Below are 57,671 nucleotides of genomic sequence, written 5' to 3' on the forward strand. Positions count from 1 at the left end.
CGGCCCTGAAATGCCTCTTTATATCAACCACAGGATGTACGGTTCAATCAGGACCGATGTTGTTTTTGAAGAGATTGATCTTAACAACTTCGTCATGAAAATGGCCCAGACATCCGGAAGGCATATTTCCGTTCTCCAGCCCATCAGGGATGCAACCCTTGCAGACGGAAGCCGTGTCAACCTGACCCTCGGAAAAGAAGTCACGAAAAAGGGTTCTACATTTACCATCAGGCGTTTCAAATCCAATCCTGTATCTGCGGTAGACTTGATGAATTACGGTACTTTCAATGCCGAAGTTCTCGCTTACCTGTGGATAGTGGTTGAGTATAAACGCTCCATCCTTGCAGCAGGGGGAACCGCTTCAGGTAAGACTACAACCCTTAACGCAATGGGTGCTTTTATCCGTCCGGAGTACAAAATTGTGTCCATTGAAGATACTGCTGAAATGAATCTCATGCATCCAAACTGGACTCAGTCAATAACACGCGCCGGGTTTGGTGGTTCAGAAGGAGGCAAATCTGCAGGTGATATTGAGTTATATGATCTTCTTAAAGCTGCATTGAGACAACGTCCTGAATATATTGTTGTTGGTGAAGTAAGGGGTGCGGAAGCATCCACTCTCTTCCAGGCCATCTCTGTAGGTCACCCTTGTATGGGTACCATTCACGCCGGTTCAATGAAAGAATTGCTTTCAAGGGTTGAATCCGAGCCGATGAATGTGCCACGCAACCTTTTCTCAAGTCTTGATGTTGTAATCTTCAACTCCATGATCAAAGTGGGGGAACACTTCATACGCAGAGCATTGCGTATTGTGGAACTCGTGGAAATGGATCCTGAAAAAGGGGATTTGATTACAAATCCTGTGTTTAAATGGAATCCAATCGATGACACTTATATTTACAGCGGGGGAAGCGCAATGTTTGAAGCCATCTCTGAAGAATTCGGTATAGGGGTGGATTTTCTTGAAGAGGAAATGAGGAACCGGTCCAAACATCTTGACTGGATGCAGAAAAACGATATTAAGAACTATGAAGAAGTCGTCAAAGCCATCCGGAGATATGCGAGGGATAAGGATGCTATGCTTGAAGAGGAGCATCGCGGACAAAAATCTCATACCGCTCCTGGTGATGAAATAGTCGAATACATTGAAGATGTGGTAAAAGAAGTTACTTTGGATGATGTTCCTTTTGAAGACGATATCGATTCACTTGGAAACGCAACAAAATCCCGGGATTTGTCTGATAGTACTATGGGTGGGGTGGCATGAAACTTTTCCGGAGAAAAAAAGAGCCGGAATACATTCTGGATCAGGGATATGAACATGAAATTAAAAAAAATGCTCTTGATAAATACGTTCAAAAGTACAAGGTTTTTTGCTATCATTTTGGACGCTACGTGGATCGTGAGCCCCGAGATGAAATTGCCAAAATGCTATATCGTGCAGATATCGAAATGACTCCGGGAATGTTTGTATCACTGGCCGGGGTTACCGCAGTCCTTGCCTCGTTGCTTGTGTTTGGAAGCTCAATATTCCTTTTCTACAATTCCACCTCTCCTCTCCTGTATATCTTTGGTCTTTCATTCCTGACTCTCGTTGTTACAGCAGGAAGTTTTCCTTTTGTCCTGTACAATAAAATATCAAACAAGAATACGAATATTGAGCAGGAGCTCCCCTTTGCACTTGGGTATATGTCAATTCTTGCAAGCGCGGGCTCCACTCCTCTCGAAGTAATAAGGCGTATTTCCATTGAAGATTACGGGGGTATTTCTCTGGAATTCCGGAAAGTTATCTACCGGGTTGATTTGCTTGGGGAAGACGGAATTTCCGCCATGAACTATCTTATTCACAATACTTCATCTGAAATGTTTCGGACCATATGCATCGATATCACAAATACTATGCAATCGGGTGGAGGACTTAAAGCGTATCTTGAATCCAAGTCCACAGATCTCATGAAAATGCGTAAACTTACCCAGAAGCAATTTGTTGATTCGTTGGCTGTTTACGGGGAAGGCTATCTGAGTGGTGTTGTACTGAGTGTCGTGCTTGTAATTCTGGGTATTGTTGTTGCCAGTGCACTGGGGATAGAACTGTTCCTTGAACCGAAAGTGCTTTTTACTGTATTCGTTTATGGAGTTCTTCCTTTTGTTAATATTCTTTTCTTGGTTCTCTTGTGGATGAAATATTCCGGGAGCGTAGTATGAGTTCCAATTTCAGGATGATGATGGAAAGGTATCTTCAGCTCATCCGGCTACGCTACGATGTTCGCAGGGGATATTTCACTGCTGCTTTACCTTTGGTAATTGCACTCCTGATTCTCTTCTCCGCAGTAATGACCGGTCATACTTTTCCGTCCCAGCAACTGGACTCCTCTTTCTCTGGGGGATCACTGTCCGAAGAAGATGCAAAGAAGGCTGCCTATCAAGCTTTAGTCGCACAGATGGAAGCTGAGGAAGCAGGCATTGATCCGGCTACTCTTGAAGAAAGACCCGCTGAAGAGGGGGAGGAGACAGCCCGGGATAATCTGGATCATATATTGGTTTATGCGTTGTTAATTGGGATTATTCCTTATTCAATAGATTCTTTTTTCCAGAAAAAAAACCAAATGAAAAAGGAGGTTGCTTTCAGTGAATTTCTCTTCAAGATGTCCGAGCTTATGCGTGGGGGCATTGATCCGGTCAAAGCCGTAATAGATCTGGCAAAAACCGATCTTGGTTCCATGAATAGCCCCATCAAATCCGCAGCTTCAAAAATGGTTCTTGGATATTCATTTTCCGACGCTATGGGCGGCGTCGCTGAAGAAATGAACAGCAATCTGATATCCAAATACATTAATGTCGTAGTGCAGGCCGCTTATACCGGGGGAAATGTTGCAGACCTTCTGCAGCGCACATCAGAGGATATGCGTGCTGTAATTGCCATTGAAAGAGAAAAGGAATCAAATCTTAAACAATACGTTATTATTTTCTATCTGGCTCAGGGTATAGTCATCATGCTTTCCTATCTTCTCTCCACTTCCCTTTTGCCTATGATTCAGGGGGTGGGTGCCCAGATGCTGGGAGGCGTTGGTCTTAGCGACATAAACTTCCAGTATGGTTTTTTCCACATGATTCTATTAAATGGCCTGTTTGGCGGGCTTATCATCGGGCAAATTTCAGAAGGGGAATTAAAACATGGCTTAAAGCATTCCGCCATTTTAATTATCGGAAGCTATATCGCTTGTACAATCCTCATTCTTCCGACACTGGATGCAGCCTCTCTTTACTCCGTAGACCTTGTTTCCGGTGACGGACAGTCGGGATTTGGCGGTCTTACATTAACTGAACCCCTGGTTTTCCAGGTAGTTGACAAGGATGGAAATCCCGTTCCTGATACCTTTGTATATTTGAGTATTGCTCCATCGGGTATGGTCTCAGGAGTTTTGGAAACAGACGATGGGGGTAATGTTTCAGTGTCTCCGGTTTTGGGTGATTCAATCGGGGCTTATACTATTACGGCACAGATAGGTGACTCCACAGCGGTAGCTATGGCTTCGGTAATTGATGGAAGTTAAAAATAACTGCAGTTATCCCACACGTTCCCTTACATCAATGATTATTCCTTCCTGACTGACCTTGAAGGGAATAATCTTTTCCAGGGGAAGGTTGTTTTTCATTTTTGGAATATTTAGGTAACGTCCTACTTTGTTTCCTGTATGGCTTGTCTTGAACTGGATAATGCCGTCTGCCATAGCCCTTATGATGTTCTCACTGTGCGGGTCAAGCACTCCGGAATCCAGTGTAAGCAGAAAAATCATATCGTTTTTACGGCTTATTTTTGTCAGCGATTCCATTGTTTTCACAAGGGTTTCAAAACTTTCCCCGAGGAATATGAATGAGAATGTATCAAAAATACAAATGTCAATTTGATTAATATCCAGGGAACTGTCGATTGTGTGATATTTTTTGTTTACCTGTGCATCCGGGCCAAAAGTTTCGAGCATGGCAACATGATCCCTGAAATTTCCCAGGATGGTGAATTTGCTTTCGTCCGGAGTTATATCAAAAAAGCTCATTTCTTCGTAGACTTCCTTTTTTGAACGGGTTGTAGAAAGGTAGAGTATTTGCTTATCTTCCCTTTGCATATCTTCGGCATTTTTTTGTACAAACAAGCTTTTAACGGTCCCAAGATCTTCTTCTATGAGTATTACTGAACTTGAGGGAAGCTTTTTGATCCCTATTCCTGCAAGTACCATCAAGGGTATGTATTGCAACTTTGTTTTAATACTTTGGCGATATAGACTATAGATTTTACATGTGTATATATATTATCCATCCAAAAGCTATATATGATGACTATTGGATTTTGTACATATGCCTTCAAAGGAGATGCTGTCCTTTCTAAGGGATGAAAAAGGAATATCCGTTGTTTTCGGAACTCTTTTGCTGATTCTCATTACCATAACTGCTGCGGCAAGCCTTGCACTTTTTGTCTCTGAAACCCAGAAATCAATGATGGAAAGGGAGGAGCACATCTCTGCTGTTGAAAATGAGGAGTTGCGTATCCTGAAACTGCAACCTTCTGGCAACAGTTCTCATTGGAGTACTTTGAACATCACTTTGTTAAACCTTAATACTGCTGATTCCAGAATAGCTTCAATAGCACTAAACAACAATTTTGTTTTTAATTATTTGTTGTTGACTTCCACAGGAGATGTGGAGTATAACTCGAAATATCCGGATTATCCTGTAATATACAATTCCAAAGTAAGGCCCAGAATTAAGGCGACAAGCAGTCTGACCCTGTCCGTTCCCTTTGAATATATCGTTGTTAATACAACTGAATCTTTTTCTCTTGGTAGCTGGAGCAATATGACTGAAAATTTCACTTTCAAGCTTCAGAATCATCCGGTACTTGCAAATTATCCGGTAGATTGCAACATCGAAGTTTATAACGTTTCAAACAACAACAGCCTTGTTTTGGAAACCGGTAACTTTTCGATCGATGTTGAGGGTGACGATCCTCTAATGACTATCCTTGCAGGAGGCCGCATGAGTAACAGTTCATCCTATAGGGTGGATTATTCTTCCACTTTCGTAACTTTCAATTCACTTTCATCGATTTCACGCAATGAGCCACTTCAGGTCGAAGTTATAACCTCCCTTATAAACATTTTTGGAGATACGTATACTCCTCCGGTGCCTCTTGCGAGTGTGAATTACGAAACGGAGCGATGGATGGTTAATGGAACTCCCTACTATCAGGACGTTCTGGTTCTTGATGCTTCACAATCATTTGATGACGATGGTAGTATTGTTTCCTATCGCTGGGCTGCCTGGACAAATTCAACTCTCGTATATTCCTACAATCTGACAGGAAAAGTTGCCCGAGCTTCTTTGATAAATCCTTATGATTCCAATGTGACAATTGATCTTGAAGTGGTTGATGATATGGGTATGGTTTCACGATTAAGTGAGAGGGGTGGGATAATACAACTTTCCTGAAACGTAAGCTGGAATTCATGCTGGATATTTTTGGATTGGATCTGATATTAATGGCAGAAAAAAGAAAAATTCAATTGACAGGTGGTTCAACATACATTGTTTCCCTTCCAATAAAATGGGTTCGCAATACTGGAATGTCTGTGGGGGATACTGTTAACCTTATTCCTCAGTCAGATAATTCTCTTTTGATATCTTCCGATTTACTCTCTGAAGAAAAACAATTCAAAGCTTCGATCGAAGTTCCTGAAAACTCCGATCCTGAAGACACTTTTAGAATTTTGGTTTCATATTATCTTGTCGGATTTGATCTTATTACTCTTCAATCAAACAAAGGATTTTCAGCTTCCGAAAGAAAATTTATTAAGGATGCTTCCAGAAAACGCTTGATAGGATTGGAAGTTGTTGAAGAAAACAAGCATGATCTCGTTTTGCAAAGCCTTTTGAATTATCGGGATCTGTCACTCCATAAAGCTATTGGAAGTATGGAAGGCTTGTTGACTTCAATGCTTGAGGATGTGATGGAAGCTCTAAAAACCGGTGACTTTGAAATTGCAAAAGATGTCCTGCAGAGGGATAACGAAGTGGATCGTTTTTACCTCTTAACTGTAAGGCAAATTAAAGGTGCAATTGAAGATCGAAACCTTTCTGAAAAACTCGGAATTTCAAGACCCCGGGAGTGCCTTGGATATCGTTTGGTAGTAAAGAATCTGGAGCGCATAGGTGATCACATGGTTCGTATCACAAACAAAGCTCTTGAACTTGATGAACCGCTTCCAAAAGATCATTTTATTTTTTCACTATCAAATGATGTATCTCATGTTTTTAAGTCCTCGATGACTTCGCTAGAGTTGGTAGACACTAAGAGGGCTAACGCAACTATCAAAATGTCTCAGAAAATTTCCAACAGGATACTTTCTGAAAAAAAAGAAATTGAGCCCCGTATTGCTTCAATATCCGAAAGCCTTAGGCGTATTGCGGAGTATAGTGCCGATATAGCTGAAATATCAATAAATATGGGTACGAAAGAGCTTCATTCCTGATTTACATCATCGCAAGAGTGACTAGATCTGTGAGACTTATTCTTGCAACTACTACCATCATGTTGTTGACTACAAGGAATGCTCCTGCAAATGTAATTGCATTTTTTGAGTAGTTCCAGATTGTATCTCTTTCCTTCATATCCGAATCTCTTAGCTGGCGATATGTCCAATAAGCAAATAATATGAAAATCATTTTGAATATGAACAGGATGCCAATCCCAAAGTGCTCCATGGCAAGTGCAAGGAATCCATTTTGTTCAAATCCGTAGTTTAATGCCCAATATGTACTTAGAAAATCTCCAAGGACATAAAACAGGATCATGTAACGTATTTCATAAAGGAAAGCGCGTGCTTCTTTCCAATCTTCTTCATACCTATTTTCTATTGATATATATCCTGTCATTAGGGTTCCTCTTTAAACTTCCATTCCACTATCTCAGATATTTTTGGACATGGTTATGACTATTGTGTACACAAAAACAAAATTCATGTACATGCACAAAAGTAACTATTGCAAAAATGTGTTGAAGCAAAGTGGAGGGTCATTATTTTAGAAAAAAATTAAAAAGTAAATGGCATTAAAATCCAATCGTTTCACTTTTTATTTACCGTTATAAGAGAGTAAAGCCTATATTGTAACTCGATCTTTCTGCACAAGATTATGCCAAGAAAAAGATGGGTGATCATTTTCACAAAAATGGTACCTTAAAGAGGATTGCATGTCGCTTCTAAAAGGAACAAAAACTGCTTCAGAATGGATTAGAGAAGGTAAGTCCTGTAATGATCATGCTGAGGCTCTCCGATGCTTTTGTCAGGCCCTTAATCTTGAACCTCAAAATAGAAATGCAATTTTCAACAAAGGTGTCGCCTGTCTGAATCTGGGTCGGTGCAATGAGGCGCTAAAATGCTTTGAATTCCTATCGGAGCAGGATCCTGAGAATGTCACCCTTCTTGAAATGAAGGGTCGTGCATATCAGGAAATGCATGGTTATCGCAAGGCTGTAATGGTGTTTTCCGAAGCTCTTGAAATCGTGGGTGCAAAGGCAGATGAAGATATCGATTTGAAACGTAAACTTAAACGACTCATTAATCGCTCTGTTTAGTGCAATAACAGAATAAGTGGATATTAACAGCGTTTTATCGATGTGCAAGGCTTATATAATAGGCGGTTATGTATGTGAAATACACAACTGTTAACAACTATGAACATAGTGAGGAATATCCTGATGGAACTGGAACAAATTAACAATATTGGTACTGATCTTATTCGTTTGCTGAAACTGAAAACTTCCCCTATAGCCGTTGCACTTGTGTCTGATGAGTCCGAGATTCCAGACGATATTGAGAGAATAAATGGTCCTTTGAGGCATTGCCAGATGGTGGACAAAGTTCGCAAGGAAGGAAAACAGTTCTATTCTCTTGTAGATGACCAGCAGTGTAAAGGCGGTGCTGCTGTCATGGGAATGCAGGAAATGCCTGCAAAACTTGCAAGCGGTGAAACTTACTATGGATTGGGTCGCTTTGAGAATCTGGAATCAGCAAAACACACCATGGAGCAGGTTCCCACACTGCCTGCCGGAAGCACTAAAGGTGTGATTTACGGCCCTCTTGATAAAATCACTTTCAAACCCGATGTTGTTCTAATCATTGACACTCCAAAGAAAGCAATGCAGCTTTCACAGGCACTTATTCATCACTCGGGAGGCCGCGTAAATGCAAGTTTTGCGGGTATTCAGAGTGTTTGTGCCGATGGCGTTGTATTTCCGCATAAGGAACAGATTGTGAGCGCAACACTAGGCTGCGGTGGCAGTCGAAAGTTTGCCAACATTGGTGAAGATGAAATGATTCTCGGCATTCCTGCAGATAAGCTGCCCGAACTTGCAGAAGCCGCAGAAAAGATGTTTGGCTAACTTCTATTTTTAGGGTTGGGCTGGAATTGGCCCAACATCTAGTATTGTTTGATTTTGTTGAAAAATCAAAAAAATAGTGTGAGAGAGCTCTATTTTCTTACATAATTGCAAGAGTGAGAAGATCTGTAAAGCTGATCCGTGCAACTACTACTAGCATGTTGTTGATTACCAGAAATGCTCCTGCAAATGTAATTACATTTTTTGAGTAGTTCCACATTTTCTCCCTTGTTTTCATCTTTGAATATTTTAACTGACGATATGTCCAGTAAGCAAACACAATGAAAAAGACTTTAAATAAGAGGAAGATTCCAATTCCAAAGTGTTCCATAGCAAGTGCTAGAAACTTATTTTGTTCAAAACTATATTGCAACGCCCAGCATGTGCTCAGGAAGTCTCCAAGAACGTAAAACAGGATCATATAACGAATTTCCTTTAGGAAATCCCGTGCTTCTTTCCAGTCTTCTTCATACCTGTTATTTATTGATATGCATTCTGTCATTGAATGGCCTCTCTCAACGTTCCGTCTTGGTTAGAGATCATTTCCGGGAATGGCTCTTCTGTATTCATTAGGCACTTCCATACTCACAAAACCTGTCGGATTGGGGTGAAATGTGTGTTTTGCAAAAATATGTGGGTATATGATACTTATATTTCCAAGGTCCATTGGTCCGAACTGTACGTCGCTTGACAATGCTTTTTGAAAAAACGTCAAGAAAAGGGAAACAAAACATTTTAGGATTGATTTTGCAAAAGTTTGGTTGCAGAAACCGATCATTCGCAAGATAACTATAGTTCACCAGAAACCAAAATATGATTTCAGGAAAAGCCGCAAAACCCTGTGAATCCGCAGAAAAAAGTCTGGTTATATTTCATTTTTAGAGTTGGGTTAAGTTTAATAAACAATTATTCTTCATCCAGCCCTTTCACGCCAAAAATATAATTTGCTACCCTGAGGGCATCCCTATCTCCTGTGGCCTTTTCCCCGGAGTCACTTAATTTTACAACTGGTATATCATTGACCTTGTGCAATTTGATTACAATATTAAGCGGAGGCTCTTCTCTGAAAAATTCCGGATTATTCGTCAGGCTTGTTCCGATTCCAAAACTGCACTTTATGCGTTCATCACAGTATTTTTTGATCTTGATTGCCTTATCTGCATCAAGGGAATCGCTGAATACGACAACTTTTTGCGTTGGATCGATGCCTAAGCTTTTGTAGTGTTCAATTGCCCTGTCCACAAATTCAAGCGGCTTTCCGCTGTCATGCCTGACCCCATCATAGATACGTGCAAGCTTTCCATCAAAATTATTGAAAAAAGCATCTGATCCAAATGTATCGGTAAGCGCAATTCCCAGATTCCCTTTGTAAACTTTCACCCAGTTTTCAAACGCGAATTTATTAGCGTTTCGGAGTCCGACCAGTGCGGAATTTCCCATTATCCATTCATGGCCGATTGTTCCTATTGGTTTAAGATTGTATTTTTGTGCTAAATGCACATTACTGGTCCCGGAACAGATGGAAAAACCCTTGAGAACATCTATAACGTTGTCCTGCAGTTCAAAGCTTCTCCTACGACGAGTTCCGAATTCACTCAAGATACAATTTGAGAGTTTGAGTTTATTCCCCATATCTTCGATCAGATTTCGGTAAGCATGAGTAATAGTGGATATAGAATGTTCTGATTTCCAATCTGTCTCAATCATATCAAAATAAAGTTCGGAAATGGTAGACATCAATACAATTTCCCACAGGATTGTGCTGTGCCAGGGTCCTTTGATCTGGATGTTGATACCATTTGATTCATTCAGCGATATTGAGACTTCTTCAGGCCTGAAACGGAAATTTTTCAGGTATTCAAGGTAGGTAGCGGTAAAATAGGGGCAGTTTTCTGAAAGCCATTTGTGCTCTTCTTCCGTGAGTTGAAGTTCTGTAATTTCAGTATTGATGATGTTATTGAGTTCGTACACAAATTCATTCGTGAATTTCTGGTCTCCGCGATTGATGAAGCGATATTCGGCTGTCACTGTGGGAAACAGCTCAAGCACGGCCATTTGCATGGTGAATTTGTATAGATCGTTGTCGAGGATGGAGTGGATCACAGGTGTTGCCTTCGGTATGAGTTTTATCGGTTTTCAGCGCCTTAGTTGGGGCTTATGGTATTTAATTTGAGTGGAGGGTTTATCGGATTATATATGAAAAGAGAAATTAAAAATGGTAACCGAAATCTTAGAAGTTTTCGGATGCTTCTCCACTATTCAAAGCGAAGTCTTTGCCTACAACTTCAATCAAGTGGGTTTTATCAGCATTGGTTATTGTGTAGGTACCTGACCATGTTATTCCATCAGAGGAACTCATTTCCACTTCAACTGGATCTGCTGAGAAGTACAATGCTGTTACGTAAGCGGTCATATCTTCCAGTTCTTCTGACGAAGTAGCTCTTATGTTAAGCTGTGTTCCGGATTTACTTAGTGAAAGGCTTATTTCCGGGTTGGTCAAATCAATTGTAGTTTGTGCATCTGGAACGTTTTCAACAAATTCTTCAATTCCGGAATCATCTATAGCTTTCGATCTGAAATAGTATGTTCTACCTTCTTCACCTGTAAACATGTCTAAGGTACGCTCTGTGGATGAAATCCATTGAATCCAATTAACGCCATTTGTGCTGTATTCAATATTGAAGTAGATTGGCTCATTATTTGGATGGGTTCCTTCCCATTGTACCATAAAACTTGTACTGTTTATGTGTGATGGAAGGGGTAATACTGTAGAAAACGGGAGATCAATTCCTGAAAGATCATGTGTGATCCAGAGATGAACTGAACGGTATGGGAAGTTTGCGACTTCTTCCTTAAAAATGACAAATTCCAGTTTAGACTGATCCTGCTTTAGCTGTGTTCCCGGATATGTCATGTCTTCAAGCCATGTTTCTCCGTCTTCCAGTGGGATTTGCAATTCCTGAATCACTGTTCCATCATGGCGCATTTGTAAAATATAATTGATTTTTTCAAGTTCATGATTTTCAATCCCCACTGTAACTGTCAGGGGCTGCGTGGGTGATGCAACAGTTGGGTAGTTTTCAGCCTTGCCATCCGGGCCTAGAATGTAGAGGGCAGTAAATGTTTCTTTTTCACGTGTTACTTTTGCGTAAGCAAACATGGCAGTTGCGATTACGATGGATAATACCAGTGCAATTACAAGAGCCTTTTCAATCATCTTTTGCCTATCTCGTTCTTCTTTAGACATTAAGACCGTTTTATCGTCGTCTTTTTTAATGGATTCAACAAAGTCCTTAAAGGAAAACGAAAATTGCTCTTCTTCAGGATGGCGCCTTCTTGCAAAATATGCAATTTCAACAAGAATTAACGTGATGAGTGAAAGGGAAATTGAGATTGAGTTTGGCCGGAATAGCCATTCAGTCATACTGACAGCAAAACCGTCAAAGACTACGATTGCTATGCTAAAGCCTACACTTAGAGTAAACCTCTCAATTCCGCTGATAGAATCATTTCGCGGAAATAACGCTGCTATAAACGCGTAACCTGGTATGAAAAAGAGAAGTGGAAGTGCAAATATTATACGGAGGGGAGTTTCATTTAAAGGGGGCAAAAGAACAAAAATACAGGCAAGTAATGAAAATAACAAAAGAAGCGCTAAATCCTGCTTGTAGATACATTTTTTGGACTTAAACATCTGTAAGTGGCTCCGTTTCATACTAGGCAGTAGTTACAATGAAAGCTATTTTCTTTAATAAGCTTATCCGTGATATATTATCGAAACATTTTAAATATGGGGCAGGAATAATATAGGTCATATTTCAGTGGAAAGAAACTTATGCCAGGATCCAGCAAAAATAAAGTAAAGATTTTTTTCCTTTTTGCCTTACCTTCCTTAGTAGTAGTTGCTATTTCGTGGTTTTTGGGAGGCAATAACGGATTAATTGGTTCTTTAATTGCTGTTTTTCTGTTGAGCTTGATATTTTACTTCCTTGGTGCAAGGGTACTCCTGAGGTGGTACCATTCTAAAAAAGTTCAATCGACGGAATATGATGAAATTCGTTCCATCTTGAGGAATTTAGCTGATATGGCTGGTGTGAATGAACCTGATCTTTACGTATTTGATTCTGATTTACCACTTCTGTTTACTGTTGGGACGCGAAAAAAAAATGTCTCTATAAGCTCCAGCGCTATAGAAGTATTTGATTCTGAGGAACTTGAGGTTTTATTGGCCCGGGAAATCGGGCATATAAAAAACGATGCAGTCTCTTTGAATACCATTGTGGCGCTGTTTGCCGGAATTATTTCAGCATTTTCAACACTGGCTTTGTGGGGTGCATTATTGGGAGGTTTTGGCCAGGACTATGATCCGGCTCCGAAACTTATTCGTTTGATTGCAATGGGAATTGCAGCTCCTCCGGCGGCCCTGCTTGTCCAACTGGGCACCCCCCGGGAAGCTGAAAGTTTAGCAGACAATGTGGCGATGGACATGACTAAGAATCCAAATGCTTTAGGAGCAGCGCTAAGTAAGGTAGAAAGTTTTGTAGATGATCTGGAAAATGTGCGCCTAAATCCGGGCCACTCACATTTATTCTCCGTAAACCCTCTTAAAGTCAGAGATATTTTTAATGTTCATTTATCCATGTTTAACACCCATCTTGATCTTGATACCAGAAAACAAAATATCCTTTCTTACTCAAGCTAAACAAAAAGGAGTCCAAATTAATGACTGACAAAATTCATATAGCGGATTGGAAGAGGGGTTTGGTTTTTAGCTTTATTTCGTATTCCATGCTACTTTTTGTAATAATAGTTTTAACTGTATTTTGGATGAGGGATTTTGATTTTGCGGTAGTTTCCCGCATTGTCGGGGCATATATGGGAGTGGTTATTGTCCTGTTAGCCGTTGCAGGATTAGTTTTTAAGCGTAGACTCTCTGTCCAATGAGCCATTATCAGCATTTCTTTGAGCTGATAAAAATAAAAACCAGAAAATTTAAATCTGATTTGCACCTTACATTACTAAGATTAAGCTTAATTGGGAGATTTCATGCGGGATTTTACTTTATCAAAATATAATGAAATGATGGAGGCTGCAAAGTCGACTTCATATTCTGTTCAAAATGTTGGCAGCTTTTTGAAATCTCCTTCTCCAAGATGCCTTGTCCTGCGTCACGACGTAGATCGTGATGTACAAAGGTCAATTGAAATGGCAAAACTGGAAAACAAGCATGATGTCTCTTCAACTTATTATTTCAGGCATGTAAACGATGTTTTTAAGCCTGAATCAATAAAAATGATTTCAGATCTTGGTCATGAAATTGGTTTCCATTATGAGGTAATGGATAAGGCCAAAGGAGATCCGGATAAAGCGATTGAAGTTTTCAAAAAAGAGCTGGAGGATTTAAGGGAAATAGCTGATGTCAGGACAGTTTGCATGCATGGGAATCCCTTTGCTAAATGGTCCAATCGGGACTTGTGGGATAAATATGATTTCAGGGACTATGGCATCATTGGTGAACCCTATTTATCAATCGATTATAGCAAAGTACTGTACCTGACAGATACAGGAAGAACCTGGGCAGATCGCAATATTCGCGTAAAAGATGTTCTGGATTCTGAACATCTCTCAATTCATGGTATAAGTTCAAGTGATGACGTTGTGGATTTGATTCAGTCAGAAACGACACCGCAAATATGCATGCTGGTCCATCCGAACAGATGGTGTGATGGGCTTGGAGGATGGACAAAAGAGCTGCTTTTCCAGAACGTAAAAAATGTAGGCAAAGCAGGAATTGTCCTGTACAGGAAATATAGTTCCAGTAAATGATATGTTGTGAATGCTGATGATAACAGTTACTGATTCATTAGATGCCGATGTCTGGGATGCATTTGTCCTGCAGCACACGCATGGAACTATTTTCCAGACTAGTTCAATGGCCGAAGTATATAGAAAATCAAATAATTACAGGCCAGTTTCTCTTGCTGCAGTTGATGAGTCCAGTGGTGATGTGCTGGCATTGCTGCAGGCATCTATAATATGTGAAATCAACGATTTTCTGGGTTGTTTTACCGGACGAAGTATAATCATGGCTGGTCCTCTGGTAGCCGAGAGTGAAGATGGACAGCAAGCTCTGGATATGCTTTTGAGAGAATATGATAAGCGAAGTAAAAATAAAACCGTATTTTCACAGGTGCGAAATCTCTGGGATACTTCAGACATCAAAAATTCACTTGGATCAGCCGGTTATGCCTATGAAGAACATCTGGATTACCTTATAGATCTTAATCGGGATGCTGATGCTATCTGGTCCGATATTAGCAAGTCCCGAAGGAAAGGAGTAAACCGTGCGGAAAAATCCGGTATCACTATAAGAAGAGTGCAAAATGCTGAAGAACTGGCAGCTTCTTATGAAATCATAAAGAAGACTTATTTGGATGTGAAAGTCCCGGTTGCGGATATTTCTCTTTTCAGGGCAGTCTATGATGAGTTTGTCCCGAAAGGAATGGCAGATTTTTTCATTGCATTAAAGGATGATATGCCGGTTGGTGCGCGTATAACACTTAATTATAAAGAACTTGTATATGATTGGTATGCAGGTTCAAAAAAAGATGTTCAGTACGTTGATGAGGCACTGGTCTGGCATATATTGAAAACAAATGCAGGGGTGTATAAAGTTTTTGATTTCGGCGGTGCCGGCCATCCCGATAAACCCTATGGTGTCAGGGAGTTCAAGAGACGCTTTGGAGGAGAGCAGGTGAATTTTGGTCGGTATGAGAAAGTGAATGGACCATTGCGGAAACGGTTGAGTGAGATCGGGTATGGGGTTTATAAAAAGCTAAAGTAATTTTTATGAGTTATTTGCGGTAAAATCGGGTTCAAATATGCGTATTCTGCTTGACATTGGTCATCCAAAGGATGTGAATGTGTTCAAAAACGTTGTTTTGTCTCTTCAAAATAAAGGTCACATTGTTAAGATATTTGTGCGGGCAAAAGAAAGTACTAAAAGAATGCTTGATGATCTCGGTTTTCAATATGAGACATGCCCCTACTATCAAAGCATGTTAGGGAAAGCATTTGGTATTTTTGCAAATGACTTACGTCTATATAGAATTGCCAGAAAATTTCAGCCGGATATTTTTGTAAGTCCTGGTTCTCCTTATTCTGCTCAAGTTAGTAGCTTGATGAGAAAACCACATCTTGCTTTTTCTGATACGGAAATCGCAGGTCTTGTTACAATGTTGACACTGCCATTTACAGACAAAATCTATACTTCCACCTCTTTTTACCTTGATTTGGGTCCAAAGCAGGAACGTTTCAAAGGTTATTATGAATTGGCTTATCTTCACCCGCAATATTTCAAACCCGATAGAGGGGTATTAGAAAAATATGGCTTAGAGGAAGACTATATTCTTTTGCGTTTATCAGCTTTAGGTTCACATCATGATCTTCATGCAACTGGATTTAATTTTGAAACCGAAGATGAACTAAAGCAATTTATTTCTGTTCTGGAACAATACGGTAGAATCGTTGTCTCTTCTGAAAAATCAGATTGGAAAACGATAGAGGATTATCAGCTTGATTTAGATCCTGATGATTTGCATGATATTATCTATCATGCAAGTCTTTGTATCAGTGAAGGGGCAACAATGGCTTCTGAAGCAGCAGTTTTGGGCGTACCTTCCATCTACGTTTCCAATACGGAACGTGGCTATCTAAATGAACTGGAAAAGAAATATGGCCTGGTCTATACTCTTTCTGATAGAAATGAAGCTCTTCAATTAGCTATTGGCTTATTGCGGGACACGAATGTTAAAGAAAAATGGAAGTCAAAAAGAGACATAATGTTGAATGATGTTGAGGATGTCGTTGGTTTTATCGTTGAAAGAACTGAAATGTATCTCAACAATTCTAATATAAATAAATAATATATATAATTAAATACATTTTAACTGGAGAAACAATGGCACTGCTTAGATTCCGGAAAAAAATATTTAAGTATATTGCAAAAAACATACCCTCCTATAAGGTAAGAATTTTGCTATACAAATCCTGCGGGTATTCAATAGGTGAGCAGGTGTATATAGCGGAAGGTTTAACTGTGGCTGAAAAGTTAGATGATTCACATAATCTCTTCATTGGGGATAGAGTTGCCATAGGGCCAAACGTTACCCTTGTAACTTCATCGGATCCTAATTTTTCACGTATAAGATCGTATGTAAAAATTCAGCGAGGCAAAATTGTCATTAGTGATGATGCATGGATCGGTGCAGGTGCTATCATTCTACCCGATGTTACTATTGGAGAGGGTGCAGTTGTTGGAGCGGGTGCTGTTGTAACAAAGGACGTTGATAAATATACCAAGGTTGCCGGTGTTCCGGCGAGGAAAATCGGAAAATTCATCATTAAATAAATATGATTAAGATATATATTTGAACTAAACGATTAATAATCTATTTAAATTTCAACATGTTAAAAATAATTTGATAATGAAATGGACAATATGGGCTATCTATGATTGTTAGTATCCACCAACCAAATTATTTGCCTTATTTTGGTTTTTTCGATAAAATCAAAAAATCTGATATCTTTGTTATCTATGATGATGCTCAATTTAACAAAGGGGATTTTCAACATAGGAATAAGATTAGAATATATCATGGTTGGAAATGGCTTACTGTTCCTGTAGAAAAAAAACATGTCCCTATTAAACAAATTGAGATTAAAAATGATTTAAAGCTAGGTGGACTTGATTGGAGCGACTATCACTTCAAAGAAATTATGTCAAATTATGAGAAAGCTCCATATTTTAAGGATTATGGGGTTGAATTAGAATATATTTATAGTCAAAAGTATGATTTTCTTATAGATCTAAATATGGACCTAATAAATTTTTTAATCGAGAAACTTGGGTTAAATACAAAAATTGTATTTTCTAGTGATTTTGATATCAAATCCACTTCAACAGAAAAACTAGTTGATATTGTTGATACTTTGGATGGCGATACTTATTTGTCTGGGATGATGGGGGAAAACTATTTGGACAAATCTTTGTTTGATAACAAGGGTATAGAAGTTGTTTTTCAAGATTTTTGTCACCCAGTCTATTCACAGCAATATGATGACTTTATACCAAACATGTCCGTTTTAGATATGTTATTAAACATTGGTCCAACAGGAGTTAGCTATGAACCAGAAAAAACTTAATGTTTTATTTTTTGGAAACAATCCATTAATTTTTGATCAATTGTTCCAAATTTCTAATGTGATTGGCGTTTTTTGTCGACCATCCATGAAAAAAGATGCGAACATAAGTTCTATTATAGCTCTTGCAAACAAATATTCGATACCTATTTTCCAACCCACTAAAAAAGAACTCTACAACTATGCAAATTTCATACACAGTTTAAAGACAGATTTAATAATCGTATGCGGGTATAAATATATCATTCCAGAAGTAATCTTTGCTATTCCTAAATTTGGAACAATTAACATTCATCCTTCATATCTACCATTCTACAGAGGGCAGCATGTTATTAATTGGGCAATAATAAATGGTGAGCATGAGACTGGCGTAACTCTTCATTACCTGGATACTGGGATAGACACGGGGCGAATTATTTCACAATCCTTAGTTCCAATTTCTTCAAAAGATACTGCTAGGTCGCTTCATGATAAAATATATTCAAAGGCTTGCGCATTACTGGAAAGTATTGTTAAAAATATAGAATCTGGATGTATCCCTGAAGGAATGGAACAAGATGATTCCAAAGCGACTTATTTCAAACCACGAAAGCCTGAAGATGGGCACATTAATTGGCAAAAAAATTCGATTGAGATAGTTAACCTAATAAGAGCTTTGACAAAGCCATGGCCCGGGGCATATAGTTACCTTAATGGGAATCGATTTGTCATTTGGAATGCAAGAGTTGAGACTCGTTCATCTAATTCCATATATGGAAAAGTGGTTGATGTCACTGATTCATCTATTACAGTAAGTGTAAAGAATGGTGTCTTGATCATCGATGATTATGCTTTTTTGGATCCGAATGGTGATCAACTCGATTTTATAATCAAAACTGGCGATCAATTCGAATAATAGGAGTTTAACAATGAAACCTACAATTCTCGCAATGGGGGCTCATCCCGATGATATGGAACTTGAAGCTGGTGGCACTCTTGCCAAATTTGCAAAAAAGGGGTATAATGTAAATCTTCTGATTTTGACATCAGGAGGTTATACTGATTCAAGCGGAAATAAGTATTCTAATGATCAACTAAAAAATGAGGCAATTGACTCATCGAAGATATTAGGAATTAAGAATGTTATTTTTCTTGACTATGAAACTACAAATTTACCATCTGGTGGTAGTATAATAGGTGAAGTTGATTCTATTGTGGATGACTTACGTCCTGATGTTTTTATTTCTCATCATCCTTTTGATTCTCATCAAGATCACAAGGCTGCAGCGGATATCATGTTTGCTGTTTCTCGCCAGGGTCGAGTGAAAACAGTATTGAGTGGATCAACATTACCATATAGACCAAACGTTTTCGCTTTCCGACCTCAATTTTTTGTTGATATTACAGAAACAATTGATGTCAAATTAGAGGCAATTAGAGCCTATAATACGCAATACACAAAATTTGGTGGTGAACTATTAATAGAAAGGGTAAAAGCAATGGCAAAAACTCATGGTTGGGCAATGGGGTATGATTTTGCAGAATGCTTTGAAGTAATACGGATGGACGATAACTTATGGGTTTGAAAGACTACATATTGATAACTCCTTGTAAAGATGAGGAAGAAAATCTTCCGAATCTTACAGAATCAGTTATTAGTCAAACAATACAACCAAAAATATGGGTTATTGTGGATGATGGAAGTACAGATGGTACATCCAAAATCTTGGAAACACTTTCACATGAACATTCTTGGATTCATGTACTAACTCTGTCTCAAAAACCAAGGAATTTGGGTATTCATGTTGCACATGTTTACAGAGAAGGCTTTGATTATGCAATAAAAAAATGCAAAAATAAGCGGAATGCATACAATTATGTTGGCTGTGTAGATGCTGACATTATCCTTGAAAAAGATCATTTTGAGTTGTTAATTGAAGAGCTTTCGAAAAATCCAAACCTTGGTATATGTAGTGGGAGAGTTGGAAACATAGTTGGTGAAAAAATAGTTTGGAGTGAGTATAGGGAAGATATTCCTTCAGGAGGTGCGCGTCTTTGGAGTAGAGAATGCTTTGAAGAAACTGGGGGGTATTTGCTAACTTCCAGTCCGGATAGTGTTTCTAATGTGAAAGCAAAGCTTAGGGGATGGCAAACTAAGCAATTTTGCCATATAGAAGTAATATCTTCAAGACCTTATGCATCTGCTGAAGGACAATTTAAAGGTTATCGGAAATTAGGAGCAAATAATTATTATATTGGGTATGCTCCACTTCATATTATATTAAAGGGAATAAAAATGTTATATAGTAGAAAAGGTTATTTTAAGACAGGCATCGGGATTGCATATATTTACGGCTATTTCCTTGAATTCATCAAAAGAGCTCCCAAAATAGATGATCCTGAGATAATTAATTATTATAGCAAGGCAAGGGTTAAAGAGATATTATGTCGGAATTTGAAATCAGCAAGAAAACAAAAGTAATCTTATTTTCATTACTTTTATTGCTTAATATTATTCTTCGAATTCCTTCTATACCCCATGAAAAAGGTGCTGACTCATTTTTCATACATTCCCTCGCAAACTCCATCTCGACTTATGGACTTGCTAATTGGTGGGTTCACTGGCTTTCAGTTTTTGGCTTTTATCCATATTCATATGCAAGCGCAGTGCCATTTTCTCTTTCTGGCATGTCACAGCTTTTAGATATGAATATGGAAACGACAATTTTACTTTTTTCCATATTTATTGGTTTGTTTAGTATTTTTGTGGGGTATTCTTTAGCAGGCTTAATCTATAACGATTTTGTTTTTAAGTATCTAATGGCTATGTTTTTTTCCATATCTCAAGGAATAATGATCTTTAGCACTTGGGAAATCAGTGCTAGAGGTCCATTTATGATCTTTTTGCCTTTTTTCATCTTCATTTTGCTAAAAAAGATACCCATCACTAAAAAAATACTCTTTACACTAATAATCTTGATATTCATTTTTTCGATCCATCATTACGCTTGGTTTACTCTTCCGATCTTGTTTGCCTATATTGCACTAAAGGTCATTTCAAATATTGAACGGATATGGAGTAAGCAAGTTTATTTAAATTATTTGTATGCCATAGGCTTTTGCATCGCATCTATGCTTCCTTTTTTTGAAAAATCCTTGATAGTTGCAGGTTCTAGATATGATTGGATACTGACAATGCTTGTTTCGCATACAAGATTTGTTGGCCCTCTGATCGTTTTTGCTTTGGGTGGATTAATTTATCTGATATTGAATAAAAATAAAAATATTGCTCAGTGGTTGCTATTGAGTTCAGTGCTGTCGTTTGCTCCATTTTTCTATAACATAAATTATGGAGTTTATGTTGGTTTATTATTTTTGGTTTTTTTAGGTACAGTTGGTTTTTGGAATTTATTTAAGGTACAAAATGTCATGACATCTAGAATTCTCACAGTTTTAATTGTACTGAATCTTTTATTCTTTGTTTCTTTTTCTTCTTTCTACAATCATGAGCGAACTGGCGAATACCAGCATTATTGGTATATGAGTGAATTAACATTTCATGAGGGGAATTGGATAAATGATCATATCGAAAAAGATAAACGTGTTTTGATTATCAGCGAAAATAGTCACAATGTAAGATCGATTGCTTTGCAAACAAATGGTTCTTCAGTCCTTCAAGGTGGGACTGAAGGCTTAGCCTATGGATTTATTGATAGCTCTTTTGTTGATAACTTAACCAGAGTGCCATATACGTCATCATATTTTTATTCAGAAAGTCCTTACCAAGCTACTGAGAGGGATATTTATAGAAGTATTGAATGGTATATATTGGCAAAAGACATTCGTAAAATAAAAGAAGTTTATGATCTGGATTATTTTGTTCAATCTTTAACTTATAGGCGGCCTGCCGGTTTTTCAACAACAAAAATGGATAGGATATATACAAATGGATTACTTGAAGTGTATGAAATAAGCGATTTGTGAATTTAAATTTTCTATTCTCTACAAACTTTATTCCGATTTCCAATTTAGTAGGTAAATATGAAGGTAGCGCTTTTTACTGGTACAATTTTACTCCAAGGTAAGAATTTGGATGTTAGGGAAGCTTATGTTATAGAAAGATTAAAAAAACTTAAAAACTATGATCTTTCAATAGAAGTCCTTACTCCAAAAGTTGAAGAATCACATTTGCCTCACTTTCGGACTTTAGACTACAATATGTACAAAATTTGTTACAGAAAAAAAATAAAATTCCTTTCTGTAGCTTTATTTTCTTCTTTCAAATTGTTCAAGTTGAACTGTGATATCATACATTGTTATACTTATCAAGCGGCTTTTATTGCTCAAATGATTAACTTTTTAAAAAGGAATAAATATTTTGTTCTTTTCGAGCCAATGGGTTTAGCTTATGAAGAATCAACGACTTCAAAGAATAAATCTTGGAGAAGTAAGCTAAATAGATCTTTTGTAAAGAGGATTGAAAAGAGAACATTTCAAAAATCTAATGGGGTAATTGTTTATACGGAAATAATGCGTACATATGTGTCTCAGGAATTCGATATATCCATAGATTATATCTATGTAGTTCCACACGGTGTGAATATTCCAAATAATTTTGTTTCAAAGAAAGAAGATGAAGATCGTTTCAGAGAAAAGTTGCATATTCAAAATGAAAATAAAATTGCAATGTATGTTGGCTCATTGTCGGAATTACATGGTGTTATGTACTTAGCTGAAGCCATGAACTATTTAAAAGATAAAAAGCAAGATATTAGCTTAGTAATTCTTGGCAGTGGTCCTCTTGAATTGACGTTAAAAAAATACATCAGAGATAAAAACTTGGATAATATTTTTATACGGGGTTTTGTTCCATCCGATGCAATTCCATTTTACTTATCTCTAGCAGATGTTTTGTTGATACCTCATGCTAAGTGCATGCAAACTGAGCTTGATCAACCCACTAAATTGTTTGAATATTTATCCAGTGGTAAACCAATTGTATCATTTAAATTGCAAGCAATTAAAGAAGTGGTTGGTGAAAATGCAATTTTGGTCGAACCTGATAACCCAAAGAAGTTTAGTGACTCTTTGTTACAACTACTTGAGGATGAAGACTTGATGAATAAGCTTGGGTTAAAGGGGAAGGAGATCGTACGAACTTATACTTGGGCGAAATCTTCTGAAAAGCAATATGAATCCTATTTAAAGTTGATGAACACTTACCATAACTAATGTTTTATATTGGAGTTTCTTATTGAACTTACATATGAAAATTTGTATACTTGGCCACTATCCTTCAAGTGGTGAACCTTTTGCTGGTGTTTCTAGGGTTGTTTATAGTTTATCTCATGAATTATCTGAGTTAGGCGTTGAGTTATTTTTATTAAAAAAAAAGCGATATAGTTCTATTTTTAGGAAACTTGGCTGCAAAAAAGATAAAAAAATTACTATTTGTCAAGTGTCGCATATTGAGTTAATTATCGATCTTGTAAACAATAAATATGATTCAATTACAATTCATAATATATCATTTTTCTTTTTAATTCCTTTGATATTAAAAAAGTTAAATTTAATAGCTTGTAAGATAGTTTTTGTTTCACATGGATTAATAGACTTAGAAAAACAAGAAAAAAGATATGATTATCCTTTAAGGTATTCTTTTTACCAAAAACTCTTCTTTTTTTGGTCGGATCAAATTGTAAGCGTTTCTAATCAATTAAAAGAAAACATTGTGAATTACTATTCAATTAATCCTAGTAAGATTACAGTAATTAATAATGGCGTGGGGGGTATTTTTTTCAACAGATCATCTGCCAAATTGGATGCATTACCAGACAAATATGCACTATATGTAGGAGAAATTGCCCGGGTAAAAGGATTAGATTTTTTGCTAGATTCCATGCAAAGAGTGGAATTACCAATTGTCTTAATTGGGCATTCATCTAGTTACTTGGAAGTTTTAAAGATCAAATTTTCAGAGCTTTTTGAAAAAGGAAAAGTTATCCATCTCGAAAATTTGACTGAAGATGAACTTTTGGCTGCGTATTCAAATGCAACTTTTTTAGCATTAGTCAGTCGCCATGAACCCTATGGTTTAGTAAGTTTAGAAGCTATGGCTTCGGGAAAACCAGTTATCGTTTCTGACAAAGTGGGTGCAAAAGAAGTAATTGAAAATGGTAGGGATGGATTTATTGTTCCTTTTGGGGATGTAGAGTCATTAGTAGATTCTATGAACTTCATTTTGAATAATAGATTAGACGCTAGAAAAATTGGTTTATTGGCTCAGGACAAAGCTGTTCAAAACACCTGGTCTAAAAAAGCAATTTTATATTTAAAAATGTATGAAGAAATTATCGTGTGATTAATTTCTTAATAATTTTTTTATCATCTTCGTTCACCCCTCCAAGCAAATAATATGTGGTTGGATATAAAATTACTGCGCCCATTATCAACAGGGGTAAATAGAGAACTGGAATGCAAATCAGTAAATATGCCAAGAAAATTAGATTTGTGATGAATATTTTCGTGAAATTTTTATCTAGCAAGTCAACCTCTAGTTTTCTTAAAACTATTATCATCAGATAAATTATAATTATGCCTTCTGTAATAACTGTTGCAATTGCTGCTCCATCAAAATCATATATTGGGATAACAATTAGATTTAAAAGAACGTTCAGAAACGCACTTATTACTACTATTTTTGTTACGGTTTTCTGCTCATGTAGGGAAACTAAAGTATCCGCATTAACAGTGTTTACAAAAATACAAATTTGTGCCCAGATCAATATCATCAAGGCAGAAGAGGCTAGTGCGAATTCATCGCCAAATATTGTTACTATGATCTCTTCGGCAAGAAACGTCACTCCTATTCCTATTGGTAATGCAAATAGTAAGGTGTATTTCAGGCTTAAAGAGTATATTTTTGACAGTTTTTCTTTGGGTTGGGTGGCATATGATGAGAGTATTGGGAATAATGACATCATCATTGCGGAAGGTATAAATCCCAATGGCAGTACTAATTTCAATGCCGAAGTATAATATCCTACTGACTCATCTCCTTTCATAATGGAGAGCATTAGTATGTCAATATTATGGTAAATAGCAGCAAAAATTCCTGTAATTGCTATGGGTAGTGATTCCTTTAGCAAGTATTTCCACAATTTAAAATCAATATTATAAGAAGGCCTCACAAATTTTTTAGAAAAATGGTAGTCTAGAGCTGTTTTTAGTACTTCTGCAGCTAGCATGATGGTGACTATTGTTAGAAGGCTGCCTTCATTGAAAATAACTGCAAAAATTAGTATTGCAGAGAAGAGCCTATATGCAATTTTCGAATATAGGTTGTATTTCATCTCTAGGTTAGCTCTAAATATTGAAGTATATATCCCACTATAGGATATGAAAAAAATGGAAAATGCTATTATGTAAATAAATAATGTAGTGTCCTCAGGATACTGCATCAGTGATATTACTGAAATTGCAAGTATAAAAGATATTATTGAGAGAATTAAGTTAAAAATTAGGGCATTTCCTATAAATTCTCTTGTTCTAGATTTATTTTGTGAGATCTCCCGTATCAACACAGTTTGCAGTCCAAAGTCTGTTATTACAACAAAAAATGAAAGATAAGCAAACAAAAAGCTAAATTTTCCAAAATCCACAACACCAAGATATCTTGCAAGATATATGGTTACGACTAAAGAAATCAATCTGAATAAAATATTTCCTGCAACTATGATTGCAGTGTTTTTAGCTATTTTAGAAATTAGGCTAGCCATTTTTCTTCTACTCTTTTTAAAATCAACATTAGCTATTATATTTGTAGGTACGTATTACCTTGATACCTATATAGAACCTTTACTTTGTTTTAATATTTTGTATTACAATTTTTGGTACTTACGTTCCACGCAGTTATAAAATCCAGAATCTAAAGACAAATTTCTGTCATTTCTGCATACTAATTTTATTTTCTAAATAGAATGATCTGCCCACTATGTATGTTCACAAAAGAAAAAAATATGGCCATATATATTTTATCTATCTACATATTATCTCTAGACATGAGCTTATTTTGCCTATAATATTCACTCAAAGCTCATGATGGGGTAAAATATGTTAAAATTCAGAGTGCTTGCCTTAGTAACGCTTTTGTTGATCACAATGAACATTGCAGGCGCAACAGTACAATATAATCCATCTTTAAATATAATTTCTATAGGCAATACGACTGAAATCAACAATATGACCAGTTTGTATTCTTCTCTTGTGGATAGTTATGGGGAACAGTACGTTCAAGAAAATATTGTGAAACAAGTTTCACCAAAAGTATGGTGGGTAAACGGAAAAATATCTGTTCCTAATTCTGGCAATTTCTGGATTAACAATACGGATGCCCAAGAAATAAGAATATGTAACGGATATAGGGATTGGTCGTTTGAAGGTTATATTACATTAAATAACGTGACCATATATTCGTGGAATCGAGACGCCGATGAGCTGAATAATTTTGGTGATGGTTCGATTTCTGTATTCTACAATGAAGCTCATGATGTTGAATTTCATGGTTTTAAATCAATTTACTTTGGCTACTATTATGGAGAACAAATTAAGGACTTAAGCTTTTCTAATTTGGCCTTAGCTCACACAACTTATGGTCTTTCATTTCAAAATGCTGAAAACATATCAGTGAATAATGTAATTATTAGAGATGGTTCTCCTACTTTTGGAAATGGAATAACCAATTCAATGGTCAACAATTCGACACTATCAAATATTTTTGTCTATAATGTTAGTGATCACACAAATCCTGCCTCTGGAGCATACGGAATCCAATTAAGTGGTTCCAATAATATCATTCATGATGCATATATAGACGGGACTGCTTGGAGTGGGACTAATTTTGGTGGAATTGACTGGATGGGAAGCACCAATTTAACTGTTTACAATGTGACAGTTAATAATTCAGGTCATAATGGTTTCGAAGTGGAAATGAGCCAATCGTCTTTTAAGAATATAACTGTTGCAAACAGTGATAAGCATAATTTTTTCCAAGTTGGAAGAATTGAAACAGGTAAAATGGTTGGCTCCAATACCTATGAAAATCTGGATAGCCACAATCCATCTTCTTATGGAATTCTTTTTGGGGAAGGTTCTTTTGATTCGATGCTGAAAAATTCATTATTTGAAGGAAACGGTGTATACATATTTGATTCCAAAAATATCACATCTATAAATGTAACACAAGTAGGTCAAAAAAATGTAGGTGGGATAGGCTACTATTCTACCATTGTTTCTTCGACATTTGATTATTGTGAAAACAACGCTATTGTAGATTCTTCCTTCTGTAACAATTCAGATAAAGATTTTTGGATACATTATGGTCAGAATACAATAATGATAAATGGAAATTATTCGACGCTCCGTTTGACAAATGATGCCTTCACAAATTATTATTATTTTGATCTTTTATTAGAAAATACCAATTTCTTAGCAGAAAATGCATATTTAAACATTGAACCGGATACTTCTTCGATAAGCGCTGTCAATGGCCTTGGAATTAATAGTAGCTTGTTTTCTATCGATGGATCTCAGCAGACTGCGCTACCAAATAATGATCGCTCCAACTCTCCAGCTATTGCCGAGTACTATGAGAATTCGGATGGCACATTTGAGCGCTTTTCTCATACTGCCACAATCACAACCACAGATAACCGCGTTGTAACTCTCTCTGGAATAACCCCCGACCCATCATGGTACCGTGAAGATCCAAACATTCCAACATACACAATCACAGCAATAATTCCAGATGAATCCAATGGACCACATATAACCGGATTCGCACCAAGTGAAACCAATCCTTTTACTCCAGAAGAAAGCAAAATCTTCAGGGTATGGACCGATGAAACACTTACAGACATGAAATGGTATGTTGACGGTTCCCTTGTTTCACAGGGTTCAATGGATTACACCTGGACAATCGTGGAGGGTACCCATAGTATCGAATTCCTGGGTTCAAATTCAAATGGAAGCGTCTACAAGATCTGGACTGTTGGTGGTGAATCTGCCCCGGAGTCTTCAAATGATGCCCCAACCTTAACAACAATAGGTTCCAAATCCACCACCGCCACAGAACCCCTCACTTTCACCCTCACAGCCACAGATCCAGAGGATGATCCACTTACCTTCTCCGCCACAAACCTCCCAGAAGGTGCAACTCTTGATCCATCCACAGGTGAATTCTCATGGGCTCCATCAATAGGTCAGGAAGGTACATACTACGTGACTTTCAGGGTAAATGACGGTTCCCTCATGGACAGTGAAACTGTGGCCATAACTGTAAACGAACTCAACGTAGCACCTGTAATCGACTCTTTCAATCCGGAAGATTCACAGTTCTTTGAAGAGACAAATACTATTACAATAAATGTTTCCGCACATGATGACAACGAAGATGAGTTAAGCTATACTATCTCCATAGATAACGTTGTCCGCAGCACTTCTTCCGAATACAACTGGAAGACGGATTACAAGTCTGCCGGCATTCATACCATTAACGTTACTGTATCAGATGGTGTAAACACTGTTTCCGAAAGCCACCAGATAAACATAATCGACGTACATCCACGCTGGGACGTTGACAAAGACGGAACCGTGGACGATGAGGACATTGCCGCAATCTCCGAGAAATTCGGTACAAAAACAAATAAACCACACCCACGCTGGGACATCAACCAGGATGGCGTCATAAACATTCAGGATTTAACCCTCGCAGGCTCCAATTATGGTGAAACAGTTGAAGGGTAATTGACACAGTCTTTACAACTGTGTATTTCTTTAACTTTTTTCTTTTTAACTTACGAATTATTGTAACCTAAACATTTCCTGAATTCTAATATCGATTCTCTTCTCCCCTCGAAGGATTCATATAACTTGCATGGTTGCATATATCATTCTTGATAAATGGCGGATGCACTCCATGAAAAACAATTCTGAATATCCCGTATGTAAACAGAGGCCGGAAATACTCGCACCTGCAGGTGATATGACTGCCTTGATTGGTGCAATCAAAGGAGGAGCTGATGCAGTCTACCTCGGGGTTGGGGAATTCAATGCCCGTCAGGGTGCTTCCAACTTTAGCGAAAAGCAGCTTGAAGATGCAATCGAACTGGCTCACTCATATGGATTATCAATTTACCTGGCGCTGAACATTCCTATCAAACAAAATGAACTTCAGGAAGCACTGGATCTCGTTGATGATGCGTACGCAATGGGTATTGATGCGATAATAATGCGAGATATTGGCCTAATATCTCATGTTCACACTCTTTATCCAGATCTACCTATCCACGCAAGTACCCAAATGACTGTCCATAACACAGCTGGCGTCAAATCCCTTGAAGAGTTAGGTGTTAAGAGGGCAATTGTTGCAAGGGAACTCAACACGTCCGAATTGGATGCCATTGTTCATAATTCCAATATTGGGATTGAAATCTTTGTTCATGGTGCACTCTGCTATTCCTATTCCGGCCAATGCCTCTTCAGCAGTTTTACAACAGGACGTAGTGCAAATCGTGGCGCATGCGCCCAGCCGTGTCGCTGGAAATTTGATCTAGTTATTGATGGCAAGAAATGCAATCAGGAAATTGGGGGCAGTTATCCCATAAGCTGTGCCGAGCTGTGTACCCTCGGAGATATCGGGGATATAGTCAAAACCGGCATTTGCAGCCTTAAAATTGAAGGCAGGATGAAAAAATCAGGATATGTAACCGCTGCTTCCAGCGCATACAGGGAAGCTGTTGAGAAAGTTTGCAGTGGTATACCCCTTGATGAAAAGTGGGCCAAACAGAAGGAAGAAGAACTTGGGAGGCTCTTTTATCGTGGTTTTACCAAGGGCTTCGTTCTGGAAGATCGTGATGTAACAAATCCGGCATACAGCTCGAGCCATGGAGTTCTTCTTGGAACAGTACAAAATTTAGTTTTCACAGAATCTTCGGCATCTCTCAAGTTAACACTTGAACATGATCTGGAAATGGGGGATGGAATCAGTATTCTCACAAAGCATCGAATGCTTGGTTCCTCGATAGGGGCAATTATGAAAGGATCTAAGGAAATCCTTTCGGCAAAACGTGGGGAAACAGTTTCCCTTTTGATTAGTCCCAGAACAGGAAAAGCCGTGGAAAAAGGCGATGAAGTCTATGTGACCACAGACTCTTCATTGCTCAAACAGCTTCAGGCAGTTGAGCTTCCAAAATTCCCAGTTGACATAGTTGTAGATGCACATCTTGACAGGGAACTGTCAATTTCAGTTTCTGAAGGTCATTCGCAGATCGAGCATGTATCTGATTATGTGGTCCATCCATCCAGAAAAGCTCCAACAGGTGAAGAACAAATATCCTCTATTATGGAAAGGCTGGGTGACACTCCCTATTCTGTTTCCAGTATCACAATAAATGCAGATGACAATATTTTCATCCCTCTTGGTGTGTTGACACAGGCTCGAAGGGATGCTTTTGATGCGCTTCTGGAAAATAAACTTTCGGCGTTTCAGAAGGAAGCCAAGTATCCTTTCTTTGATACCGAAAAATCCGATTCCCATGAAGTCAGTGACTCCCTGCTGTTAGCTGTGGAAGTTGGAAGCATTGATGCCTTGCTGGCTGCTCTTGAGAACGGAGCTGACATAATACATGTTCCAATATCTCTGTTCCCTGAAATACAGCAATTTGAAGTTGGAAGACTTTTGGAATCCAATAATGGAGTACCTGAGATTATTTTATCCCTTCCACCGATTATTCATGATTCTGAACAGGAGTCCGTTATCCAGCTGCTTTTGGAAGCAAAGAAATACGGATTCTCTGTAGAGTGTTCTGATCTTGGTTCCCTTAAGCTTGCAGAAGATTTGGGATTGTCTTTTGTGGCTTCCAAATCTCTCAACACTTTTAATTCACTTTCAGTTACGACTCTGTCACAAAAAGGAGCTTTCAGGGTTGATGTCTCTCCTGAATTATCTGTTAAGGAAATACGGGAACTTTCAAGTGGTGTTGATCACGGCGCGGTGCAGCTTGAATCTGTGGCTTACGGAAGACAATTGATGTTTGTTACCGAACATGATCTACTGGCTCCTCTTGTAAAACAGGGATTTTATCGCAATGGAGTTTCTGCCTATCTCGTTGACAAAAAAGGTGACAGGTATCCTATAAGAAGATGGGGTACACGGACACTGTTGTATGATTCTCGTGTAATCAACATGTCTGGAAAGTTGAGGGACTTGCAGGAAGCAGGAATATCTGTAATTCGCCTTGAGCTTGGAAGCGATGGTCAGAAAAAAGTAGCAAATCTCGTGACTACTTACAGGGAAGCTCTGGACAGGTTATCCAGTGCAACTTCTTCAGGTTCAACACAGCATTTTACTGGTCACTATTTCGAAGAAGTCTAAGACGGAATTTCAAATTTAATTGAAATAGGAAGTCTTATATATGGTGTTTCAAATAATCTTGAAACACAGGTGAACGTCGAAATGGCAGATCAATATTTGATTGACCTCATAAACGTAGGTCTTGGAGCACTTCAGGAGTATCTCGCACTTCATGTACTTCTCTGCCTCGTTCCTGCTTTTTTCCTTGCAGGTGCCATAGCATCTCTTTTCTCAAAAGAATCTGTCCTTAAGTTCTTTGGCAGTGATACTCCAAAATACATCTCCTATCCGGTAGCTGCAGTTTCGGGTTGTATGCTTGCGGTTTGCAGTTGTACAGTTCTTCCCCTCTTTGCTGGCATTTTCCGTCGTGGCGCTGGAATTGGTCCGGCAACAACTTTCCTGTTTTCAGCTCCTGCCATTAATATTCTGGCAATAGTGTACACAGCTAAGATACTGGGTTATGATCTGGGAATTGCCAGGGCTGCGATTGCAATTTCTTTTTCTGTAGTCATAGGAATAACGATGGCTGCTATTTTCGAAAGAAAAGTATCGAAGAAAGAAGGATTGGTGGCTTTTGGTGATGAAAAGCACAAATATAGCGTATATCTGTTCATCTTACTACTTGCGATTCTTGTGCTTCCGGAATTCATTAGCGACTGGAGATTGCTGGCTGCACTTGAAATCCCATTGGTACTTATTACGATCTCATTGTCTTTCAAATGGTTCTCAAGGGAAGAACTTGAAAGCTGGATGTCTGAAACATGGTTCCTTGTGAAACAAATTACACCCCTCCTTCTTGTAGGTGTTTTTGCCGCAGGAATTATTGTTGAACTCCTTCCGGCAGAATATGTTGTTGCAGTGGTGGGAAGTGATTCATTTTTCTCCAATTTTGTCGCATCCGTTGCCGCTGCATTGATGTATTTCTCAACTCTTACTGAAGTTCCTATCATTAGTGCACTAACTGAATTGGGTATGGGCAGAGGTCCGGCTCTGGCAATGCTTCTGGCAGGCCCGGCTCTCAGTCTCCCGAATATGATTGTAATTAGCCGTATAATGGGCATCCGGAAAGGATTCGTATACATAACCCTGGTTGTTCTGGTTGCCTCCATTGCAGGTTTTGCTTTTGCCCGATTGTGGCTTGCGTAACAGGGAGGAACAATAAATGAAAATTCTGGTGATATCTGACATACATGGCAACATGGAAGCCCTTGAATCTGTCATGCAGGTTCCACATGATGAGGTGCTATGCCTGGGGGATCTTGTTGACTATGGCCCTTCACCTGTGGAAGTAATTGAATTTTTAAAATCACATAACATCCCGGTTATCAAAGGTAACCATGACAATGCAGTAGCCACAGGTCTTGAATGCGGCTGCAGTTATGAACTCAAGTACTTGTCCATTGCTACAAGGGATTATACAAGATCCGTAGTTGGAAAAGGCCACATAGATTTCCTGAAATTGTTGCCATCTGAAATAGAAAGGGAAATTAATGGAACAAAAGTTCATTTTACCCATGGAAGTCCTCGTTCTTTCTATGAATACATTCGTCCTGAAACTCCGGAAAATGAATTAAGGGAAATGACCGAGGAAATTGATGCGGATTTACTTTTTGTGGGACATACACATATTCCGTTTGAAAAGCAAGTTGGCGATCTTCGCATAGTCAATGTCGGTTCAGTTGGACAACCACGAAATGGTGATCCACGGGCAAGTTGTGTTCTTCTCGACACTGCTACGATGGAGATTGAATTCATAAAAACTGAATATAAATCCGACAAAACAATATCTGGAATAAGGGAGAAATTGCCTTATCCTGACGACCTTATCTCAATACTTAAAACCGGAAAAACAGACTATGCAAAACGAACCGGTGAAAAACCTGAATCGGAGGGAAATAATTGAAAATTGAAATACTCGGTACCGGGTGTGCCAAATGCAAAAAGACTCAAAAGAATGTTGAAGAAGCAGTTTCAGAAGCTGGTGTTGATGCTGAAATCATAAAAGTGGCAGACATCAACACAATAATGGATTATGGCGTAATGATAACTCCCGGTGTTGTGATTGATGGTGATGTCAAAGTAGCCGGTAAGATACCTTCTGTTGAGGAAGTCAAATCCTGGCTTGGCTAATCACTTCAATCAAGGAAAATAAGGGAATCGCCATTTTCTATTTTTGTGTCGGGTGAAGGATTAACCTGATTACTTCCATCTTTGTTTATTGCAAGCAGGATTACATTCCTGTCTCCTTTTAATTCAGTTGAGACTTCCCCGAATGATTTCCCTGCCATATCCGATGTAGCGAGGATTTCAACTATATCATGACCCTGTAGTGTACTGGTCACCTCTGTTATCAGATCCACAACTGCAGGTTCCAGAACTGCTGATGCAAGCAGTCTTCCTGTGACTGTATCAGTGTTTATAATCTGGTTTGCCCCAACAGTTTTGAGGGTGTTTGCTTTCTCTTCTGAAATAACAGTTGCAGTGATATTTACTTTTGGATTGAGCTCCCGCACCAGGGCGGTAACGAGAAGGGTAGTGCTATCGCTTTTCTCAGCGACTATTACATTAGCAGCCCTTTCAACTCCTGCCTGGATAAGAATCGCTTTGTTCTCCGGATTACCTTTTACGAAGTGTAATTTTTTATCAAAGGGATTTGCTTCATAGATATCAGTAACAAGGCAAATTTCAGAAGTATCCCTCATTTCTTCTATGATTGCTTTTATGATCTCATCCGAATCTCCAATCACAACTATGTGATCACTTTGTTTTGAATCAGTCATTCCTCTCACTTTCTGTTGTTGCATTTCATAAATAACGACTGCTACCGCCGGGAGCATAAGCACCCCTGCAATCATTGTTGGCATAAAAAGCAGGCGTGCAAGCGGTGAAGAGGGGGATACATCCCCAAAACCGACTGTGGTAACGGTTGCCACGGTCGCATATAATGAGTCCACAAAAGTCTTGCCGTCAAGGAAATAGAGTATTAGTAGCTGGGACAAAAATATTAAGAGAAAGGCCAGAAGCAGGTTTCTCTGGCTATTTTTTACGCCATCAATAACCTTTACAATTGATTTGCGCATTCTTCTTAATGGCCAGAGAACCATTTTTTCCTCCAATAGCCTTCCATTAAAGACAGTAGTTCAAAAAGTGTTTAGCATTTCGTGTTCCGGTATCCTTCAACAAGTTCAAGGTTTGCTTCAATAACGTTTTGCTTGAATTCAGACAGATCGCAAGTGAGTTCCGGTAGCCTTGCAGCCTCTTTTTCTGTAACAATTACAGCACCAATTGGCACATTTCTTCCGGATTCAATTGTAACTCCGTGGACTGTTGTGTTGTGCAATATTACTACATCGTCACCAATTTTACAATCGAAAACAACCGCACCAAACCCAATGAAACATCCCTTTCCAATTGTGCAGGGTCCATGGACAATGCATCCGTGTGCAAGAGATGTCTCTTTCCCGATAACAACTTCTGAACCGGAGATTCCATGTATTGTAACATTGTCTTGTACATTGCAGTTATCTTCAATCCTGATAGATGCATCAGGTTCATCTGCGCGTATTACGGCATTAGGTCCCACAAAAACTTCATTCCCTATATACACGTTACCAATAATGGTTGCTTTATCTGAAATCCAGGCACTTTCACTTATTTCAGGATGTTGTCCGGCAGGGTTTTGCAAAATTTCACCTCGTTGTCAATCTAGTTTACATCATAATGTTCTGCTGGCTATTTCTATTTGTTGTCTACACTTAATCTCTGAATGTTGATTTTGTGAACAAGCAACAGTGGAGAATGAATTGATTTGCATGGTCACATGTCATCAGTGTCACGAGATGGATTTGGCCCCTCGTAGTAATCCTGCTGACGTGCTGCCTTGTAGTACTTCCTGCAGGCCCTGAACCAAGCACATTCTCCTTTTTTATTCCTGATTTTTGTTTTTTCCGACGCCATAATTTCTCTCATGGTACAATTGTTGCAACTAGGATTAATAGTTCTCGGATAGAAGTTAATTTGTGTCAGCTTATAAGCATCTTAAAAGCTGACATTTGTCTGCTTTTTGTCAGACAAGCAAAGTTATGGTTTTATTCAATTTGAAATGTGCAGCCGGCCGCCAGAAGTTTTTCCCTGATTTTTTCATTTTCCTCCTCCGGAATACTGGCGTTAATCGTAACTGTGTCTGAAAAATCCTCACTTTTAATGCGACCAAACTCGATTACAAGCATTCTTATTTTTTGTGATTCGGAATATGTGGTGACAATTTTTAAATCAATAGTTTCGCATTTTTCCATGATTCCCGCATTTTCAATGGCTTCAATTGCAGCCTGCCTGTATGCTCTTGCCAGTCCTCCAAAGCCTAACTTTGTACCACCAAAATATCGTGTCACAACGACCACTACATCAGTCAGGTCTTTCATTTCAAGGACCTTGAAAACTGGTTTTCCGGAGCTTCCGGATGGTTCACCATCATCATTGAAATAGAGGGCAAGTTTTCCACCCGATGTGAACCTATAAGCTGGAACATTATGAGTTGCATCGGGATGGAGTTTCCTGATCTTTGCAATAAACTGCTTTGCTTCTTCTTCAGAATCTACATTTTTTGAATAAGCAATGAATTTAGAGCCTTTAACTTCTGTTACTGCTTCTCCTGCACCTTTGAGAGTTCTGTAGCTTGCCATTTTTCCATTTCCAAGGAAGTTGGCATAGGTAATATCAGTTTTCCATTGTCATTGCTTCTCGTTTCATTAAAAGAACTGCAACTAGAAATCCCATAAAATCTGAAATCGGGAACGATATCCATATGCCCATCAGACCGAAATACAACGGCAGTATAAGTATAAGGGGTGGGAGAAATATCAGTTGCCTTGAAAGAATCAGCAACAGTGATGCTCTTGATTTTCCCAGTGACTGCAGGAGTGCAGTTGCTACCACCTGTGCACCAATAAACGGCATCATGAGATAACAAATCTTAATTGCCGGCACCCCCATTTCAATAAGGGCTGGATCATGGCTGAAGATGCCAATAATTTGCTCCGGTATCAAAAAGACAATTACCATGCTCAGGAAGCAAAGTCCGGTAGCCATGTAAGCTGACAGGGTGATGGTTTCCCTGACTCGTGCAAAATTGCTGGCTCCATAGTTGTAACCGAAGATCGGCTGAATTGCCTGCTTAAGGCCGATTATCGGCATGAGAGTCAACATGAACACTTTGATTACAATGCCGAATACAGCAATTGCCAGATCTCCGCCGTAGAAGAGAATACTCTGGTTGAACAGCAGGAACAACAGGCTCTCAACAAGGTTGAACATGAATTCCGACAATCCGATGTAGCTGGATTCCTGAATTATAGCCGTGTCAGGCCAAAGGGTATTGAAAGAAAACGGAACTGTAGCTTTACCGGTGGCATAGTAATAGAACACCATCAAGGTGCCAACAATCTGGGAAATAACAGTTGCTATGGCTGCTCCCTTGATTCCCATTCCAAGTATAAAAATGAAGATCGGATCGAGAATGATGTTGGTGATGCTGGCTATGAGCAGCAACATCATTGCATATCTTGTATTTCCTTCAGCACGAATAGCGTTGCTCATTGTAGCGGAGAATGTAAAAAACACTGTCCCCAGGACAATGTAATACGTGTACTCGGCTGCAAAGGGCATTACGGTTTCAGATGCACCGAATAGTGAAAGCATTGGTTTCAGGAATAACAGGGCCAGCACAGTGAAAATGAGGCTTGTAACAGTGACCATTGAAGCCATGTTTCCAACGGTTTTTTCGGCATGCTTCCTGTTGTCTTTTCCCAGTGATCTCGAGACAATGGATGCTCCACCAATTCCCACACCAAGGGCAATTGCCATCATCAGCATCTGAACAGGAAATGCAACTGAGATTCCTGCAATCCCGAGAACACTTTGTTCTCCCAGCCCCCTGCCAACAAAAATAGTGTCAACAAGGTTGTATAGAGCCTGGACTACAAGCCCGATTATGGCAGGAGTTGCAAGCTTGACTATGAGATTGCCAATATTATCCTGACCCAGCAGTTCTGTATGTTGCATTTGCACTCTTCTGATTTGGTGATTTATTATAATGTTTCTGGAAGGAGAGATTCGAGTTTATTTATAAATAATATTTAATAATATTATGCGTCAATTTATCAGGTGTTAAAATATAAATTTACGAAAGTATTTATCTGATGCAGTCAAACTAGTTTTAACAATCGTGAGGGTGATTGAATGGAATTGACAAGCAAATTTAGAAATAATCGTAGATTTAAAAATCCAAAAAGTAACTTTTTTTTAAAATTGGCAATTGCTATTGAAATTGTGATTGTTTTATCTTTAAGCATAGGCTGTTCCCACGTCTTAGCTGATTCAGGTCCTGCATGGTTAAACACAACCCTGGACAATGTTTCATATACTGAACAGGAAGGATGGGTGAAAATAGATGCAGATGTAACGGTATTTTCCAATACTGATGATTTTTCAGAAGGGTATCTGGAAGTAAACATCACTGACGGCACAAGCTATGATGAATTTAGATTGGTTAGCAGTGGTCTTTTGACTGTCAGCGGAGATGCAGTTTCATGGGATGGTGAACGTGTGGGAACAATTCATAATACCAAAGATGGAAGCAATGGGGTTCTCCGTATTGATTTTAGTTCTTCTGCACCCCTTCCAAATGCTGATTTTGAAACTGGTGATCTTACTGGTTGGACAGTAAATGATACTTATCCCGGAGTAAATGGAACTGTACAGGCATGGGTTGAGAGTCCATTGGATGATCCCGATGTATCAACTGTAGATTCTGATCCAAGAATAGATGATCACAACTCTGTTTCACAATCTGCAACTGTTCAAAGCTCCACAATATATGAAGGAAGCTATGCCCTCAAGCTCACGATTGGAGGTAATATTTTAGAGGGATATGGTACTGCACATGGCCCTATGATCACCAGTTCGAGTTTTGCTGCTGCTGAAGGCGATAATTTGTCTCTTAATTGGAATGCTGTAGCCGGTGGCGATTGGTATGATGTCTATGGTTTTATTTTCAAGGACGCAAATGACGATGGTATATGGGACAATGGCGAAAATTATCAAAAACTTTTCCATGACGTTGGATCCACCACAGGCGGCTGGATAACAACTAATGCCACAGTTAATTCCAATGTAGCCGGGGAAAATGTACGATTTGTTTTCCTGAATGGAAATTATGACAAAACTGGTGGTCAGGGTATAGGTTCTGATCTTTATATTGACGGCATTGTGCTTGAGATCAATACTTCTACTGCAGTCAATAACAGTATCATGGAATCAGTCATTGAAAATATTGAATATAACAATACTTATGACAGTCCAATTCCTACAAAAACATATACGTTAACTCTAAAGGAAAGTAATGCAGGAACTGGATTTAATACAGGTTACATCAACATAACAACAGTAGATCCGATCCTTACACTTGGTAATATTGCAGATCTCACTATAGATTGGGGTATCATCTTAAATCTGAATCACTCAATAGCAGTATCAATTGATCCGGCGAATAATGCTGGGATAAATTATAATATTTCATGGATTACAGATTCGACTCCGGGAAATATGAATACTGGTGAGATTACTTGGTCCAATCAGACAATTTCAAACTCCACGGCTCAAGATATAACTGTTCTTGTAAATGCAAATACCACAACACCATTAGGAAATAATGATTCTGCAATCTTTCAGTTGAACATTACAAAGAGAGATATCAACATAACATCAGATCCGATTACCTCACAGAATGTCAATAGAAATGAACTTTTCTGGATAAATGGAAGTGCACAGGGTGAATACAGTGAGACTTTCCTTGGGAATGCTACCCTGACAAGAAATGGTGTTGCAATCGGCACACCAAAGACTGTAACTGATGGGAATGCAAGTTTCAATTGGACAGAGTCTTCTGGAGGAACCTATAATTTTGCAGTATTGTTCTACAACAGCAGCTATTATTTCAACACATCCACGAATAATTCGGTGGTAACAGTCCCCAGCCCTTCGTCCAGCAGCAGTTCCGGAAGTCGCGCTTATGTGGGACCCAGTCAACCTCCAGAGGAGGTAATGTCTACTGATTCCGCAATTAAACACGTAATTGCTGGTGACACTGTAGACTATGACTTTGGTGATGCGGAAGGTCCTGTTATCGGAATTAGTTTTGATGCCAAGGACGATAAAGGCGTAGTTGTTGCCAACGTTCAGGTACTTGAAAAGATGCCGGATGTTGTAACTGGATCTCCTGAAGGAGTAGTAGGTCCGGTGATGAGCATAACTGTTGGAAGTGAAGGTACCATTTCCCAGAAGAGTGCAGAAAATATACTCATTGAGTTTAAGGTTAGTTGGGAATGGATAAAAGAGAATAATATCGATCCTACCACGATACGCCTATCAAGATTCCATGATGGCAAATGGGAGGATCTTCCCACCACGCTTATGAGTGATAATGGTGAAATTCTTTATTTCACGGCCGAAACACCCGGTTTTTCGATTTTCTCTGTTGTTGGAGACAATATGGAAGAAGCAGCTGATGTAGAAATACCTGTAGCCGAAGAACCTGTTACTCCAGAAGAAGCTGAAGATTCTCCCGATGCTTCCGGGTTTACATCATTTATGGCAATTGGTATAGTTGGATTTGCTTTCCTGATGTACAGGAAAGTTAAGTGAGAAGAAAAGGCAGTATTGCTGCCTTTTCATATCTTTTTTAATCTATTTTTTCAATAAATGTTTGCTTACAGATTATCTTATCAGGCAAACATCAAAAGTAAAAATGGAAAAAGAAAGCTGCCAGAATAGCAGCTTTTAGTAAGTCACCATGTCACGGTGAGTGAATCCCTTTGAATAATCGAGGTAGTAACCTTCTACCGGATCAACCCTGAAGACAACTGAATCAGGTGTCTGTGGCATGTCCTTCATGAATGGAAATTTTTCTATCATTAACATGCCGAATTTTTCCATCTCAGAAGGATCTGTTACTAAAGTGGCTTTTCCCTGCATCTGCACGCCTGTTATTGTCATAACATCCACATCATCCTCATCAACGGTGTATGCAACGTTAGGATTGTTCATCATATCATCGGCTTTGTGTGTCTCTTTCGAGGTTCCAAAATAGACAGTTGTCCCATCTGCCACATATGCCATGGTGTGAACCATTGGTTTTCCTTCGGAATCCACGGTTCCAAGGTTTAACCATTTATGATCTTTCAAATAATCTTCTATTTTCTGCTTAATATCATCGGTCATCTTAAAACCCCTTAAATTGGTACAAATAATATGTTCTTGTAATAGAAATAGTTTCCAGTTTCATTATGCATGCGCATCTTTTCATTCTTTTTCCAGCAACTCAACTATTTCTTCCAGCATTTCGGGAATAGGTATGTCCTGAGGACAGCGTTCAGAGCATCTTCCACAGTTAATGCAATTGGAAGCCTTCCTATCATCTCCAACATGATTCCTGTACGCCCTTCGGGCTTTTTCGAGATCACCAAAAAGCATTGCATTATTCAGGTATTTGAAATTCAGTGGAATATTAACACCTGCAGGACATGGAAGGCAATATCTGCATCCTGTGCAATTGACTTTCAGTTTTTCTCGATAGACATCCCTGACGTTCGAAATGAGTTCGTGTTCAAAACCAGTAAGTGATTTTGGTTCCCCTTTCTCTGCTGTATGAATATTTTCCTTTAGCTGGGAAAGCGTTGTCATTCCGCTAAGTACTGTATTGATTTCAGGATGATCCCACAGGAATCTCAATCCCCATTCTGCAGGTGTTCTTTTAACAGGATTTTTGTCCCAGATGTCCAAAATTGTTTCAGGAACGTTTTCAGCAAGGCATCCGCCACGCAGGGGCTCCATTATCACGATTCCAAGACCCTTTTCAGCTGCATAAAGCAGACCTTCCTTTCCAGCCTGGTAATCGATATCAAGATAGTTGTATTGGATCTGGCAGATATCCCATGGGTAAGCATCCACGATTTCCCTGAACAATTCAACGTCATCATGGAAAGAAAAACCAACGTATCTTGCCTTTCCCTCTTTCTTAATGGTGTCAAGAAACTCAAACAATCCTGATTCTCTCAGTTCTTCCCAGAAATCGCTGTTCAGGGTATGTATAAGGTAGGCATCGACGTAATCGGTTTGTAGTTTTTCAAGTTGTTCTTCAAAAAAAGCATCCATATCTTCCCGACTTTCAATCAGCCAAGATGGCATTTTGGTTACCAGGAATACTTTCTCACGGTCACTTTCAGTAAGGACTTTCCCGAGAAAATCTTCACTTTTGCCTTCGTGATATGGATAGGCAGTATCAAAATAGTTAATTCCACTATCAATCGCATAACGGACGATCTCTTCGGCGGCTATTTCATCAATATTTGATGGATCGTCACCGAGGACTGGAAGCCTCATGCACCCGAGTCCAAGAATTGAGACTTTTTCACCTGTGTTTCCAAGATTACGATAAAGCATGGTAAACTGTATGTCTTGGGGTTAGTTTTTCAAAAGCATTAAGCGGATTTTTTCTTTTTCTGCTTTTTCTCTTTTTTAGGAAGGGAACTCACGTATGAATATGAGATATCCATCCATTTGTGCAATTCAATTTCATCATCATAGACAGAAGGCGGAAGAGCTGCATATTCCCTCATCCTGCGCCCATTGGGTGCGAAAGGTTCAGCTTCCTCATGCTCTTCATAGAGTTCTTGCTGGTCCTCTTCATTGAGCCTGAGCATTATTCCTTCTCCGTGTACTCCGCAAAACATGTTTCCGTTAACAAAATACACTGGATACCCGAACATTTTCCGGAATTCCACTTCGTAGTTTGCCACCGCCTCCTCCAGAATAGCAATATTTTCCTCGGATGCTTTTTCCCATGCCATGGTATATTGATTTGAAGACTAGGGGATAAATAGCTGTCTATGATTGCAACTTTCAAACACGAAAAAAAGAAATCGCTAACAATATTTAATTATACAAAAACGAAAAAACAAAAAGGATGCCTTCAAACATCCTTTTCCTCAATATTCTTCCTCGCTTTACAGAACAGCACGTTTTTCCCATTCCACATGTCTGACTCTGGTAACACATCATCAAAAACTTCGATGTTCTCAAAGCCTTCACCTTCCATTATCTTCTTCAAATCATCAGAAGCAAAGAAATGAGTCCAAAAGCGGTAGATGTCAAATTTATCAGATTCATCCATCACTATATGCTGGTACAATATCGCCTTTTCATCCGGGTAAAGGAATGAATCCGAAAGTGCCAGATATGGCCTGTCTTTCCAGAAGCCGTTCTCTTCCATCTCCCACGTTCTTGGAGCAACCTTAAGTTCGATGTTTTTGTCGCTCAATACATCAAAGATGAAGGCTCCACCTGGCTTTAAAGCTCGATTCACATTCTTGATGAGTATCTTTCTTTCATCTGGTTTCAGTACACCGAAGTCGGCAAATACCATCATTACAAGGTCGTATTTGTCCTCTTCTTTGAGCTCGAGATAGTTTAAGTTTTCATATTCAATATTCAGCTCTTTCTTCAAGGCTTCCTTTCTTGCATACTCAATAGAATTCTTCGAAAAATCGACACCTTTGACCTTATGTCCCCTTCCCGCCATGATCTCACAATACAGCCCCGGTCCACAGCCGAGATCGAGTATGTTCATCTTCTTTGCGTTGACCGAATTAAGTATCCAGTCAACCGTTATCTCAATACTTGGCCTTTTCCGGCTTGCCAGATCGATATCCGGATCAAGATGGATGTTCAACAACTGTTTCGAAATGTGGGCATCCGTCCACATAACTGCATTTCCTTCTGTGTATAACTGTGGTTTCTTTGTAAACTCTACAATTTCTGTAAAATTCATAAATGAGCCCTCCTTTCTGGATAAAAATCCGGGACTCCAAATCTTCGATTAACTACTAACAACTTTCAATAGAACAGGATGCTTAGTTGTTGTTCATCGAGACTAACAGGTTCTTCTATCTCATTAATAATTAACGGTGCATTACCACACTTAGTTTTGTGGAAAAATGGAATTGGATGCGATGTCTCCTCAATTCCCTTCCACCCACTCATCATTTACCAGCCTACCATCTTCAAAGGTAATGACCCTGTCAACATAGTCAACATGCCAGGGTTCATGGGTTACCATTACAATTGTCTGGCCATAGTTATCATTCAGATCCTTGAATACTTCAAGCACCTGCTTCGAATTTCTGGTATCAAGGTTTGCACAGGGTTCATCGGCAAACATGATATCGGGTTTTTTGGCAATAGCCCTTGCAATTGCTACTCTTTGCTTCTCTCCGCCTGACAACTCATCAGGTACACGGTCATGTTTGTCTTTCAGGCCAACCTTGTCCAGAGCTTCAAGTGCAATTTTATAGGATTCCTTTTTTGATTTTCCTTCCATCATGGAAAGCACGTAGACGTTTTCCGCAGCAGTCATTTCATTAATGAGTGCATAATCCTGGAAAACATAACCAACTTGTGTCAATCTGTAATAGCTCCTTTCTGCTTCAGGCAGGTTGGAAACCTGTAGACCCCGAATTGTATACTCCCCATCAGTTGCATCATCCAGTAGTGCCAGTATCCTCAAAAGGGTTGTTTTCCCGCTTCCGGATGCTCCCATAATGGCAACAAACTCCCCTTTCTTTATCTCAAATGACACATCATTGAGAGCCTTGACAGCAGTCTCCCCGGAACCATAACACCTTTTGAGGTTTTTCACGATTATCATATTATCTTCCCCATATGGCTTTGAGTATACTCTCTTTTGATACGCTCCATGCAGGAAGTGTACCGGCAATTACTGATAATGTTAGCATTGTAATTATGCTCTGGATAAGTAGCATGGGTTCAATCACCGGACTTATTTCCATAGTCTCATAGAATTTCACCGGGTTTGCCTGGAAGTATAGCATAAGGGAGAAATACAAAATCAATCCGGCAAGTATTCCCAGGGAGACATAGAACATGCTGAGGAAAGCATAAGACAACACTATTGATCTTGGGGTAATCCCTATTGCCTTCAAAATGCCTATTTCTTTTTTCCTGTTAAGTATGTTAATGTAGATTATGATCAGTATCAATGCTGCTCCAACTATCAATCCCACAAACTTTGACATTGTGTTCAGTGCACCAAGGCTTTGTAGTGCCTGCCTGATGAGTGTCTCGGATTTATCAGCCCATGTGAAAACCTGCTCATTCACCCCGGCATCCCTGATCTTGTCCTTAACCTGATCTTCACTTCCCGGTGGATTTACCCTTACAACTACGCTGGTAGCTTTACTCCCTTCCAGACCATATACTTCTTCTATCTCTTTGTAGTGCACAAGGGCATTAAGGTCAACAAGTTCAAAATTGCCTTCCATGATTCCTTTAACCTTGTAGGTCCTTTGAACACCGTTACTGTATGTAACCTCAACAAGAGAGCCAACTCTGGCTTCGCCCAGATCATCATATATGTCTCCAAAAGTTGTACTCGTGCCTGCGATTGCAGCACCAAGGATGATCTCATCCCGGGACAGTTCTCCCAGGAAATCCCCTTCAACGATGCTGTACGGGTATTGCGAGATTTCATACTCTTCAGTGGGAACCAGTCCCGTTATTGTCACCCCCACAACGTTTTGTTTGTGCTCTATGGATGCTCCTACATCCAGTCTTTTTGTTGCAGCACTCACCCCCTCCACAGCCCGGGCCTTCTGCAAGACGCTGTCAGCGTCATTGATGTAGGTATTGTCTCCAGAGGGTTCAATTACAATATCTCCATATGGATAGTCCTGCATAATCCCGGTAAATAGAACCATCATTCCTCCGATCATTGATGGAAGGAATACTAAGTTCATGAAAATGAGGGAGAGGACAAAAACAACGAATATTAGTGTTTTTTTGTTCCCTCGTTTTATACTGCTTGATGCAATGAGGGCTCCAACCCTGACATCGTCTATCATACCAGAGACCTCTTATTCATTACCATCTTCTTTTTTGCCAGCAGAGTTATTACTATCTTCCATTAGCTGTTTGATGATTTCGTCTTTTGATCTTTTCATCCTGTAATTGTAGTAAACCAAACCACCAATAACTGCCAGGACAAGCAGGATTGCTACAGCGGTTCCTGCTCCACTGCTGCTTTCCAGAACGATGATGTTGATCTTTGTATCGACCTGCTCTTCACCAAAATCATCAATATAAGTGATGGTAATCGGTATTTCGTATTCTCCGGCTTCGTCTGCTATGAAAGTGAGAACTGCAGGCCCGTCCTCATCGGGATCCAGGGTTCCGATAAAGGATTCTTTTACCCCCTTGAATGGGTGATCAGCATAAACGCGGATTGAATTAATTGTCCTGTCGCCGGAGTTCTCGATTCTCATGGTCAGCTCGACGGTATCATCGACATAAGGAATTACAGGGTCTACCTTAACAGATGCCAGATTCAGGCTTCCTTTTTTATCAAGTACGGTTATCGTGATGTTGTGTTCATCACTTTGCTTGCCGAAATCATCTTCATATTCAATGGTGACAGGTATCCTGAATTCCCCGGATGCATTTGCCTTAAACTTGAACAAAGCAGTTTGGCTTCCATTGAGACCAAGGGTACCAATTGTTGAGTTCTTGATTCCTTCAAAATCATGATCCACTCTAACAGAAACGGACTTTGCAATTGCCTCCCCGTAATTTTCTATGCCCAATGTCAGATCAACTGTATCTCCTTCATAGATGTATTCGGGACTGGTTGTGATGGAAGAAACTCTGGGTTCTGCATCTTCGCCTGTTACCCTGACATCAACTTCGTAGTACTTGGTTGTTTCCAGTTCTTTATTGTCATATGTCAGTTTCATCTTAATGATGTGAGGACCGGGATTTGCATCAGGGGTCGTTCTCATGTGGTACACAAGATGCCTTTCACTTGTAGGGTATGAGAATTCATCAATTGTAGTTACGAGATCTTCAATTACTACGATGTCCGAAGGGATACTGATGATTTCAAAGGTAATGCCTTCAGGAGCCTTGGTTCCACAGCTCTCAAGATCGATAGCAAGTGTGAATTCTTCGTCAATGCCAACAGAACTTGGACTCAATTCCTTAATTTCTGCTTTTACGCATATTATTCCGTCAGTAAAGTCAGCTGAAGCCACTCCTGTAAATATAATGCTGAGAGCAAACAGCAAACAGCAAAGTCTAAAATTCAGATTCATCTTTTATTCACCTCTCCCCTGAGTTCTTCTACATATTCAGTTAATTTCTTGAAAATCAATTCTAATGCAGCCATTTGTTGATAGTAATTTTCGATAATACTGAGCATTTCTTTTGCATCTTCTGCATCACTATTTTTGCATCTTTCAATTATTGGAGGAAGGTTTTGAAGTGCTGGCACTACCATAGCCTGATTCTTAGCCTGTATCGCATTGAGGCTCATTTTCAGCATATCCCGTTGAACCGAGAAGTATAATTTCTTTGAGCCGGATTTTTTTGTTTTCTCCACCAGTTTTATTCCACTAAGCAGTTTCATTTGGGCACTAACTGCTGAAAGGCTGTATCCGGTCATTTTCGAAAGCTCATCCAAAGTCAAGGCTTCTGTTGCGGAATAAAGTACCGCAAACAATTTCGATGATAAATCATCAAGTCCGTATGACTTCATGCTCTGGTATACCACATTTTCAAAATCTTTTTTTGCTTCTTCCATTTCAATGCCTTATTTATTCTATTTCCAGTAATTACTGTATATTGCGGAAATTGTACTTAAATCTTCTGTTTGATCCAGGGCAGAACTATTCCAATCAGCTTATATACAAGTTTTTCACATTGAGGTTAGGTTTTTTCAAGGAGATGGAGTATGTTAATACGATCTGAATCGTCTTCGGACTACGTGGGGATATCGAAATTAAACGATGAAGCTTTCGGAAGACCAAATGAAAGCAAGCTTGTTGCAGATCTCCGCAAGAATCCCGGATTTGTCAGTGATCTATCCTTTGTTGCAGAGCAGGATGGACAGATTGTAGGTCATGTTTTGTTTTTCCCGATTACAATTTCCACGCCAACTGGTAGTGTGCAGTCCCTTTCCATAGCACCACTTTCCGTACTCCCCCCATGTCAGGGTCAGGGTGTTGGAAGTGTTCTCATAAGGGCCGGAATAGATGAGGCCGAAGAACTTGGTTATACTTCAGTCATTGTCGTTGGGCCATCTGAATACTATTCGATGTTTGGTTTTGAGCCTGCTGGAAAATGGAATCTCCGCTGTCCATATGACGTTCCGGACGAAGCATTCATGGGCCTTGAACTGGTAGAAAACTCCCTTGACATTGGTGGTGGAGTGGTCGAGTTTCCTCCGGAATATGATGATGCGATTTGAGAAGGGTTGCTTATTGTCCTGTTTTCCCTTTTTCAAAAGAAAATTATTTAAAACAGCATTAGCTTCTTTGTTCTCGTGCCAGATGATAATATTCGGGTAAGCCTGAGTCGCGACCTGACACTTTTTGATATTACGATGATTGGTATTGCCGGCATGATTGGCGCCGGTATCTTTGCATTAACAGGTATAGCTACCGGTATCGCCGGTCCTGCTGTGATGCTTGCTTTCCTGCTAAACGGCATAGTTGCAACTTTTACGGGGCTTGCGTATGCAGAACTTGGTTCTGCTATCCCGGAGGCCGGAGGTAGCTATCTCTGGGTAAAAGAAGGACTGGGTAATCACCTTGGTTTTCTGGCAGGATGGGTTGACTGGGCAGCTCACACAATCGCCTGCGCTCTCTATGCGGTTACTTTCGGAGCATTTTTTTCAGAAATGGTAGTACACTTTTTGGGATACGATGCCATTCCCCAGAGCCTTTTGTTGAAGGTTTCTGCCCTTTTTATAGTAACTTTAATGGCTTTCATTAACTATCTTGGTGCCAAGGAAAGTGGAAGGTTAGGTGGTTTTGTCACTCTCCTGAAAGTCGCTATTCTTGTTATCTTTGCAGGGTTTGGAATTTATCAGACCCTGACGACTCCGGGATGGTCGATAGCTTTTCTCTCAAATCCCTCTTTCCTTCCAAATGGATTTACAGGTCTTCTTGTTGCAATGGGTCTGACATTTATCGCATTTGAAGGCTATGAAATAATCGTACAGAGCGGAGAAGAAGTAAAAAATCCGGAAAAGAACATTCCAAAGGCAGTCATGATCTCCCTCTGGACAGCAGTTATTATTTACATTCTCGTGGCTTTTGCATTGATCGGAGCTATTGATTCGGATGTTCCAAGCTGGGTTTTTCTGGGTGAGCTCGGGGAATTCAGTATGATCCGTGTGGCTGATACAATAATGGTTTTCGGTTCAGTTTTAATCCTTGCAGGTGGCTTTGTATCAACCATAAGTGCCATGAATGCCACTGTATATTCCTCTTCAAGAGTTGCATTTGCTCTTGGAAGAATGGGGTTTTTGCCGGCTGCTCTTTCAAAGATAAATGAAAAGCGCCGTACTCCCCACTATGCTATTCTCTTCAGTTATTTTATAATCGCTTCAATGACGGTTTTTCCAATTGAAACAGTTGCCTCTGTGGCAAATGTGATGTTTCTCATTTTGTTTATTATGGTGAATGCGGTTCTTGTGATTTTGAGATTTAGAAGACCTGATCTCAAGCGCGCGTTTAAGATGCCTTTGGCTCCATATTTGCCAATTCTTGCAATTATTACACAGGCTGCAATTGGCTATTTCCTCATAACAGAGCTTGAGCAAACCGGATTTATCATGGGTGTTACTATTCTGTGGATATTGCTTGGTTCCTTTGTTTTTTTAGCTTATTCCGAGAAATCTCTCAGGAAAATCACGAAAGAACTCCGGAGAAAAGTCTACGAGCAAAAACCTGTTGCTCACGAGGGTTTCAATATCCTTGTACCTGTAAAAAACATAGCTTTAGCTTCAAATCTTGCAAAGTTTGCCAGCTCAATCGCTGAAGAAAGAGGTGGCAGCATAACTTTCCTTAATATTATCACTTTACCTGAGCAGACGCCTCTTTCAGCAGCAGACGAGTATGTTGAACGGCAAAAAGAAATAGTGCATAAATTAATGGATGAAACAAGTGTGCCCTCGGGTGGTATAATTAAGGTAGGGAGAAAAGCTTCTGAAACCATCTTTGAAACAATAGAGGAAGAAAATCCCGATATGCTTGTAATGGGCTGGCGTGGAAGAACTTACAGGAAGGATTTCGTTCTTGGAAGCACCATTGACCCGATTTTGCTGAAAGCGAGATGCGATGTGGTTGTGGTTCGCTTTGAAAAAGGAAGGGTATGGGAAAATATGCGCAACATTCTGCTTCCAACTGCCGGCGGTCCCCATTCTATTCTGGCTTCAGATCTGGCCCGTGAGCTTGCCAAAAAAGAGATGGGTAAGATTACTCTTCTGAATGTAGGGTCTTCAACTTCCGATGAAAAAAGAGCAATGGATGCCTTTAGTGAGATATCTGCGAATTTTGCGGATGTAAACACAGAAGAAAAATTCATTCAGGCAACCGATGCTCCAAAAGCTATTGCTTCCGAAGCTTCAAACCATGATGTTGTATTCATTGGTGCTACAAGTCGGCCGTTCCTCACAAATTTCCTTCGGGGAGTTTTCCCGGAAAAAGTCATTCTTAATACCAATCGGACTGTCGTAATGACCCGTAAATGGGTCAAATTCAGGGATGTTTTAAAGAGATAACTTATCCAAATAGATATTTGCAGGATCAAAAAGAAACGAATTTATACTTTCTGGACTAGTTTTTTTCATGAAAGTAAAAGTTCCTGAGAGATTGGAATCGGAGAGGCTCATCATCAGGCCGTTTGTCCAGGATGATCTCGATGGATTTTATTCATTCATGTCAGATGAAGACGCACCCAAATATATACTTTTTTCAGAAGACGAAACTACAATAGATGAAACTCCACAATCATTCTTGCCCCCGCTTAGTAACTATGATGGCCGTGATCAGATTTATGCTCTGGCTGTTGCAACCAAAAATGAAAACAGTTTTATTGGATCAGTTGGGATAGGGCCTGATTTTTCCGGGGATAAGTACCAGATCTACTGGAATATTTTGCCGCAGTTTTGGGGAAAAGGCCTTGCGACGGAAGCTGTGATAAGGTTCATGGATTATTTACTCCGGGAGGTTGGTCTGGGTAAACTGGTTGCATACTCCCATCCCGATAATATTGCATCCGCAAAGGTGGCAGAAAAGGCTGGTATGCAGAATCAGGGAACGATTTTGATTGATGGTCTTGATCACGAGCCTCTCTATTTCGAGGTTGAAAATGATTCCGAATGATTCGGTTTTATTCTTCCCAATTTTTTAATAAATGAATCCCCTTAAATAGGAGCAAGTCAGAATATTCTATAGCTATTCCGTGGGGGAGTACATTTGTTAAAACAAATTTGCATAGCTTTAGCTGTATTAATGATATTTGCTGCAACTGCAGTGGCATGGCAACCTGAAACCTGTAAGAGCTGTCACCTTGAACAGTACGAAATCTGGAATTCATCGGCACACGCTGATTCTCTAAAAGCTGCCGGTGGTTCGGTTGTGGATATTGAAAGTTGCACCGAATGCCACGTGGAATCCTCAATAAAAGAAACATGGGGGAGGGAGGATGTTGAGACTACAATCGAACCCATTACCTGTGAGGTTTGTCACTTGCCTCCTGAGGTAGGTTATGATGCCCATTTGAATGCTCCTTCCGATCATCTGCCGGAGGTAACCCTTTCTGCCGAATTGTGTGGTAACTGCCACAGGGATTCCCATCATCCGGTCATAGAGGAATGGAATGAGTTTGATAGCAGCGGATTTAACATGACCGCAACAGCAAGTCACTCCGAACCCACCGATATTGCAGAACCCTACATTCTTGGAATGGACAATGAATGTGTAGCCTGCAAAGCTACTGATGGTGCAATTCCAAACCTTGCTGATCCTGAAGTTTTCGGATTAAACCTTGATGAAGTTCCTGAACCCGCAGAAGTTTCCGAGTGGCGCATTACCTGTGTTGCCTGCCATGAACCCCACTCTGCAGATTACAGGATTGAGGATGATGCGCAGCTCTGTGGAAACTGCCACAATTCGGAACATGCCATTCCTGATGGCATGACTCCTGCAGTTCGCCATCCACAGTGGGAAATGTATAATGGTTCCATATATGATACTGGAATTCATCCCGGGGATCTCGGATGTTCTGACTGTCATATGGCTGCTCGGGAATACAATGATACAACACAAGAGGCTGCCATAACAGGGCATACATTTGATTTTGATCCGGAGTTGCTGTTTAGCTCCACATCTTCTAACGGGTGCTATGATTGTCATCAGGAAGGTTTCATCGTAGTTGTGGAAGCAAAACAGGAAATTGTCACCGAACGTCTTGATGAACTTGCAACCCTGAAAACTAATGCAACGGTTTCACTGGAAGAATTGAACGGGACCAGTGGTTATGATGCAGCACTGGAAGATTACAACAACGCCCTGTTCTATATGACTGCGGTGGAATCTGATGGAAGCCACGGCATTCATAACATGGAAAAAGTGAAAGAGTACCTTGACAATTCCGAGGAGCTTTTCAATGCAGTTATTACCCGTCCTGAAACGGTTGCACAACCCGGCTTTGAAGCAATTCTCGGAGTAATCGGATTGTTTGCAGTTTTGTGGATTGTGAAGAAGAGAGAGTAAACACTCTCTTCCAAAATCTTTTTTAAATTACTTTTTTTCTTCATCGCCTTCGGAGATTATATCCCGCATAGCTTTGATTCCAAGTGTAGGAGGTACTTTTTTTGGACAGATTGCAACACATCTGTAAACCAGATCACACCCCCAGACTCCGGAATCAGAGTCCACGAAATCAAGTCTCTCCTGTCTTTTTATGTCATTTTCCCTTGGATCAAGATGCAGTCTCCACGCTTTTGCAAGGGTTGCGGGACTGAGATAGGTTTTATCTCTTGCGGCAACCGGACAAACACCATGGCAACAGGCGCAGAGGATACAATTTGTGTATTTCTCAATTTTCTCCCGTAATTCCGGGTCCATGAGGTTGCCACTTTGGGGATACTCTTCAGGTGACGTAACCCAGGGTTTGATTGAATCAACAAGACTGTAGAATAAATCCATGTCCACGATAAGATCCCTGATGACTTCCAGGTTTGGAAGTGGCTCGATCAGGATTTCACTTTCCTGTTCTGCATGTTTTGGAGAAACAAGAATTTCATTGGAATCTTCATTATTAACTTCATTTTTTACAAGGCTCATCTGCGTTCTGCAGGCAAGGCGTGGAACCCTGTTAATCAGCATTGCACAGCTTCCACATACCGCTCCCCTACAGGCATACCTGAAGCAAAGGCTTCCGTCAAGGTGTTCCTGCACGTAGAAAAGAGCTTCAAGTACAGTCATTCCGGGTGTTTCATCGACATTAAAGGTATCGTGCCAAACCCGGTTTTCATCCTGTCTTTTGATTTTGAGTGTTGCCATCAGTACTCTCTCCTCTTTGGCTGGAACCGGGTAATAGTAACTTCCTTATACTCCAGCCTTGGCCCTTGTGGGGTTCTGTATGCAAGAGTGTGCTTGAGCCAGTTTTCATCATCCCGCTCAAGGAAATCAGTACGATAGTGGGCTCCCCGGCTTTCCTCCCTCACAAGCGCTCCTTCAGTAATAACACGTGCAAGTTCCAGCATGCCTTTCACTTCAATAGCATTCATTAATTCAAGGTTGAAGGTCTTCACCTTGCTTTTTACACGGATATTTTCACCACGTTTCTCAAGCTCTTTTATCTTCTCAAGGCCGGTTTCAAGATCCTTCCTGTTCCGGTAGACACCAACATATTTCTGCATTGTTTCCCTGAGTTCATCCTTAACATCGGCAAAACTTTCCCCGCCTTCTCCCATAAGAGAATCAAGTTCCGCTTTTTTCTCCTCAAGAGCTTCATTGAGGCTATCCTGTGCAGGCATCTCTCTTTTCTTCACATAATCCGCAGCATGTTCTCCCGCCCTTTTTCCGAAAACAATAGTATCAAGCAGGGAATTCCCTCCAAGCCTGTTTGCACCGTGGACGCTGATGCAGGCGCATTCTCCGATAGCATAAAGCCCGTCCATTGGAGTCATTCCATCTTTGCCTGAAGGAATGCCTCCCATGGAATAATGGTGTCCGGGTTGCACGGGAATCGGCTCCTTTACGGGATCAACGCCTGCAAAATCAATGCAAATCTGCCGGATTCCACTTAACCTGTCGTTAATCAGATCCGTGTCAAGGTGGGTGATGTCAAGATGCACGTAGCCACCCGGAAAGCCGCGTCCTTCATCGATTTCCGTCTGGATTGAACGGGCAACAATATCCCTGGGCGCAAGCTCCATGGAATTTGATGCATATTTTTCCATGAATCGCTCATGATCCTTGTTGTAAAGGTAACCTCCTTCGCCGCGTACGCCCTCTGTTATGAGGATATTGGTTCCCCAGAGAGTTGTAGGGTGGAACTGGACGAATTCCATGTCCTGCATGGGAACACCTGCCTTGTACGCAAGGCTAATTCCAAAACCTGTATTGATTATGGAGTTGGTGGATCGCTGATAGATTCTACCGTAGCCCCCTGTGGCAAGAATTGTTGCTTTTACCCTGAAGGCTTCAAGCTCCGAATTAAATAGGTTAATTGCTACAAACCCTGTGCATTTCCTGTCCTCAAGAGCAAGATTTGTTACCATCCATTCGTTGTAGATCTTAATACCTGCCCACAGAATCTGCTCGTAAAGAGTATGCAAAAGATTGTGCCCGGTCTTGTCACCGGCATAGCATGTTCTTGGGAATCCGGCACCACCGAAAGGACGCTGGGCGATTTTTCCATCCTCGGTTCTGGAGAACAGCACTCCCCAGTTTTCCATTTCATAAACCCTTTCAGGTGCTTCCTTACACAGGATTTCAACGGTATCCTGATCCGCAAGGTAATCGCTTCCCTTCACTGTGTCATAGGCATGGTTTTCCCAGCTGTCATCAGAACCTATGGCTGCATTTATACCTCCCTGTGCTGCCACAGAATGGCTGCGTATGGGAGGAACTTTTGAAATAACTGCTACATCAGCTCCTTTCTTCTTAGCTTCAAGGGCAGCCCGAAGGCCAGCCAATCCACCGCCAATTACAATTATTTCATGTTCTATCATTTCTTTGCCCCGGTCATTCTGAGAGTATCGAATAACTCAGCAGCTTCTTCTTTGGTTATGCCTAATTCTGAATTTTCTACGATTTCACGCACAGTTTTGTTATTCCTGTGTGCTTCATAGGCAATTTCAGCCGCCTTTTCATACCCGATCTTCGGAGCAAGTGAAGTTCCTAGTGCAAGACTTGATTCTGCAAGTTCAGTGCAACGTTTAACGTTAACCTCGATTCCTTTTATGCAGCGTTCATTGAAGCAGTCAATACCTCCTGAAAGGATTTTGATTGAATCGAGAAGGTTGTGGGCAAGAACCGGCGTGAAAACATTTAATTCAAATTGTCCGCCCTGTGCTGCCATTGTTATGGTTGTGTCATTGCCGATTACCTGGAAACAAACCATATTCATCATTTCAGCCATGACAGGATTCACTTTCCCGGGCATGATGGATGATCCGGGTTGTACCGCAGGAAGTATAATTTCTCCTATACCCGTCCGTGGTCCGCTTGAAAGTAGTCTCAGGTCATTGGCAATCTTAATGAGGGTTATAGCAATATCCCTTAATGCAGCCGATGTGGCCAGGATTGCTCCAGCTCCCTGTGTTGCCTCAAATGTATTTTCCGTGAGCCTGAAATCAATCCCTGTAATAAGCTTCATTTCACGAATCGCAGAATTGCTAAATCCGGGAGGTGTGTTCAGTCCGGTTCCAACTGCAGTGCCTCCCATATTGAGTTCTTTCAGATCTATCATTGCCCTGTGAAGGCGCTGGAATCCAAGTTTTAGCATTCGTGAATATCCGCTGAATTCCTGCCCAAGTGTGACCGGAACAGCATCTTGAAGATGGGTTCTCCCGGGTTTGACAATTTCCATATATTCATCAGATTTTGAGTCAATTTCCTTTTGAAGGGACCGCAACGCCGGGACAAGCACGTTCGCCAGTGTTTCCGTTGCAGCAATATGTATTGCAGTATGTGTGGTGTCATTGGAGGATTGCGACATGTTTACATGGTCATTGGGATTAATGATATCATATCTTCCTTTTCCAAACCCAAGTAATTCTAATGCCCGGTTTGCAATGACTTCATTGGCATTCATATTCTGGGAAGTTCCTGCACCCGATTGGAACGCATCCAGTACAAACTGGTCATCAAACTTTCCTTCCCGCACTTCTGAAGCAGCTTTATAGATAGCTTCCCCGATTAGATGTTCGAGTTTTCCTGTTTCCATATTGGCTCTTGCGGATGCCATTTTGATAGCTGCTTGCGCCTTGATGAATACCGGGGGTAGTCTCTGTCCGCTAACCCTGAAATTTTCCACTGCCCGGGTTGTCTGGGGGCCGTAGTAAACATCATCTGGCACCTCCACATTCCCGAGAGTATCTTTTTCAACCCTTGCCATTTGCTCACCTTTTAAATGATGTTTTGTGCCACTCTGATATTGAATTTAAAGACTTGAATAACGAAAAACACCAAACTCCCTATAAATTTTGCTCCTTATTTCTTATAAGGATATGGTCATGAACAACTGACCAAGAATTAAAAAAGAGGAGGAAAGATGATAATGGAAACCCGTTATCATCCTTCGATATAGTTTACTTTTTCCTGTCTGTTGCCAAAGCCTTTCAGCCCTGCAAAAAGTGCAATGTAGTACCCAGCATACGAGAATACTTCCAGCAGTGATGGGTTTCCATTGTATCCAAAGAGAGATTTCAGGATTGAACCGCCAAGTCCATTTTCATCAATTATGTTGTTCATATCCCACACATGTTCAATGACAATTGGAATTACTCCTGCTTCCTGAAGTTCATGGACGCCATGTGCTGCAAGTCCTGCTGCAAAGAGGATAAGGAATATTGTTGTGATGTTGAAGAACGTACTCAGGTGTGTATGCTTTGAGAACTTGAACACACTGTATGCGAGCACCAGTGAGGCTCCAAGCCCAAGCAGTCCGCCGTAGAGTACTTGGCTTCCATCGGTTCCGGTTGCTGCTGCCCCAAGGAAAAGGGTTGTTTCAATTCCTTCCCTGAAAACCGAAAAAAATGCAAGCCCGAAAAGACCATATGCCTTAGTGGATTTTGCCTTTTCCTCAATATTTGCAGCAATGTTGTGCTTTTCCCTGCTCATCCACACAATTACGTACGTAATGACAGCGACTGCGAGCAGCATAACCACGCCTTCAAAGATCTCTTCATTTCTTCCTTCAAACTGTATTGAGAGGAGATTGAAAAGGACTGCAAGGATTGCACTGAGTCCAATACCAACTCCTGCACCAGAATAAACATATTTTTGGAGATCAAGCTTTCCAGTTTGTACAAGATAAGCCAGAATAATTCCTATGATCAGGAATGCTTCAAGCCCTTCCCTGAATGTTATCATGAAACTTGTGAACATTTTTCATCACCGTTTTTAGGCAAACCTAACTTAGGTGGTACGAAACTGACCTAATGTTATATAAATGTTTTTAGGGATGCCTAAAATGAAGTCTATAATCAAATGGTTTATATGATTGCTGAGGAAAACAATTAGATGTGAAAGTACAAAATGCATAATTGGTACAATTCACGATCACAGGAGTGGAATAAAATGAAAGTGTTAGGTATTGTCGGAAGTCCCCGGAAGAAAGGTAATACTGATATCCTGGTTCAGCAGGTTTTAGACGGTGCAATAGAAGCCGGTGCTGAAGCTGAAAAAATTTACATCAATGATCTGGATTTTAAAGGCTGTCAGGGATGTGGCTTTTGTAACTATCAGGATCATTGCAAACTTGAAGACGATATGACTCCGGTTTATGATAAGATAAAAGAAGCAGATGGATTTGTGTTTGGTTCTCCTATTTACTTTGCTCAATTCACCGGTCAGATGCGCCTTTTCCTTGACAGGTGCTATGCTCTTTCGGATGCAGATCTAAAACCACGGGTTGAAGCGGGGAAAAAAGCAATTCTCGTTGGATCACAGGGTTTTGAGGATGATTCTGTTTACAAGGGAGTATTTGATGAGTTTGCCGAGCAGCTGCTAACCTATGTGGGAATTGAAGTGAAAGATATTTTCATAGGCGCAGATGTGAACCTTCCCGGTGAGGTTCGAAAAAACCATGAACTCATGGACAAGGCAAAAGCTGCCGGCCTTGAATTATTTAAATAAAAGCACTCATTTCCGGCTCGGGGTGTTAAATCACCCCGGGTTTTTTGTTTTCACGCGCCCTTTCAACAACTGATTTGATTCTTTTGGCACGCGTCTCTTCCCTTTTTGCATCAAGTACCCACCGAATATAATTTTTCTGATAGCTTGGAGCAAAAGCCGAAAAATTCTCCCATGCTTTTTCATAATTCATGAGCTCTTTTTTCATGTCAGCAGGCATAGTAATAGGTTTTTCAGGTACAGGTTTTTCGTTGAGAGCATTGCCGAGTTTCTCAAATCCGGCTTCTGTCATTTTTCCCTGCTTGATCATGTTCCGGGCAATTTCTTTGTTTGCTTCCGACCAGACACTTCCTTCTTTCCGGGGTGT

Annotated in this window: 55 protein-coding genes (2 of these 55 only partly in view); 31 read left to right on the forward strand and 24 right to left on the reverse strand. The window is 39.9% G+C overall.

Going from position 1 to position 57,671, the window contains the following annotated elements; all coding sequences use genetic code 11:
- The 3 genes in view from J2755_RS01835 to J2755_RS01845 are tightly spaced (each overlapping or abutting the next) and all read left to right on the forward strand, a layout consistent with a single transcriptional unit that may run on beyond the window.
- On the forward strand, nt 1–1,267 hold the 3' portion of the coding sequence (locus J2755_RS01835) for a type II/IV secretion system ATPase subunit (RefSeq protein WP_245312600.1). 689 nt of this gene lie to the left of the window's left edge; the window shows 1,267 of its 1,956 coding nt (coding positions 690–1,956); the start codon falls outside the window, past its left edge; it ends in the stop codon at nt 1,265–1,267.
- Nucleotides 1,264–2,205 carry a type II secretion system F family protein gene (locus J2755_RS01840; RefSeq protein ID WP_209678852.1) on the forward strand — a complete coding sequence of 314 codons (942 nt, stop codon included), beginning with the start codon at nt 1,264–1,266 and terminating at the stop codon, nt 2,203–2,205. Before J2755_RS01835 ends, J2755_RS01840 begins: the two co-directional genes overlap by 4 nt.
- A complete protein-coding gene (locus tag J2755_RS01845; protein ID WP_209678854.1) occupies nt 2,202–3,554 on the forward strand; it encodes a type II secretion system F family protein in 1,353 nt (450 codons plus the stop codon). The genes J2755_RS01840 and J2755_RS01845 overlap by 4 nt, the downstream gene beginning before the upstream one ends.
- Nucleotides 3,555–3,566: 12 nt before the next feature.
- Here J2755_RS01845 and J2755_RS01850 read toward each other — a convergent pair whose 3' ends face one another.
- Complete coding sequence (locus J2755_RS01850; RefSeq protein WP_209678856.1) at nt 3,567–4,235, reverse strand: RAD55 family ATPase; 669 nt, start codon at nt 4,233–4,235, stop codon at nt 3,567–3,569.
- 118 nt (nt 4,236–4,353) lie between these two features.
- Here J2755_RS01850 and J2755_RS01855 point away from each other — a divergent pair, with 118 nt between their 5' ends.
- Together J2755_RS01855 and J2755_RS01860 are read left to right on the forward strand one after the other, a co-directional pair.
- Nucleotides 4,354–5,484: an archaellin/type IV pilin N-terminal domain-containing protein gene (locus J2755_RS01855; RefSeq protein ID WP_209678858.1), complete on the forward strand. Its 1,131-nt coding sequence runs from the start codon at nt 4,354–4,356 to the stop codon at nt 5,482–5,484.
- A 50-nt stretch (nt 5,485–5,534) separates the two neighbouring features.
- Complete coding sequence (locus J2755_RS01860; RefSeq protein WP_209678860.1) at nt 5,535–6,524, forward strand: phosphate signaling complex PhoU family protein; 990 nt, start codon at nt 5,535–5,537, stop codon at nt 6,522–6,524.
- A gap of 1 nt (nt 6,525) precedes the next feature.
- On the opposite strand, the gene J2755_RS01865 is transcribed toward J2755_RS01860, so the two are convergent.
- Nucleotides 6,526–6,927 carry a hypothetical protein gene (locus J2755_RS01865; protein WP_209678863.1) on the reverse strand — a complete coding sequence of 134 codons (402 nt, stop codon included), beginning with the start codon at nt 6,925–6,927 and terminating at the stop codon, nt 6,526–6,528.
- Between the two features lie 316 nt (nt 6,928–7,243).
- On the opposite strand from J2755_RS01865, the gene J2755_RS01870 reads away from it, so the two are divergent.
- Both J2755_RS01870 and J2755_RS01875 read left to right on the forward strand, forming a co-directional pair.
- Entirely contained in the window at nt 7,244–7,627 is a 384-nt protein-coding gene (locus J2755_RS01870) for a tetratricopeptide repeat protein (RefSeq protein WP_209678866.1), read from the forward strand.
- Between the two features lie 123 nt (nt 7,628–7,750).
- Nucleotides 7,751–8,434 carry a DUF169 domain-containing protein gene (locus tag J2755_RS01875; RefSeq protein ID WP_209678869.1) on the forward strand — a complete coding sequence of 228 codons (684 nt, stop codon included), beginning with the start codon at nt 7,751–7,753 and terminating at the stop codon, nt 8,432–8,434.
- Nucleotides 8,435–8,531: 97 nt separating this feature from the next.
- Here the strand turns inward: J2755_RS01875 and J2755_RS01880 are convergent, their stop codons facing one another.
- The 3 genes from J2755_RS01880 to J2755_RS01890 form a co-directional block, all read right to left on the reverse strand.
- The gene (locus tag J2755_RS01880; protein ID WP_209678872.1) at nt 8,532–8,933 is read right to left on the reverse strand and encodes a hypothetical protein; all 402 of its coding nucleotides are present in this window, start codon (nt 8,931–8,933) and stop codon (nt 8,532–8,534) included.
- Nucleotides 8,934–9,337: 404 nt separating this feature from the next.
- Nucleotides 9,338–10,534 (reverse strand): nicotinate phosphoribosyltransferase, encoded by a 1,197-nt coding sequence (pncB, locus tag J2755_RS01885; RefSeq protein ID WP_209678875.1) that lies wholly within the window; start codon nt 10,532–10,534, stop codon nt 9,338–9,340.
- A 127-nt stretch (nt 10,535–10,661) separates the two neighbouring features.
- Nucleotides 10,662–12,125 carry a DUF1616 domain-containing protein gene (locus J2755_RS01890; protein ID WP_209678878.1) on the reverse strand — a complete coding sequence of 488 codons (1,464 nt, stop codon included), beginning with the start codon at nt 12,123–12,125 and terminating at the stop codon, nt 10,662–10,664.
- A 141-nt stretch (nt 12,126–12,266) separates the two neighbouring features.
- Here J2755_RS01890 and J2755_RS01895 point away from each other — a divergent pair, with 141 nt between their 5' ends.
- The 13 genes from J2755_RS01895 (at nt 12,267) to J2755_RS01955 (ending at nt 23,972) form a co-directional block, all read left to right on the forward strand.
- Nucleotides 12,267–13,133, forward strand: coding sequence for a M48 family metalloprotease (locus J2755_RS01895; RefSeq protein ID WP_209678881.1), 867 nt, complete (start codon nt 12,267–12,269; stop codon nt 13,131–13,133).
- Nucleotides 13,134–13,153: 20 nt separating this feature from the next.
- Nucleotides 13,154–13,375, forward strand: coding sequence for a hypothetical protein (locus tag J2755_RS01900; RefSeq protein WP_209678884.1), 222 nt, complete (start codon nt 13,154–13,156; stop codon nt 13,373–13,375).
- Nucleotides 13,376–13,477: 102 nt separating this feature from the next.
- The gene (locus J2755_RS01905) at nt 13,478–14,257 is read left to right on the forward strand and encodes a hypothetical protein (RefSeq protein WP_209678887.1); all 780 of its coding nucleotides are present in this window, start codon (nt 13,478–13,480) and stop codon (nt 14,255–14,257) included.
- Between the two features lie 16 nt (nt 14,258–14,273).
- On the forward strand, nt 14,274–15,275 hold the full coding sequence (locus J2755_RS01910) for a lipid II:glycine glycyltransferase FemX (protein ID WP_209678890.1): 1,002 nt from the start codon (nt 14,274–14,276) through the stop codon (nt 15,273–15,275).
- A gap of 37 nt (nt 15,276–15,312) precedes the next feature.
- The gene (locus tag J2755_RS01915) at nt 15,313–16,356 is read left to right on the forward strand and encodes a DUF354 domain-containing protein (RefSeq protein ID WP_209678893.1); all 1,044 of its coding nucleotides are present in this window, start codon (nt 15,313–15,315) and stop codon (nt 16,354–16,356) included.
- Between the two features lie 35 nt (nt 16,357–16,391).
- The gene (locus tag J2755_RS01920) at nt 16,392–16,841 is read left to right on the forward strand and encodes an acyltransferase (protein WP_209678896.1); all 450 of its coding nucleotides are present in this window, start codon (nt 16,392–16,394) and stop codon (nt 16,839–16,841) included.
- A gap of 101 nt (nt 16,842–16,942) precedes the next feature.
- Entirely contained in the window at nt 16,943–17,635 is a 693-nt protein-coding gene (locus J2755_RS01925; protein ID WP_209678899.1) for a WbqC family protein, read from the forward strand.
- A complete protein-coding gene (locus J2755_RS01930; RefSeq protein ID WP_209678902.1) occupies nt 17,616–18,527 on the forward strand; it encodes a methionyl-tRNA formyltransferase in 912 nt (303 codons plus the stop codon). Before J2755_RS01925 ends, J2755_RS01930 begins: the two co-directional genes overlap by 20 nt.
- 13 nt (nt 18,528–18,540) lie before the next feature.
- On the forward strand, nt 18,541–19,197 hold the full coding sequence (locus tag J2755_RS01935) for a PIG-L deacetylase family protein (protein WP_209678905.1): 657 nt from the start codon (nt 18,541–18,543) through the stop codon (nt 19,195–19,197).
- The gene (locus tag J2755_RS01940) at nt 19,188–20,093 is read left to right on the forward strand and encodes a glycosyltransferase family 2 protein (protein WP_209678908.1); all 906 of its coding nucleotides are present in this window, start codon (nt 19,188–19,190) and stop codon (nt 20,091–20,093) included. Before J2755_RS01935 ends, J2755_RS01940 begins: the two co-directional genes overlap by 10 nt.
- A complete protein-coding gene (locus J2755_RS01945) occupies nt 20,057–21,595 on the forward strand; it encodes a hypothetical protein (protein ID WP_209678911.1) in 1,539 nt (512 codons plus the stop codon). The genes J2755_RS01940 and J2755_RS01945 overlap by 37 nt, the downstream gene beginning before the upstream one ends.
- A gap of 57 nt (nt 21,596–21,652) precedes the next feature.
- Complete coding sequence (locus tag J2755_RS01950; RefSeq protein ID WP_209678914.1) at nt 21,653–22,843, forward strand: glycosyltransferase; 1,191 nt, start codon at nt 21,653–21,655, stop codon at nt 22,841–22,843.
- A gap of 22 nt (nt 22,844–22,865) precedes the next feature.
- Nucleotides 22,866–23,972 carry a glycosyltransferase family 4 protein gene (locus J2755_RS01955; RefSeq protein WP_209678917.1) on the forward strand — a complete coding sequence of 369 codons (1,107 nt, stop codon included), beginning with the start codon at nt 22,866–22,868 and terminating at the stop codon, nt 23,970–23,972.
- Here J2755_RS01955 and J2755_RS01960 read toward each other — a convergent pair.
- The gene (locus tag J2755_RS01960; protein WP_209678920.1) at nt 23,962–25,389 is read right to left on the reverse strand and encodes a flippase; all 1,428 of its coding nucleotides are present in this window, start codon (nt 25,387–25,389) and stop codon (nt 23,962–23,964) included. The two genes, J2755_RS01955 and J2755_RS01960, sit on opposite strands and share 11 nt — an antisense overlap.
- 334 nt (nt 25,390–25,723) lie before the next feature.
- Between J2755_RS01960 and J2755_RS01965 the strand changes: the two genes are divergently transcribed.
- The 5 genes from J2755_RS01965 (at nt 25,724) to J2755_RS01985 (ending at nt 33,152) form a co-directional block, all read left to right on the forward strand.
- A complete protein-coding gene (locus J2755_RS01965; protein ID WP_209678924.1) occupies nt 25,724–28,414 on the forward strand; it encodes a putative Ig domain-containing protein in 2,691 nt (896 codons plus the stop codon).
- A 172-nt stretch (nt 28,415–28,586) separates the two neighbouring features.
- A complete protein-coding gene (locus J2755_RS01970) occupies nt 28,587–31,043 on the forward strand; it encodes a DUF3656 domain-containing U32 family peptidase (RefSeq protein ID WP_209678927.1) in 2,457 nt (818 codons plus the stop codon).
- A gap of 81 nt (nt 31,044–31,124) precedes the next feature.
- Nucleotides 31,125–32,168: a permease gene (locus J2755_RS01975; RefSeq protein WP_209678930.1), complete on the forward strand. Its 1,044-nt coding sequence runs from the start codon at nt 31,125–31,127 to the stop codon at nt 32,166–32,168.
- 16 nt (nt 32,169–32,184) lie between these two features.
- Nucleotides 32,185–32,925: a metallophosphoesterase family protein gene (locus J2755_RS01980; RefSeq protein WP_209678933.1), complete on the forward strand. Its 741-nt coding sequence runs from the start codon at nt 32,185–32,187 to the stop codon at nt 32,923–32,925.
- Nucleotides 32,922–33,152 carry a thioredoxin family protein gene (locus tag J2755_RS01985; protein ID WP_209678936.1) on the forward strand — a complete coding sequence of 77 codons (231 nt, stop codon included), beginning with the start codon at nt 32,922–32,924 and terminating at the stop codon, nt 33,150–33,152. Before J2755_RS01980 ends, J2755_RS01985 begins: the two co-directional genes overlap by 4 nt.
- 5 nt (nt 33,153–33,157) lie before the next feature.
- Here the strand turns inward: J2755_RS01985 and J2755_RS01990 are convergent, their stop codons facing one another.
- The 5 genes from J2755_RS01990 to J2755_RS02010 form a co-directional block, all read right to left on the reverse strand.
- Entirely contained in the window at nt 33,158–34,126 is a 969-nt protein-coding gene (locus J2755_RS01990) for a potassium channel family protein (protein WP_209678939.1), read from the reverse strand.
- A gap of 47 nt (nt 34,127–34,173) precedes the next feature.
- Nucleotides 34,174–34,707, reverse strand: coding sequence for a DapH/DapD/GlmU-related protein (locus J2755_RS01995; protein WP_209678942.1), 534 nt, complete (start codon nt 34,705–34,707; stop codon nt 34,174–34,176).
- Between the two features lie 131 nt (nt 34,708–34,838).
- Nucleotides 34,839–34,979, reverse strand: coding sequence for a hypothetical protein (locus J2755_RS02000; protein WP_209678945.1), 141 nt, complete (start codon nt 34,977–34,979; stop codon nt 34,839–34,841).
- Nucleotides 34,980–35,110: 131 nt separating this feature from the next.
- A complete protein-coding gene (locus J2755_RS02005; protein WP_209678948.1) occupies nt 35,111–35,704 on the reverse strand; it encodes a YigZ family protein in 594 nt (197 codons plus the stop codon).
- 34 nt (nt 35,705–35,738) lie between these two features.
- Nucleotides 35,739–37,082: an MATE family efflux transporter gene (locus tag J2755_RS02010; RefSeq protein ID WP_209678951.1), complete on the reverse strand. Its 1,344-nt coding sequence runs from the start codon at nt 37,080–37,082 to the stop codon at nt 35,739–35,741.
- 246 nt (nt 37,083–37,328) lie between these two features.
- Here J2755_RS02010 and J2755_RS02015 point away from each other — a divergent pair, with 246 nt between their 5' ends.
- Nucleotides 37,329–39,722 carry a PGF-pre-PGF domain-containing protein gene (locus J2755_RS02015; protein ID WP_209678954.1) on the forward strand — a complete coding sequence of 798 codons (2,394 nt, stop codon included), beginning with the start codon at nt 37,329–37,331 and terminating at the stop codon, nt 39,720–39,722.
- A gap of 135 nt (nt 39,723–39,857) precedes the next feature.
- On the opposite strand, the gene J2755_RS02020 is transcribed toward J2755_RS02015, so the two are convergent.
- The 8 genes from J2755_RS02020 to J2755_RS02055 form a co-directional block, all read right to left on the reverse strand.
- Nucleotides 39,858–40,298 carry a pyridoxamine 5'-phosphate oxidase family protein gene (locus J2755_RS02020; protein ID WP_209678957.1) on the reverse strand — a complete coding sequence of 147 codons (441 nt, stop codon included), beginning with the start codon at nt 40,296–40,298 and terminating at the stop codon, nt 39,858–39,860.
- 81 nt (nt 40,299–40,379) lie between these two features.
- A complete protein-coding gene (locus J2755_RS02025) occupies nt 40,380–41,519 on the reverse strand; it encodes an aldo/keto reductase (RefSeq protein WP_209678960.1) in 1,140 nt (379 codons plus the stop codon).
- Nucleotides 41,520–41,557: 38 nt separating this feature from the next.
- Nucleotides 41,558–41,926, reverse strand: coding sequence for a TfoX/Sxy family protein (locus J2755_RS02030; protein ID WP_209678963.1), 369 nt, complete (start codon nt 41,924–41,926; stop codon nt 41,558–41,560).
- Nucleotides 41,927–42,048: 122 nt separating this feature from the next.
- On the reverse strand, nt 42,049–42,906 hold the full coding sequence (locus J2755_RS02035) for a class I SAM-dependent methyltransferase (protein WP_209678966.1): 858 nt from the start codon (nt 42,904–42,906) through the stop codon (nt 42,049–42,051).
- Nucleotides 42,907–43,095: 189 nt separating this feature from the next.
- On the reverse strand, nt 43,096–43,782 hold the full coding sequence (locus J2755_RS02040) for an ABC transporter ATP-binding protein (protein ID WP_209678969.1): 687 nt from the start codon (nt 43,780–43,782) through the stop codon (nt 43,096–43,098).
- A gap of 1 nt (nt 43,783) precedes the next feature.
- Nucleotides 43,784–44,995 (reverse strand): ABC transporter permease, encoded by a 1,212-nt coding sequence (locus tag J2755_RS02045; protein WP_209678972.1) that lies wholly within the window; start codon nt 44,993–44,995, stop codon nt 43,784–43,786.
- Between the two features lie 12 nt (nt 44,996–45,007).
- Nucleotides 45,008–46,240: a COG1361 S-layer family protein gene (locus tag J2755_RS02050; protein WP_209678975.1), complete on the reverse strand. Its 1,233-nt coding sequence runs from the start codon at nt 46,238–46,240 to the stop codon at nt 45,008–45,010.
- Complete coding sequence (locus J2755_RS02055) at nt 46,237–46,728, reverse strand: GbsR/MarR family transcriptional regulator (protein WP_209678978.1); 492 nt, start codon at nt 46,726–46,728, stop codon at nt 46,237–46,239. Before J2755_RS02055 ends, J2755_RS02050 begins: the two co-directional genes overlap by 4 nt.
- Nucleotides 46,729–46,878: 150 nt before the next feature.
- On the opposite strand from J2755_RS02055, the gene J2755_RS02060 reads away from it, so the two are divergent.
- The 4 genes from J2755_RS02060 to J2755_RS02075 all read left to right on the forward strand — a co-directional run bounded on the left by J2755_RS02060 (nt 46,879) and on the right by J2755_RS02075 (nt 51,709).
- Complete coding sequence (locus tag J2755_RS02060) at nt 46,879–47,394, forward strand: GNAT family N-acetyltransferase (protein ID WP_209678981.1); 516 nt, start codon at nt 46,879–46,881, stop codon at nt 47,392–47,394.
- A gap of 75 nt (nt 47,395–47,469) precedes the next feature.
- Nucleotides 47,470–49,713, forward strand: coding sequence for an amino acid permease (locus tag J2755_RS02065; RefSeq protein ID WP_209678984.1), 2,244 nt, complete (start codon nt 47,470–47,472; stop codon nt 49,711–49,713).
- A gap of 67 nt (nt 49,714–49,780) precedes the next feature.
- Nucleotides 49,781–50,317, forward strand: a complete 537-nt coding sequence (locus J2755_RS02070; RefSeq protein WP_209678997.1) for a GNAT family N-acetyltransferase — start codon at nt 49,781–49,783, stop codon at nt 50,315–50,317.
- A gap of 93 nt (nt 50,318–50,410) precedes the next feature.
- A complete protein-coding gene (locus J2755_RS02075) occupies nt 50,411–51,709 on the forward strand; it encodes an ammonia-forming cytochrome c nitrite reductase subunit c552 (protein ID WP_209678999.1) in 1,299 nt (432 codons plus the stop codon).
- Nucleotides 51,710–51,736: 27 nt separating this feature from the next.
- Here J2755_RS02075 and J2755_RS02080 read toward each other — a convergent pair whose 3' ends face one another.
- The 4 genes from J2755_RS02080 to J2755_RS02095 form a co-directional block, all read right to left on the reverse strand.
- The gene (locus J2755_RS02080) at nt 51,737–52,501 is read right to left on the reverse strand and encodes a succinate dehydrogenase/fumarate reductase iron-sulfur subunit (RefSeq protein WP_209679001.1); all 765 of its coding nucleotides are present in this window, start codon (nt 52,499–52,501) and stop codon (nt 51,737–51,739) included.
- The gene (locus J2755_RS02085) at nt 52,501–54,177 is read right to left on the reverse strand and encodes an FAD-dependent oxidoreductase (protein ID WP_209679003.1); all 1,677 of its coding nucleotides are present in this window, start codon (nt 54,175–54,177) and stop codon (nt 52,501–52,503) included. The genes J2755_RS02080 and J2755_RS02085 overlap by 1 nt, the downstream gene beginning before the upstream one ends.
- Entirely contained in the window at nt 54,174–55,565 is a 1,392-nt protein-coding gene (locus tag J2755_RS02090) for a class II fumarate hydratase (RefSeq protein ID WP_209679005.1), read from the reverse strand. Before J2755_RS02090 ends, J2755_RS02085 begins: the two co-directional genes overlap by 4 nt.
- 176 nt (nt 55,566–55,741) lie before the next feature.
- Nucleotides 55,742–56,557 carry an FTR1 family iron permease gene (locus J2755_RS02095; RefSeq protein WP_209679007.1) on the reverse strand — a complete coding sequence of 272 codons (816 nt, stop codon included), beginning with the start codon at nt 56,555–56,557 and terminating at the stop codon, nt 55,742–55,744.
- 192 nt (nt 56,558–56,749) lie between these two features.
- On the opposite strand from J2755_RS02095, the gene J2755_RS02100 reads away from it, so the two are divergent.
- Entirely contained in the window at nt 56,750–57,307 is a 558-nt protein-coding gene (locus tag J2755_RS02100) for a flavodoxin family protein (RefSeq protein WP_209679009.1), read from the forward strand.
- 25 nt (nt 57,308–57,332) lie between these two features.
- On the opposite strand, the gene J2755_RS02105 is transcribed toward J2755_RS02100, so the two are convergent.
- A protein-coding gene (locus tag J2755_RS02105; protein ID WP_209679025.1) for a YdeI/OmpD-associated family protein crosses the window boundary here: on the reverse strand, nt 57,333–57,671 show its 3' portion. It continues 213 nt past the right edge of the window; the window shows 339 of its 552 coding nt (coding positions 214–552); its start codon lies off the right edge, out of view; its stop codon occupies nt 57,333–57,335.

The sequence above is a fragment of the Methanohalophilus levihalophilus genome, from assembly GCF_017874375.1.
Classification (GTDB): Archaea; Halobacteriota; Methanosarcinia; order Methanosarcinales; family Methanosarcinaceae; genus Methanohalophilus; species Methanohalophilus levihalophilus.

Bases quoted from the DNA above. Each gene is read 5' to 3' on its own strand.
- J2755_RS01840 (WP_209678852.1), top strand. From the start codon at position 1,264: ATGAAACTTTTCCGGAGAAAAAAAGAGCCGGAATACATTCTGGATCAG.
- J2755_RS01845 (WP_209678854.1), top strand. From the start codon at position 2,202: ATGAGTTCCAATTTCAGGATGATGATGGAAAGGTATCTTCAGCTCATC.
- J2755_RS01850 (WP_209678856.1), bottom strand. From the start codon at position 4,235: ATGGTACTTGCAGGAATAGGGATCAAAAAGCTTCCCTCAAGTTCAGTA.
- J2755_RS01855 (WP_209678858.1), top strand. From the start codon at position 4,354: ATGCCTTCAAAGGAGATGCTGTCCTTTCTAAGGGATGAAAAAGGAATA.
- J2755_RS01860 (WP_209678860.1), top strand. From the start codon at position 5,535: ATGGCAGAAAAAAGAAAAATTCAATTGACAGGTGGTTCAACATACATT.
- J2755_RS01865 (WP_209678863.1), bottom strand. From the start codon at position 6,927: ATGACAGGATATATATCAATAGAAAATAGGTATGAAGAAGATTGGAAA.
- J2755_RS01870 (WP_209678866.1), top strand. From the start codon at position 7,244: ATGTCGCTTCTAAAAGGAACAAAAACTGCTTCAGAATGGATTAGAGAA.
- J2755_RS01875 (WP_209678869.1), top strand. From the start codon at position 7,751: ATGGAACTGGAACAAATTAACAATATTGGTACTGATCTTATTCGTTTG.
- J2755_RS01880 (WP_209678872.1), bottom strand. From the start codon at position 8,933: ATGACAGAATGCATATCAATAAATAACAGGTATGAAGAAGACTGGAAA.
- J2755_RS01890 (WP_209678878.1), bottom strand. From the start codon at position 12,125: ATGTTTAAGTCCAAAAAATGTATCTACAAGCAGGATTTAGCGCTTCTT.
- J2755_RS01895 (WP_209678881.1), top strand. From the start codon at position 12,267: ATGCCAGGATCCAGCAAAAATAAAGTAAAGATTTTTTTCCTTTTTGCC.
- J2755_RS01900 (WP_209678884.1), top strand. From the start codon at position 13,154: ATGACTGACAAAATTCATATAGCGGATTGGAAGAGGGGTTTGGTTTTT.
- J2755_RS01905 (WP_209678887.1), top strand. From the start codon at position 13,478: ATGCGGGATTTTACTTTATCAAAATATAATGAAATGATGGAGGCTGCA.
- J2755_RS01910 (WP_209678890.1), top strand. From the start codon at position 14,274: ATGATAACAGTTACTGATTCATTAGATGCCGATGTCTGGGATGCATTT.
- J2755_RS01915 (WP_209678893.1), top strand. From the start codon at position 15,313: ATGCGTATTCTGCTTGACATTGGTCATCCAAAGGATGTGAATGTGTTC.
- J2755_RS01920 (WP_209678896.1), top strand. From the start codon at position 16,392: ATGGCACTGCTTAGATTCCGGAAAAAAATATTTAAGTATATTGCAAAA.
- J2755_RS01925 (WP_209678899.1), top strand. From the start codon at position 16,943: ATGATTGTTAGTATCCACCAACCAAATTATTTGCCTTATTTTGGTTTT.
- J2755_RS01930 (WP_209678902.1), top strand. From the start codon at position 17,616: ATGAACCAGAAAAAACTTAATGTTTTATTTTTTGGAAACAATCCATTA.
- J2755_RS01935 (WP_209678905.1), top strand. From the start codon at position 18,541: ATGAAACCTACAATTCTCGCAATGGGGGCTCATCCCGATGATATGGAA.
- J2755_RS01940 (WP_209678908.1), top strand. From the start codon at position 19,188: ATGGGTTTGAAAGACTACATATTGATAACTCCTTGTAAAGATGAGGAA.
- J2755_RS01945 (WP_209678911.1), top strand. From the start codon at position 20,057: ATGTCGGAATTTGAAATCAGCAAGAAAACAAAAGTAATCTTATTTTCA.
- J2755_RS01950 (WP_209678914.1), top strand. From the start codon at position 21,653: ATGAAGGTAGCGCTTTTTACTGGTACAATTTTACTCCAAGGTAAGAAT.
- J2755_RS01960 (WP_209678920.1), bottom strand. From the start codon at position 25,389: ATGGCTAGCCTAATTTCTAAAATAGCTAAAAACACTGCAATCATAGTT.
- J2755_RS01965 (WP_209678924.1), top strand. From the start codon at position 25,724: ATGTTAAAATTCAGAGTGCTTGCCTTAGTAACGCTTTTGTTGATCACA.
- J2755_RS01970 (WP_209678927.1), top strand. From the start codon at position 28,587: ATGAAAAACAATTCTGAATATCCCGTATGTAAACAGAGGCCGGAAATA.
- J2755_RS01975 (WP_209678930.1), top strand. From the start codon at position 31,125: ATGGCAGATCAATATTTGATTGACCTCATAAACGTAGGTCTTGGAGCA.
- J2755_RS01980 (WP_209678933.1), top strand. From the start codon at position 32,185: ATGAAAATTCTGGTGATATCTGACATACATGGCAACATGGAAGCCCTT.
- J2755_RS01990 (WP_209678939.1), bottom strand. From the start codon at position 34,126: ATGGTTCTCTGGCCATTAAGAAGAATGCGCAAATCAATTGTAAAGGTT.
- J2755_RS02000 (WP_209678945.1), bottom strand. From the start codon at position 34,979: ATGGCGTCGGAAAAAACAAAAATCAGGAATAAAAAAGGAGAATGTGCT.
- J2755_RS02005 (WP_209678948.1), bottom strand. From the start codon at position 35,704: ATGGCAAGCTACAGAACTCTCAAAGGTGCAGGAGAAGCAGTAACAGAA.
- J2755_RS02010 (WP_209678951.1), bottom strand. From the start codon at position 37,082: ATGCAACATACAGAACTGCTGGGTCAGGATAATATTGGCAATCTCATA.
- J2755_RS02020 (WP_209678957.1), bottom strand. From the start codon at position 40,298: ATGACCGATGATATTAAGCAGAAAATAGAAGATTATTTGAAAGATCAT.
- J2755_RS02025 (WP_209678960.1), bottom strand. From the start codon at position 41,519: ATGCTTTATCGTAATCTTGGAAACACAGGTGAAAAAGTCTCAATTCTT.
- J2755_RS02030 (WP_209678963.1), bottom strand. From the start codon at position 41,926: ATGGCATGGGAAAAAGCATCCGAGGAAAATATTGCTATTCTGGAGGAG.
- J2755_RS02035 (WP_209678966.1), bottom strand. From the start codon at position 42,906: ATGAATTTTACAGAAATTGTAGAGTTTACAAAGAAACCACAGTTATAC.
- J2755_RS02040 (WP_209678969.1), bottom strand. From the start codon at position 43,782: ATGATAATCGTGAAAAACCTCAAAAGGTGTTATGGTTCCGGGGAGACT.
- J2755_RS02045 (WP_209678972.1), bottom strand. From the start codon at position 44,995: ATGATAGACGATGTCAGGGTTGGAGCCCTCATTGCATCAAGCAGTATA.
- J2755_RS02050 (WP_209678975.1), bottom strand. From the start codon at position 46,240: ATGAATCTGAATTTTAGACTTTGCTGTTTGCTGTTTGCTCTCAGCATT.
- J2755_RS02055 (WP_209678978.1), bottom strand. From the start codon at position 46,728: ATGGAAGAAGCAAAAAAAGATTTTGAAAATGTGGTATACCAGAGCATG.
- J2755_RS02060 (WP_209678981.1), top strand. From the start codon at position 46,879: ATGTTAATACGATCTGAATCGTCTTCGGACTACGTGGGGATATCGAAA.
- J2755_RS02070 (WP_209678997.1), top strand. From the start codon at position 49,781: ATGAAAGTAAAAGTTCCTGAGAGATTGGAATCGGAGAGGCTCATCATC.
- J2755_RS02080 (WP_209679001.1), bottom strand. From the start codon at position 52,501: ATGGCAACACTCAAAATCAAAAGACAGGATGAAAACCGGGTTTGGCAC.
- J2755_RS02085 (WP_209679003.1), bottom strand. From the start codon at position 54,177: ATGATAGAACATGAAATAATTGTAATTGGCGGTGGATTGGCTGGCCTT.
- J2755_RS02090 (WP_209679005.1), bottom strand. From the start codon at position 55,565: ATGGCAAGGGTTGAAAAAGATACTCTCGGGAATGTGGAGGTGCCAGAT.
- J2755_RS02095 (WP_209679007.1), bottom strand. From the start codon at position 56,557: ATGTTCACAAGTTTCATGATAACATTCAGGGAAGGGCTTGAAGCATTC.
- J2755_RS02100 (WP_209679009.1), top strand. From the start codon at position 56,750: ATGAAAGTGTTAGGTATTGTCGGAAGTCCCCGGAAGAAAGGTAATACT.